The organism is Aeromonas sp. S41-2, from assembly GCF_027705845.1.
In the GTDB taxonomy this organism is placed as follows: Bacteria; Pseudomonadota; Gammaproteobacteria; order Enterobacterales; family Aeromonadaceae; genus Aeromonas; species Aeromonas hydrophila.
Genome location: NZ_JAPDCG010000005.1, coordinates 57,672 through 114,867, shown reverse-complemented (window position 1 = coordinate 114,867; position 57,196 = coordinate 57,672). Strand labels below are relative to the sequence as shown.

The window sequence follows — 57,196 nt, the reverse complement described above, 5'->3', positions numbered from 1 at the left end:
TGGACAACAACATCCTGCTGGTCGCGCCGGCCGAAGAGATTGCCGCTCGCGAGAAACAGCAGCTGGAGAGCCGCAACCAGGTCGCTGATCTGGCACCGCTTTATACCGAGTATCTGCAGATCAACTATGCCAAGGCATCCGAAGTGGCGGCGCTGCTCTCGTCCGAGAGCACCAAGCTGCTCTCTTCCAAGGGGGCGGTGAGTGTTGATGAGCGGACCAACGTGCTGGTGGTCAAGGACACTGCCGACGTCATCAGCAACATCAAGCGCATGCTGGATATCCTGGATATTCCGGTCAAGCAGGTGGTGATCGAGGCGCGGATGGTGACCATTGATGACGGCTTTGACGAGGCGCTCGGGGTGCGTTGGGGGGTAACCAAGAACGACGGTCACGGCAACAGTACCTCGGGCACCATCGAGGGCAATGACGGCTCCGGCAACAACAATGGCGGCTCGACCATCACCCGACCTGGGGTGGACGATCGGCTTAACGTCAATCTGCCGGTGACCAACGCCGCCGGCACCCTGGCCTTCCAGGTGGCGCGGCTGGCGGATGGTACCTTGCTGGATCTCGAGCTGTCGGCCCTTGAGAAAGAGAGCAAGGCCGAGATCATTGCCAGTCCCCGGGTCACCACGGCCAACCAGAAGCCGGCGCTGATCGAACAGGGTACCGAGATCCCCTATGTGGAGTCCTCTTCCAGTGGGGCAACCTCGGTCACCTTCAAGAAGGCGGTGCTGAGCCTCAAGGTGACGCCGCAGATCACCCCTGACAACAGGGTGATTCTGGACTTGACCGTGACCCAGGATACCAAGGGTGAAACTGTGCCGACCGGTACCGGTGATGCCGTCTCCATCAACGCCCAGTCCATCACCACCCAGGTGTTGGTCAACAATGGCGAGACCCTGGTGCTTGGTGGCATCTATCAACAGACCATCAAGAGCGACGTCAGCAAGGTGCCCCTGCTGGGTGACATCCCGGGTCTGGGGGTGTTGTTTCGCAAGACAACCAGCGAGAACAAAAAGCGCGAGCTGCTGATTTTCGTGACGCCGAAGATAGTCACAGACGCCTTCTGAAGACTTTACATGTGAAGGTAAAACACATATAACCTTACGCCCCAATGAGGCTGGGGCGTAAGGGCTGCGGTTGCCAGTCCTGATTTCTATTGAGATAATCCCCCTCCTGATCCATCGCAAGATAAGGTTCATAGGTACCCCGATCGAGAGTTTGTCGGGGTCGTACAGTTTGTAATTACTAACGAAAAGACATGGCTGAGAAACGCAATATTTTCCTGATAGGTCCCATGGGTGCGGGCAAGAGCACCATAGGTAGACATCTGGCAGAACAACTGCATATGGAGTTTTTCGACTCAGATCATGAGATTGAGCGCCGCAGTGGTGCCGATATCGGCTGGGTGTTCGATGTTGAAGGCGAAGAGGGTTTCCGGATCCGCGAAGAGAAGGTCATCGGTGACCTTTCCGAACAGCAGGGTATCGTGCTGGCGACGGGTGGCGGTGCCATCAAGAGCCGTGAAACACGCAACAAGCTCTCTGCTCGCGGCATCGTGGTGTACCTCGAAACCACCATTGAGAAGCAACTGGCACGTACGCAAAGAGACAAGCGTCGCCCCTTGCTGCAAACCGAAGAGCCGCCGCGCGAAGTACTCGAGCGTCTGGCACAAGAACGCAACGCCCTGTATGAAGAAGTGGCTGACTTTGTCATCCAGACTGATGACCAGAGCGCTAAAGTTGTTGCCAATCAAATCGTTAAGTTGATCGGCATGTAATATAGAGGACGTCCATGGAAAGGTTGAAGGTCGAACTGGGTGAACGCAGCTATCCCATCGAGATAGCCGCAGGTCTGTTGCAGCACGCAGAGGTGCTGACGCAAACCATCAAGGGCAAGCGGGTCATGATTGTGACCAACACAGTGGTTGCGCCCTTGTATCTTGAGCGGATTGTCCAGTTGCTGTCGGGCTATCAGGTTGAACACCTGATCCTGCCGGATGGCGAGGCCTACAAGACCCTGGCTACCTTTGAGCGGATCATGTCCGCTCTGCTGGAAACCAACCATGGTCGTGATACCACTCTGATTGCCCTGGGTGGCGGTGTGATAGGGGACGTTGTCGGCTTCGCTGCTGCAAGCTATCAACGTGGCATTCCGTTCATTCAAGTGCCTACCACACTGCTCTCCCAGGTTGATTCCTCCGTTGGTGGCAAGACCGCCGTCAACCATCCCCTCGGCAAGAACATGATCGGGGCCTTCTATCAGCCCAGACACGTCGTGATCGATACCGAGTGCCTCCAGACCCTGCCTGCCCGCGAATTTGCCGCCGGCATGGCCGAGGTGATCAAATACGGCATCATCTGGGATGTCGAATTCTTCTGCTGGCTCGAAGCCAACATGTCCCGTCTGCAGGCGCAGGAGCCGGCTGCGCTGGCCTACGCCATCCGCCGCTGCTGCGAGATCAAGGCCGATGTGGTTGGCCAGGACGAGACCGAACACGGTGTGCGTGCCCTGCTTAACCTGGGTCACACTTTTGGCCATGCCATTGAAGCCGAGAAGGGCTATGGTAACTGGCTGCACGGCGAAGCCGTGGCGGCAGGCACCATGCTGGCCGCCAATACCGCCCTGGCCCGTGGTGACGTGACCGAACAACAGGTAGACCGTATTCGGGCCTTGCTGCTGGCAGCCAATCTGCCGGTGCAGGCGCCGCCAGAGATGGATTTTGCGGCCTTCATTCGTCACATGCGCCGCGACAAGAAGGTGTTGGAAGGCAAACTGCGTCTGGTGCTGCCGGTCGGCATAGGTCATGCCCAGGTGGTGGCCGATGTCTCCGATGCTGAACTGCTGGCGGTGATCGAGTCTGGTCGTGACGAATAAACTGCTGAAATTTCCCTCCCAGCGGCAGCTGGTTGACCGGCTGCTGCATCTGATTGAATTCAATCATCCTTTTATCTTTCTCTCCGGCAAACCCGGCAGTGGCCGTGGCACGTTGTGCGAATCCCTGCTGGGAGCGCTGCCGGAAAAAGTGCGGGTGGTCAGCTTGATCGGCAGCCCCGCCATGAAGATGGTGGACGTGCGCCAGCTGTTGCTGCCCCAGGTGGTGGCCCGGCCGTTGTTCAACCCGCAGGATGCGCTGGCAGACAGCTTTTTCCGCATGCTGGAAGGCAAGCCAGCCACCCTGCTGCTGCTGATCGAGCGGGCCGACGAGCTGCCTGCCGAGCTGGTCGGCGAGCTGTGGAGCCTGTGTCGTCACAACGATACCCTGAAGATCCCCCATCAGTTGGCCATCGTGCTCTCCGGCAGTGACGTCTGGTGTCGCAATCAGAAGGCGCAGCTGAAAGGGCGGGCGATGCCCGCGCTGGAGTTGGAAGTCGCGCCGCTTGGCGCACCCGAACAACGCATCTTCTTGTATGAGAAGGCCAAAGAGCTCAAGATCCCGACAGCCCTCTTGCCCAAGCCGAAAGTGGAAGAGATCCTGAAAGTGGCAAATGGACATCCGTCCACCATCATGCAGTTACTGGAGGATATCATGACCGACAGAAGGCCCAAGAAACGTCAGGCCGAGTTGCCCGTCAAGAAGATTGCGACCCTGCTGGCCCTGTTGGCCGGTGGTCTGCTGGCGCTGAGTTATCTGCTGCCGGCCCTGTTTGGCGGCGACAGCAAGAGCACCGCCCCCGAGCCTACCCAAACCACGGCGTTGCCCATCCCCGTCTCGGGTGGCGATCCGCTGACCATCGGCGGCAGCAACACCAGCCAGAACGGTAGCCAGAGTGCGGCCAGTGATGGCGCCGCCAGCAATCCCGGCGGCGTGGTACGCGACTGGCAGCCGGATGCCAAGGTATTGCCCAAGGCGGTGGAAAGCGACACCGTGACCACCGAATCGACCAACTACGAAGGACGCCGGGTGGTGATCTCCGACGAGGTGGTCGAGAAGCTGATGAAGCAGCCCAACGTCAGCGGCGCCCTGCCCACTGCGGTGGTGGATGAGCTGACCGGCGCCGATTCGCAAGCAGCGGCCACTCAGGGGACCTCTGCCGAGAAGACTGTTACACCCAATGCCACTGCTCAGACTGCCCAGCCGGCAAACACCGCCAAAGCCCAACCCACGCCAGCGGCCAGCAAGCCAGTGGCCAAGCCAGTCGCGGTTGAACCGGTGGCGGCACTTGCTCCCAAGGTGGCGTTGACCCCCGCTGCCACTCTGAACAAGAAGCCCAGAAACCACTACAGCATCCAGCTGATGGGGGCGAGCAACACCAAGGCGGTCGACAAGTTCGTGGCCGAAAATGGTCTGGCCGGCAAGATCTGGGTCTATCAGACCAAGTTCCGCGGCAGCCCCTGGTACGTGGTGCTGCAGGGGGACTACGCCAGCAGCAACCAGGCCAAGGCCGCCATTCGCAAGCTGTCGCCCGCCTTGCTGAAGGGTCAACCCTGGCCCAAGTCGTTTGCGCAGGTACAAAAAGAGTTGAAGCAATAGCCATTTTGGCCGGGAAGGGGGTAGAATCGTCCCCCTTTTTTGGTCGATGCCTTCTTAACACCGGATTTCCATGAAAAAAACACGCGCTTTTTTAAAATGGGCCGGGGGAAAATACTCCCTGGTTGAAGAGATTGCCGAGCGTTTGCCGGCCGGGCGTGTGTTGCTGGAGCCCTTCGTCGGGGCCGGGTCCGTGTTTCTCAACACCGACTACGACGCCTATGTGCTCAACGACATCAATCCGGATCTGATCGCTCTTTACAATCATCTCAAGTTGACGCCGGATCGGTTCATCGCTGAGTCGCGCAAGCTGTTCGTGACCGAGCACAACCACAAGGCGGCCTACTACCGGCTGCGCACCCAGTTCAACCAGACCGACACCAGCTTCGAGCGCGCCCTGCTGTTCCTGTTTCTGAATCGACACGGTTTCAACGGCCTGTGCCGGTACAACAAGAAGGGGGGCTTCAACGTCCCGTTCGGTTCCTACAAGAAGCCCTATTTCCCGGAAAAAGAGCTGTGGGCCTTCGCCGAGAAGGCGCAGAAGGCGACCTTCATCTGTGAAAGCTATGCCGATGCCATCCAGCGCGCGGAAGAGGATTGGGTGATCTATTGCGATCCCCCCTATGCCCCGCTCTCCACTACCGCGAGCTTTACCACCTATTCGGCCGGTGGTTTCACCCTGGACGATCAGGCCGTGCTGGCCAGGCTGGCCCGCCACACCGCGGCGCGCAAAGGGGTGCCCGTGCTCATCAGCAACCACGACATCGAGCTGACCCGCGAGCTTTATCGCGGCGCCCGCCTCGACGAAATCCTGGTCAAGCGCACCATAAGCCGCAACGGTGGCACCCGCAACAAGGTGGCCGAGTTGCTGGCGCTCTATCCGCCCGGTATCGAGCCGGAGCAGGGCTACTACCCGAGCGACGCCGAACTGGCGCCACTCGGCTGACACAGACGGCACCTCGGGGTGCCGTTTTTTATGTCTGCTGCGGCCAATGGTGGCGTTCGCTTTTTCCGTACCGCGTGCGGGTCATTTTCAGCGTCCGTTTGCGGTGATGATGGCGTTTGCTTTTTCCGTACCGTGTGCGGGGCGTTTTCAGCGTCCGTTTGCGGTGATGATGGCGCTCGCTTTTTCCATACCGTGTGCGGGTCGTTTTCAGCATCCATTTGCGGTAAAATTGCGCCGCTTTTTCTGCCACGCTGCCAATGGATGACGCTGATGAAAGACTTTCTGATTGCCCCCTCGATCCTCTCCGCCGACTTTGCCCGTCTGGGGGACGATGTCGCCAAGGTACTGGCCGCCGGTGCCGACGTAGTCCATTTCGACGTGATGGACAACCATTATGTGCCCAACCTGACCATAGGCCCCATGGTCTGCCAGGCCTTGCGTGACTACGGTATCGAAGCCCCCATCGACGTGCACCTGATGGTCAAGCCGGTGGATCGCATCATTCCCGATTTTGCCAAGGCGGGTGCCTCCCTCATCACCTTCCATCCGGAAGCGTCCGACCACGTCGACCGCTCCCTGGGCCTCATCAAGGAGCAGGGCTGCCAGGCTGGCCTGGTGCTGAACCCGGCCACGCCGCTCACCTGCCTGGAGTACGTGATGGACAAGCTGGATGTGATCCTGCTGATGTCGGTCAACCCGGGCTTTGGTGGCCAGAGCTTCATCCCCGGCACCCTCGACAAGCTGCGCCAAGTGCGTCGCCTGATCGACGAGAGCGGCCGCGACATTCGCCTCGAGATCGACGGCGGGGTCAAGGTCGACAACATTCGTGAAATTGCCCAGGCTGGCGCCGACATGTTCGTGGCCGGTTCTGCCATCTTCAGTCGTCCGGACTACAAGGCGGTGATCGACGAGATGCGGGCGGAGCTCTCTCATGTCAAACGCTGAACGTGATTTTGACCTGGTGCTGTTCGATCTGGACGGCACCCTGATCGACAGCGCCCCGCAACTGGCGCTGGCGGTCAACCGTACGCTGACCGAACTCGGGCTGGCCGAGGCCGACGAAGCCGTGGTGCGGACCTGGGTCGGCAACGGTGCCGACAAGCTGATCCAGCGGGCGCTGGACTATCGCGCGGCGCCCGAGCTGTTTGCCAGCGCCCGTCCGCTGTTTGACCGCCATTATCAGGCCTGCCTGCTGGAAGGGCTGGCCATGTATGACGGGGTCGAGCAGAGTCTGCGTCGCCTGCAGGCGCTGGGTTACCAGCAGGGGATCGTGACCAACAAGCCGAGCCACTTCGTGCAGCCGATCCTCGATGCCCTCGGCATCAGCGACTGTTTCGCACTCTGGCTGGGGGGCAACTGCGTGCCCGTCAAGAAACCGAGCCCGGAGCCGCTGCTGCTGGCCTGCCACGAGTTGGGCGTCAGCCCGTCGCGCACCCTGATGGTGGGCGACTCTGAAAATGACGTGCTGGCCGCCCAGGCTGCCGGCATGAAGGTGGTGGGACTGACCTATGGCTACAACTACGGCCGTCCCATCGCAGATTCCCGCCCGGACTGGGTATGTGAACAGTTTGCCCAGCTCGACGCGCTGCTGGCCGAATAAGCTGGCCAGGCAGGCCGAATAACAAGGATCAACACTCTGATGACTAAACCTATCGTATTGAGCGGGGCCCAACCGTCGGGCCAGCTGACCATCGGCAACTACATGGGGGCCCTGCGTCAGTGGGTCAACATGCAGGATGACTTCGACTGCCTCTACTGCATCGTCGATCTGCACGCCATCACCACCCGCCAGGATCCGGCCGCCCTGCGCAAGGCCTGCCTGGACGCCGCCGCCCTCTATCTGGCGGTCGGCATCGACCCGGCCAAGAGCACCGTGTTCATCCAGTCCCACGTGCCGCAGCATGCCGAGCTTGGCTGGATCCTGAACTGCTACACCCAGATGGGCGAGCTGTCGCGCATGACCCAGTTCAAGGACAAGTCCGCCCGTTTCGAGAACAACGTCAACGTCGGCCTGTTCGGTTATCCGGTACTGATGGCGGCCGACATCCTGCTCTATCAGGCCAATCAGGTGCCGGTGGGCAACGATCAGAAGCAGCACCTGGAGCTGACCCGCGACATCTGCACCCGCTTCAACAATCTCTACGGCGAGGTGTTCACCCTGCCGGAGCCCTTCATTCCGACCGAAGGCGCCCGGGTGATGAGCCTGCAGGATCCGACCAAGAAGATGTCCAAGTCGGACGACAACGAGGCCAACTTCATCGGCCTGCTGGAAGATCCCAAGCAGATCGTCAAGAAGATCAAGCGCGCGGTGACCGACTCCGACGAGCCGGCGGTGGTGCGTTTCGATCCGGAAAACAAGCCGGGGGTCTCCAACCTGCTGACCCTGATGTCCGGGGTGACCGGTCGCTCCATCCCCGAGCTGGAACAGCATTTCGAAGGCAAGATGTACGGTCACCTCAAGACCGAAACCGCCGAGGCTGTGGTTGCCCTGCTGGAGCCGATTCAGGCCCGCTTCCACGAGCTGCGTCAGGATGAGGCTCATCTGCAGGCCATTTTGGCGGCCGGTGCACAAAAGGCGCGGGAAAGGGCTGAAAAAACCCTGGCCAGCGTATATTATGTAGTCGGCTTCGTTCCTCGAGCCTGACATACTGGGAAGGTGTAGTAGAAGAGAGCTGGGTATTTGCCTGGCTTTCTTTGTTTTACCCGACCTGCTATTCGTTATTTCATCTTCCAATTTCAAACGCGGGCGTCTGCCCCAAGAGTTAGCATGTCTGTCGAATCAAATACCACGATTGAAGAGTTGGGTGACAAGGGTCACTGGCTGCGCAAGTTTCGCAAGGCCAAAAACCTCAATACCCTGCAACTGATGGTCTCCAATGCCATCGACAAGCACCACAAAACCCCTGCCATCGCCGCCGCCATCTACCTGGCCGAGTGCCAGCGCGAGCGTGAAATGGAACAGGGTCGCTATCTGGATCGTTAATTCTCTGCCCTGGTTGACCCATGCTGTTGTTGATCGATAACTACGACTCCTTTACCTGGAATCTGGTGCAATATTTTGGCGCCCTGGGACAGGAGGTAGTGGTGAAGCGCAATGACGAGCTGACGCTGGACGCCATTGCCCGGCTCTCTCCCCGTTATCTGGTGATTTCTCCCGGTCCCTGCACCCCCAATGAGGCGGGTATCTCGCTGGCGGCCATCTCCCGTTTTGCCGGCCAGCTCCCCATTCTCGGCGTCTGTCTCGGCCACCAGTCGTTGGCGCAGGCCTTCGGTGCCAGGGTGGTGCGCGCCCGTCAGGTGATGCACGGCAAGACCTCGCTCATTCGCCATCGCGGCGAGGGGGTATTCAAGGGGCTCAACGACCCGCTGCGGGTCACTCGTTACCATTCGCTCATCGTGGAGCGCGACACCTTGCCCGATTGCCTCGAGATCACCGCCTGGAGCGAACATGCCGATGGCCGCCCGGACGAGATCATGGGCCTGCGCCATAAGCAGTTGAATATAGAGGGTGTTCAGTTCCATCCGGAGAGCATTCTGAGCGAGCAGGGTCATCAGTTGCTGGCCAATTTTTTGGCTAATCTCTGAATAGTTGTGATCGGCCTCCCAGAATTGAAAGGAGGCCAAAAATATTTTCCCTGACACTTTATTCACCTCCCTCCCTGTCCAAATTATCTCTTGCCAACACCCCCTGAGCCGTTATGCAATGCGGTTGCCTAAAATCTCACGGGCAGTCGAACATTGTTCCCTGTAACGCGCTTTGTTGCAGACTTTTAGCTTTTTTTCTGTGACAATGCCGATGTGTTTACATGGATTTAACTTTTGGGCGGTGGATTATTCTGTCGCCAGATCGAAGGAGAGCAATATGTCAGAGTTGTTGGCAGTGACACGTGAAGTGTTTGATGAAGTGATGGTTCCCAACTATGCGCCCGCCAAGATCATCCCGGTGCGTGGTGAAGGGTCACGTGTCTGGGATCAGGAAGGCCGTGAGTATGTGGATTTCGCCGGCGGGATCGCCGTGAATGGCCTGGGCCATTGCCATCCCAAGCTGGTCGAGGCCCTGAAAACCCAGGGCGAGAAGCTGTGGCACCTCTCCAACGTGATGACCAACGAGCCTGCCCTGCGCCTGGCCAAGAAGCTGGTCGCCGCGACCTTTGCCGACAAGGTCTATTTCTGCAACTCCGGTGCCGAAGCCAACGAAGCCGCCCTCAAGCTGGCCCGTCGCTACGCCATCGAGAAGTTCGGTGCCCACAAGACCCAGATCATCGCCTTCCACCAGGGCTTCCACGGTCGTACCTTCTTTACCGTCAGCGTCGGCGGCCAGGCTGCCTACTCCGATGGTTTCGGTCCCAAGCCCGCGGACATCACCCACGTGGCCTACAACGATCTGGCGGAGCTGGCTGCCGTCATCTCCGACAATACCTGCGCCGTGGTGATGGAGCCGCTGCAGGGCGAGGGCGGCATCATTCGTCCCACCGACGAGTTTGCCAAAGGGGGGCGCGAGCTGTGCGACAAGCACAACGCCCTGCTGATCTATGACGAAGTGCAATCCGGCGTCGGTCGTACCGGCGATCTGTTTGCCTACATGGGTCTGGGCGTCACGCCGGACATCCTCACCAGCGCCAAGGCGCTGGGCGGCGGCTTCCCCATCGGCGCCATGCTGACCACCACCGAAATCGCCTCCCACCTGAAAGTGGGCACTCACGGCTCCACTTACGGCGGCAACCCGCTGGCCTGCGCGGTGGCCGAGGCGGTGATCGACGTGGTCAACACCCCGGAAGTGCTCAATGGCATCAAGCAGCGCGAACAGCTGTTCCGCGAAGGGATCGAGGCCATCAACGCCAAGTACCACTGCTTCAGCGAAGTGCGCGGCAAGGGTCTGCTGCTGGGTGCCGTGCTCAACGACGACTACAAGGGACGCTCGCGCGACTTCCTGCTGGCCTCCATCGATCAGGGGCTGATGGCGCTGGTAGCCGGCACCAACGTGGTGCGTTTCGCGCCGTCCCTGGTTATTCCGGAAGCGGACATCAAGGAAGGGCTGGTACGGTTCGAGAAAGCGGTTGCCCAGGTGGTTAACGCCTGATCCAAATTGAGGTGGGGAGCCCTCCCGGCAGGAGCCGGGACCCCACCTGTCGTCAATGAAAGGGAGTTGTCATTTATGTTGGTTATCCGTCCCATCGAGCAAAAAGATTTTGCCGGTCTCAAGACCTGTGCCATCGAATCCGGCACCGGCATGACTTCGTTGCCCGTCAACGATGAACTGCTGCAGCGCAAGATAGACGCTTCCACCCAGACCTTTTCGGACAAGCCTGCGGGCAAGGGTGACTGCCTCTATTTCTTCGTCGCCGAGGATCTGGAGACCGGCGAAATGGTCGGTACCTGCGCCATCGATGCGGCCGTGGGCCTGTCCCAGCCGTTCTACAACTATCACATCGGCAAGGTGGTGCACTCTTCCCCCAAGCTCGGCATCTACAACGTCGTGGAAACCCTCACCCTCTCCAACGACTACACCGGCAATTCCGAGCTCTGCACCCTGTTTCTGCGCGAATGCGCCCGCGAGGGGCTCAACGGCCGTCTGCTCTCCAAGCACCGCTTTCTGTTCATGGCCGAACACCCCGAGCTGTTTGACGAGACCGTCTTCGCCGAGATGCGTGGCGTCTCCGATGCCGATGGTCACAGCCCTTTCTACGAGTGGCTGCAAAAGCATTTCTTCTCGATGGATTTTCCCACCGTCGACTATCTCACCGGCATCGGCAAGAAGCGCTTCATCGCCGAGCTGATGCCCAAGTACCCCATCTACGTCAATCTGCTGAGCAACGAGGCGCGCGCCGTCATCGGTCAGACCCACGAGAAGACCCGCCCGGCCATCAAGATGCTGCAGGACGAAGGATTTGTGAATCGCGGCTATGTCGACATCTTCGATGCCGGCCCCACCGTCGAGTGCGACGTGAAGAACATTCGCAGCGTGCGCCGCAGCCAGAAGCTGCGGGTGCTGGTGGGTGAGCCCATCGGCGGCAAGACCCATCTGGTCTGCAATACCCGCTACGAGCACTACCGCGCCTGCTACGGCAACATCCGGGTCGATCTGGACAAGCACGAAGCCATCATCCCGCCCAAGATGGCGGCCGCACTCAAGGTGCAGGATGGCGACATGGTGCGCGCCGTCGATCTCGATTGAGCCATATCAGCAGTAAAACCGCATATGAAACAGGCAGCCAAGGCTGCCTGCGAACCACAGGGAGTGAAGGATGAGCCAGTTAGTTCAGTTTATTGACGGTCAGTGGCTGGCCGGTGCAGGCAAGCCGTTCGAGTCAAAGGACCCGGCCAAGAATCAGGTGATCTGGCAAGGGGAGGCCGCCAGTGCCGCCCAGGTGGAGGCCGCCGTCAAGGCCGCCCGCCATGCCTTCTATCATTGGTCCGATCTGGCCCTCGACGATCGTCTGGCCATTGTGCGCCGCTATGCCGACCTGCTCGGCGAGCACAAGGAGGCGCTGGCGCTGACCATCGCCCGCGAAACAGGCAAGCCGCTGTGGGAGACCCGCACCGAAGTGGCCGCCATGCAGGGCAAGATCGCCATCTCCATCCGCGCCCATGACGAGCGTACCGGCACGGTGGAGAACCCCATGCCGGGCGCCAAGGCGTTCGTGCGCCACAAGCCCCACGGTGTCGTGGCCGTGTTCGGCCCCTACAACTTCCCGGGCCACCTGCCCAATGGCCATATCGTGCCGGCGCTGATCGCCGGCAATACCGTAGTGTTCAAGCCCTCCGAGCTGACCCCCATGGTGGCCGAGGCCATGCTGAAGATCTGGCAGGAGGCGGGGCTGCCCAAGGGCGTGCTCAACCTGGTGCAGGGCGAGGTCGACACCGGCAAGGCGCTGGCCGGCAATCCGGATATCGACGGCCTCTTCTTCACCGGCTCCTCCCGTACCGGCCACTTCCTGCACCAGCAGTTTGCCGGCCAGCCGGGCAAGATCCTGGCCCTGGAGATGGGTGGCAACAACCCGCTGATCGTGAAAGACGTGAGCGATATCGACGGCGCCGTCCATGCCATCGTGCAGTCCGCCTTCATTACCTCCGGCCAGCGCTGCACCTGCTCGCGCCGCCTGTTTGTCGAGCGCGGCGCGCGGGGCGATGCCCTGGTCAAGCGCCTGGTAGAGGTGGTCGGCCAGATCAAGGTCGGCCTCTATGATGCCGCCGAGCAGCCGTTCATGGGCGCCATGATCAGCGAGAAGGCAGCGCTCGGCATGGTCGAGGCGCAAGCCAACCTGCAGCGCCTCGGTGGCGAGAGTCTGCTCACCCTCAAGCATCTGGAAGCAGGCACCGGCTTCGTCTCCCCGGGCATCATTGACGTGACCGCGGTCAGCGCGCTGCCGGATGAAGAGTACTTCGGCCCGCTGCTGCAGCTCATTCGTTACGACGACTTTGATGCCGCCATCGACCAGGGCAACGCCACCAGCTTCGGCCTCTCGGCCGGCCTGCTCGGCGACAGCGAGGCGGACTGGCAGCACTTCTTCAAGCGTATTCGCGCGGGCATCGTCAACTGGAACAAGCCCATCACGGGTGCCTCCAGTGCGGCACCGTTCGGTGGCATCGGCGCCTCCGGCAACCACAGGGCGAGCGCCTACTACGCCGCCGACTACTGTGCGTATCCGGTGGCTTCCGTCGAAGACAGCAAGGCCGCCATGCCGGATCAGCTGTCTCCCGGTCTGACGTTCTAAACAAGGCAAAGGCGGGCGCTCTCTGTGTTGGAGCCAGCGCCTGACCACGACAATAAAAGGGGCACTGAACTGGTGCCCTTGTCTGTACCCGCAATCAAAGGAAAGAGAGATGCAAAAGGATATCGACACCCTGTTCGGTCATTTGTGGGATAACTACATTCAAGTCACCCCGAGTGCCCACAAGGTTCATCAACTGCTGGGTGGTGGCGAGCCCATCGTCAACGACCACGTGGCGTTTCGCACCTACAACCTGCCCAAGCTGGGGCTTGAGAAGCTGGCCGCCCACTTCCTGGCGCTCGGCTACGAGCAGAAGGGCGAGTACGTGTTCAAGGCCAAGAAGCTCTACGCCAAGCACTTTGAGCATAAAGACCCGGACGCGCCCAAGGTGTTCATCAGCGAGCTGAAGGTGGAAGAGCTCTCCGATGCAGCCCAGGCCATCATCCACAAGCTGGCGGCTCAGGTGCCCGATCACCTGACCGACACCCAGGCCTTCCTCTATGCCGGCGCCCCCTGGCAGGTCTCCTGGGCCGATTACCAGACCCTGCTGGCGGAGAGCGAGTATGCGGCCTGGATGGCGGCCTGGGGTTATCGTGCCAACCACTTCACCGTCAACATCAACCGCCTGAAGGACTTTGACACCATCCAGCAGGTCAACGCCGCCCTCAAGGCCGCGGGCTTCGTGCTCAATGGCGTGGGTGGCGAGGTGAAAGGTGACCCGCAGGTGATGCTGGAGCAGTCGTCTACCATGGCCGATAAGGCGGACGTGGCCTTCACCGACGGCGTGCGCACCATTCCGAGCTGCTTCTACGAGTTCGCCCTGCGCTACCCGCAGGCCGACGGCGTGCTCTACCCGGGCTTCGTCGAAGCCTCGGCTGACAAGATCTTCGAATCCACCAACGCCATGTAAGGTGGGGCCGGGTCATCCCGGCACTGCTGCATGCAAAACGCCTCCTTTGCGGAGGCGTTTTCATTGGCGGCAGGAGAGGGGGGGTGGCCTAGCGTTGGTAGAGCACCCCCTCCAGCGCCAGTACCGTCTCCATCCCGGCGGCGCGGCCCGCCTGCAGGCCGATCTGGGTATCTTCGAACACCAGACAGTTGGCGGGGTTGGCGCCGAGCAGCTCGGCCACTTTCAGGAAGGTGTCGGGATGGGGTTTGTGGTTGTCGATGTCATCGGCACTGACCAGCACGGGAATATAGGCATCCAGACCGGTGTTTTTCAGGATGTGCAGGGCATGCTCGCGCGATGAACCCGTGCCTATGCCCATCGGGACCTTGCCGTGGCAGCGCTTGACCAGCTCCCACATGGCGGGAAACACGCTGACCTTGTCGATATGCTCCAGATAGAGCGCCACCTTGCGCTGGGTGAAGGCGTCCACATCGATATCCAGCCCATGCTGTTCGGCCAGGATGGCGACTATCTTGCGGGTGGGAATGCCGCCGAATTCATTAAGCTGGGCGCGATCGAAGGGCAGACCGAACTCGGCGCTGGTCTCCTCCCAGGCATCCAGATGCAGGGGCATGGAGTCGACCAGGGTGCCGTCCATATCGAAAATCAGGGCATCGTATTGCTCAAACCGGAACTGCTCGGACATGGGGCTGCTTCCTCTTGGGGGGTGAACAGCCAGCCTACCAGAATGCAGCAGGCAATGCCGCGACCGGGGTCATGCTTGCCGCTCAGGGGCGGTTTTGGCCATCGGCTGATGATTTATGAGACAATAATAAGTTCTGCGTTGCAGATCCCGGCATTTTCAAATGAGCGAGCCCGTCATATGTCCCCAAAAACCATCTTCTCGAGCGTGGCCCTGGTGATCGCCCTGGGTTCACTGGAAAAGAGCATAGTCACCACCCCCTTGCCCATCATAGGGGCCGAGCTGAACGCCGGCGCAGCCCTCACCTGGGTGGTCACCGCCTACCTGCTGGCGGCCACCGCCGCCCTGCCCATCTATGGCAAGCTGAGCGACATGTTCGGCCGGGTGCGCATGCTCAACATCGGCATCGGCCTGTTTCTGGCCGGCTCCGTGGCCTGCGGCCTGGCTCAGGATCTGCCGACCCTGCTGGCGGCCCGCGTGCTGCAAGGCTTGGGGGGCGGCGGCCTGATCGCGCTCGCCTTCACCGTCATCGCCGACAGCATACCGCCGCGGGAGGTGGGCAAGTATCAGGGCTACATCTCGGCGGTCTATGCGGTCTCCAGCATCGCCGGGCCCCTGCTCGGCGGCTACTTCACCGAGCAGCTCAGCTGGCGCTGGATCTTCTGGATCAACCTGCCGCTCGGGGCGCTCGCGCTCTGGCTGGTGAACCGCAACCTGGGTCACCTCAATGTGCGCCGCCACAGTCGCTTCGACTGGAAGGGGGCGGCGCTGCTGATCACCGTCACCACGCTGAGCCTGCTGCTGCTCTCGCCAGAGACGGCCCTGCCCGCCATCTGGCTGGCAGCGGGACTGGCGCTGGCCCTGCTGCTGCTGATCCTGGTGGAGCGGCGGGCCCACGATCCTATTCTGCCGGCCCATCTGGCCCGGCTGCCCGGTTATCTGGTGAGCGTGCTGCTGGCGCTAGCCTCGCAGTTGCTGATGTTCGCCGTGCTGGTCTATCTGCCGCTGCAGATGCAGTGGCAGAAGGGGATGGGGGCCAGCGAGAGCGGGCTCTACATGGTGATCTTCATGGTTTGCATCACGGCGGGGGCCTTCGTCGGCGGCAAGCTGATCGGCCGCACCGGTTACTACCGGCGCTTCGTGGTGGTGGGGTTCGCCCTGTCGGCGCTGGCGCTGTGGCAAATCCACTTCGACGTCTGGGCCAGACTGGGACTGGGGTTTGCCGGATTGGGGCTGGGTCTGGTGCTGCCGGCGCTGTCGGTGGTGGTGCAAAACGCCCTGCCACGGGAAGATCGCGGCATCGGCATGTCGCTGTTCAACTTCGGCCGCGAGCTGGGGGGCGCAGTGGGGGTTGCCATTTGCTCCGTGCTGTTTCACTCCGCCCTGCCGGCGGGCAGCAGCCACAACCTGGCCAGCCTGAGTCCGGCCGAGCTGGCGCCCGGTTTCAGCGCCACCTATATCGGCATGGCGCTGATCGCCACCGCCGCGCTGCTCATCACCCTGCTGGCGTTGAAACGCCACGAGCTGGCCAGCATCCACGCCTGATGGCGTGACGGCGACATAGCAACAGGGCTCCCTATGGGGAGCCCTGTTTGTTGGTGGGTCTGCGTTGCTACTCCTGGGCTGGCGCCTCCTTGCCGGCCAACTGACTCAGCCAGGCGAAGCGGCGGTTGGCGTCCAGCTCCGCTTCCCGATAGAGCTGGCTGGCGATTTCCGGCAACTGGCGTTCCAGCCGCTTGAAGCGGGGCTCCTGCTGCAGGGTCTCGGCCAGCGATGCGCTGGGGGCCCGGGAGTCCAGTGCCAGCGGCGCCTTACCCTCTTCGCTGCGGCGCGGATCGTAGCGGTAGAGCGGCCAGAAGCCGGTGGCGGTCAGCTGCTTCATCTGCTCATGGCTCTGGGCCAGATCGTAGCCGTGCTCCTCGCAGGGGCTGTAGGCAATGATGAGCGACGGGCCCGGGTAGGCTTCGGCCTCCTGAATCGCCTTCACCGTCTGGTTCATCTGGGCGCCGAGGGAGATCTGCGCCACGTAGACGTGACCGTACATCATCACGTTGGCGCCAAGATCCTTGCGCCCCTTGCGCTTGCCCTGCTCACCAAACTTGGTGATGGCGCCGAGCGGGGTGGCCTTGGACTGCTGGCCGCCGGTGTTGGAGTAGCACTGGGTGTCGAGTACCAGCACGTTGATGTTCTCCCCCAGGCTCAGCACGTGATCCAGCCCGCCGTAGCCGATGTCGTAGGCCCAGCCGTCGCCGCCGATGAGCCAGACCGATTTCTCCACCAGGTAGTCCGCATCACGGGCCAGCTCCTGGGCCGCGGCGTCGGTGCGCCCCTGCAGCAGTGCGCGCAGTTGCTCGATATGGGCGCGCTGCTGGGAGACCGGCAGGCTGGTGTCTTGCAGCCCCTGTTGCAGTTCGGCCGGGACGGCGTCCCCCAGGCTCGCCAGCAGGCGGCGTACCCGCTCGCGATGCTGATCCACGGTGAGCCGGAAGCCCAAGCCAAACTCGGCGTTGTCCTCGAACAAGGAGTTGGCCCAGGCCGGCCCGCGCCCGTCCGCATTGGTGGTGTAGGGGGTGCTGGGCAGGTTGCCGCCATAGATGGAGGAGCAGCCGGTGGCGTTGGCGATGAGCAGTCTGTCCCCGTAGAGCTGGGTCAGCAGCTTGATGTAGGGGGTCTCGCCGCAGCCGGAGCAGGCACCCGAGTATTCAAACAGCGGCGAGATGAGCTGGGAGGTGCGGATGTCGATGCGCTCCAGCTGCTCGGCGCTGCGCTCGGGCAAGTCCAGGAAGAAGTCGTAGTTGGCCTTCTGGGCCTCGAGGTGATCCAGCCTGGACTCCATGTTGATCGCCTTGCGGCTTGGTTCGGTGCGATCCTTGGCCGGGCACACCTCGACGCAGAGGTTGCAGCCGGTGCAATCCTCCGGCGCCACCTGCAGCACGTATTGCTGGCCGCGCATGTCGCGAGCCTTCATATCGAGGGCGTCCAGGGTGACGGGGGCACCCTCAAGCGCATCCTTGTCCACCACCTTGGCGCGGATGGCGGAGTGGGGACAGGCGGCCACGCAGTAGTTGCACTGGGTGCAGAGGTCTGCCTGCCAGATGGGCACCTCCTTGGCGATGTTGCGCTTCTCCCAGCGGGTGGTGCCCACCGGCCAGGTGCCGTCTGGCGGGAATGCGGAGACCGGCAGGCTGTCACCCAGCCCCGCCAGCATGGCAGCGGTGACGGTCTGTACGAAGTCGGGGGCCTTGGTCGATACCATGGGTGGGCGCTGGTGGCTGGCGGGGTCAAGTGCCTGCAGCGGCACCTGAGTCAGTGCCTCGCAGGTGGCGGCCAGGGCCTGCCAGTTGCGCTCCACCAGCGTCTGCCCCTTGCTGCCATAGCTCGATGCGATGGTCTGGCGCAGCAGCTCGGTCGCCTCTGCCGGCGGTATGATGGCGGTCAGCTGGAAGAAGGCCATCTGCATCACGGTATTGATGCGGTTGCCGAGCTGGCACTCGCGGGCAATCTTGGCGGCGTTGATGGTGTAGAGGCGAGCACGCTTCTGGCTCAGGGCCTGTTGCACCTCCTGGGGGAGTCGCAGCCAGATCTGCCCGGCGTCGTAGGGGCTGTTGAGCAGGAAGATGCCGTCGGGCCTCAGTCGCTCCGCCATCTGGTACATGTCGATGAACTGCCACTGGTGGCAGCCGATGAAGTCCGCCTCGTCCACCAGGTAGGCCGACTGCAGCGGCCGCTCGCCGACCCGCAGGTGGGAGACGGTGAGGCCGCCCGCCTTCTTGGAGTCGTAGACGAAGTAGCCCTGGGGGTAGAGGTCGGTGTGGTTGCCGAGGATCTTGATGCTGTTCTTGGCCGCCGACACTGTGCCGTCGCTGCCAAGGCCGTAGAACAGTGCCTCCAGCTTGTGCTGGTTGCCAAGGCCTGGGCTCGAATAATCGAGGGCCGGCAGCGGCAGGGAGAGGCCGGTGACGTCGTCGAAGATGCCGACGGTGAAACGCGGCCGTGGATTATCCAGCGCCAGCTCATCGAAGATGGCCTGCACGCCGGCCGGGTTGAACTCCTTGGAGGAGAGGCCGTAGCGCCCGCCGATGACCCGCGGCAGGCTGGCGCGATCCCCTTGGCTGACCGCCTCGGCCAGCGCACTCATCACATCCAGATAGAGCGGCTCGGCCAAGGCACCCGGCTCCTTGGTGCGATCCAGTACCGCAATCTTGCGGGCGCTCTGCGGAATGACCGCCAGCAGGTGCGCGGCCGAGAAGGGGCGGTAGAGCCGTACCTTCACCAGCCCCACCTTCTCGCCCTGTGCAATCAGCCGCGTGATCACCTCCTCGCAGGTGCCGATGGCGGAACCCATCAGCACCAATACCCGCTCGGCCTGTGGGTGACCCACGTATTCGAACGGCCGGTAGTGGCGGCCGGTGCGCTCACCGAAGGCGTCCATCGCCTCGCTCACATGGCGATACGCATCGTTATACCAGGGGTTGGTGGCCTCCCGGCATTGGAAATAGGTGTCCGGGTTGGCGGCGGTGCCGCGAATGACCGGTTTGTCGGGGGTCAGCGCCCGCTCCCGATGGGCACGGATCGCCTCGGCGGGTAGCAGGGCACGCAGGGTATCGTCATCGAGCGGCACTATCTTGGTAATTTCGTGGGAGGTGCGAAAGCCGTCGAAGAAGTGGATGAAGGGCAGCCGGCTGTTGAGGCTGGCCACCTGGGCGATCAGGGCAAAGTCCTGGGCTTCTTGCACATTGCTGGCGCAGAGCAGGGCACAGCCGGTCTGGCGTACCGCCATCACGTCCGAGTGATCGCCGAAAATCGACAAGGCATGGGTCGCCACCGTGCGCGCCGCCACATGGAGTACGAAGGGAATGAGCTGACCCGCCAACTTGTAGAGGTTGGGGATCATCAGCAGCAGGCCCTGGGACGAGGTAAACGAAGTCGCCAGTGCGCCGGTCTGCAGCGCGCCGTGGACGGCGGCGATGGCGCCCCCCTCCGACTGCATCTCGACCACGCGCGGCACGTCGCCCCACAGGTTCAGGCCCCGCTCGCTCGACCAGGCCGACGCCTGCTCCGCCATGCTGGAGCTGGGGGTGATGGGATAGATGGCGATGACTTCGCTGGTGCGGTAGGCCACCGAGGCGACCGCGTTGTTTCCGTCTGTGGTGATCATGAATTGCCCACTTGCTATGCCAGTTTGAATGACGGCTGCGATCAGCCGGCCATGGATAGGTCGTCGTCATAGTAAGAGTGGAAATTAACGCGGAACAAACGGGATAAATAATCAGGCCGAAGGCAGTGGCGGCGCGGGATGGCGGCTCACGGCCGATGACGAGGGCAAGCCGAAAGAGGGTCGGGCGGGATGGTTGTTGAGGGTAATTCGATTAACTGAATCGTGCGCAAAACGGGTCGAGCCGGCCCCGTCAATAAATAATCAAGCAGCAAATAAATTTGCGCCGTCGAGCGATGCGAGAGTGTTTCATGGCCAGGATGACAGGGTCATGGTACGGGAGGGCCTTTCACATTAGCCATAAAAAGGGCTCCCAAAGGAGCCCTTTTGAATCGCCTTGGCGGCTCTCTGCCGCCACTATTTCCCTTGCACCTGGCGGCGGGGAATGGGCCAGTCAGATGCATTGCCGGCCCGTGCGAGGGGGTTGCCCTACTCGTGGTGCTGGGTGATGCAATCCAGCCCGCCGCTGCCGCGCAGCAGGGCTTCCGCCTGGTTGAACTCCTCCCGTTTGTTGCTGGCAGCCTGACCCACGAAATAGGGGGTGAGCCCGGCCACCTCGTGTTGCAGCCAGGCGGCGAATGCCTGATTGAGGGGGGCGAGGCTGGCGGCATTGGTGATGTAGAAGGGCTGCTGGCGGGTGCCCATGATGCCGTTCATCCAGTTCACCGGCCGCTTGCCCACGCTGAACACGCCCGGGGTGGCGATGGGGGTCAGGCCGGCATCGCTCAACTGCTGGCGGATGAGGGCGTGGATCTTGTGCCAGCGCTCGCTTTGCTGGCGCAGGTCGGTCACGCTCTGGCGAAGTTCCTGCCGCTCGCTCTCGCTCAGGCTGCCGGCCTCGGCAAGCACCTGTTCGATCAGCGCTGCACTGGCCCCGTGATCGTTGAGCAGGATGCGACCGTCGGCCAGCGGGCGCATGGCCATGTCGAGGTGAAAACCGGGCTGGGCCAGGATCACCAGATCCCGCTTGGCCACCTTGAGCTCCTGCGCCATCAGGCGCTGGCTGATGGCCATCATGGCGAGGAAGCGGCGGGTCTGATGATCTTGCTCGGCGCCAGTCAGCCCTGTTCGCTGGTAGCCACCGGCCTGCAACATGTGACCCAGCCGGGCCAGGGTAGCGGCATCGGCCGCCAGCGTCGGCAGTGCTTGGGCTATCTGCTCATCATTGAACTCGGAGTGAAGCTCGGCGGTTACCACCAGGCTGGCGTACTCCTGCTTGAGGCGGGTCAGCAGATCGAAGGAGGCCGGCAGCGGTTGGCCATGGATGGCGCGATAGCGCTCGGCAATCCGCTCCCCTTGCTGCGGGCTCAGAAACATCCGCTGCTCCGCCGCCTCCCGGGTTGACCCGTTCACTTCGTACTTGGCGAGCTCGGCCTTGGCACGCGCGGTTCTGGCAAAGGCGTGGCGCTGCTGCTCATCCAGCCCCTGCGGCAGCAGGTTGGCCGCCTCCAGCAGGATGAGGTCCACCTCGGTGTCATGGCCCTTCTGGAAGGTATAGGGGCTGCCCAGCCACTCCTCTTCGCTGAGGTGCAGCCGAAACTCGCCGTCGCGCTCCATCTTCTCCTGCAGGGCGGCGATGCGCTCACTGTCCAGCCGGCTGTGGTGCAGGGTGGTCTGCAGCAGGGCGTCGCGGCCGATCAGGGCATAGGGCGTACCGTCGGCTCGCTGGCCGGTCAGCATGTTGCCGCCATCGATGATGGAGAAGGTGGGGATGAGCTCGCGCCCCTGCGCCTCGGCGAAGGTGTTGGCCTGGGAGAGCATGCTCTCGTTGAGCCCCTGGGAGGCCTGGCTGCCGAGGCTGTGGTGGCCCTCCTGCTCGGCCTCCGGGCCCTGCTCGGTCAGGGCGGTGACGAAGGCGTGGTAGCTGTCCTTGTCGGCCAGCGGTGCCCGGGGGCGGAAGATGAGGGCGCCATCGCGCGACAGCCACATGTTGTCCTCAGTCCAGGTGTACATGTCAGCGTGGGTGCTGACCGAAAAGCCCTGCTCCCTGCCGATCTGCTCCAGCTCTGCCACCAGTTCCGGTTCGGTCTGGAGGGGCAGGTGAAGCTGGTGGATCCGGTTGCCCAGATCGTCCTGGGCCAGCTGGAAACTGCGATCGAGGGCGGGGGAGTGCTGGCCGTCGGTGAGGGTCGGATCGTCCGGGAAGATCAGAGGGGCCGCCATGGCCGAGTGGAACCAGAAGAGGGTGGAGATGGCAAGTGCCACGCCGGTTTTGCGCATGATGATTTCCTGTTGTTATGGCGGGAGAGTGCCCGCGAGCCTGAACCTCGGCGTGCGGCGCCGTGCTGCACGCTTCGGATGGAAACCATAAGGAGCCGGGGAAGAACCACAAGGGCGCAAATCTGAATTGACTTTTAATCCTGACTAAACAGCGTTTAATATCGCCGCTTGATGATAAAAATGTCGTTTTTGATGGCGATTATTGCCAATAAAAACAGGGTGTTGAACTATTTCAATTGTCGATAGCAAGCCGTGGTTGGCTATTGCCCGGCAAGGCGGTGCGGGCCTGAAAATGCGAAGTTTTTAAGTGAGTAAATCGCCGGGGCGTATCGACCGCCCAAGGGGAAGGAAATTATCAGGGGGCAAAGGCCACCCCCGTGGCGGAAGATGGCGCGAGGGATAGCGCTGCCCGTTACTCCCTTGCTGGCAGCAGCCAGGCGGCCGCCTGATAGGGGGCGAAGGTGGCGGTGGGCTGCCCCGGGTAGTTGCTCATCAGCAGGGTGGCACCTGGTTCCACCTGATCAAGGTGCGGCATGACCAGGGGGCGTGCTGTGAGGTTGGCGAGCAGCAGCAGGGTGTGCCGCTCTGCGCTGGCCGGATCCTGCCAGCGGCGGCGATAGCCGATGCGCTCCGGGTCGTCCCCATCCAGCAGCTCGAAGTCGCCGTGGCGAATGACAGGGTGGGCCTTGCGCAGGGCGATGAGCTGGCGATAGCAGTGAAACGGCGAGTCTGGGCGGGCCAGCTGCTCGGCGGCATTTATCTTGAGGTGATTGGCATTGAGGGCAATCCAGGGCGTGGCCGTGCTGAAACCGGCGTGGGGGCCGGCGTCCCACTGCATCGGGGTGCGGGCGTTGTCGCGGCCGATGGCATCGAGCCGCCGATTCAGCTCGGCAGGCGCCAGCTCCGCCTGGCTGGTGCGGTAGTTGATCGCCTCCACGTCGCGCAGCTCGTCCGGCTGCCAGTGGCGGTTGGTCATGGCGAGCTCCTCCCCCTGATAGATGAAGGGGGTGCCCTGCATCAGGTGCAGCACCATGGCCCACAGCTTGGCGCTGGTTTCCCGCCACTTAGTGCTGTCATCGCCAAAGCGGGAGACGGCGCGGGGCAGGTCATGGTTGTTCAGAAACAGGCTGTTCCAGCCCCGCCCGTGCAGCCCCTGCTGGTGGCGGGCCATGGCCCGTTTGAAGGTGAGGGGGTCGAAGCGGGAGGTCCACTTGTCACTGCCGAGCCCCAGATGCTCGAAGTTGAACACCATGCTGAACTCGCTGCCATCAGGGGCTGAGTAGCACTGCATATGGGCAAGATCCGCTGCCCAAGTCTCCCCCACCGTGATGATCCCCTGGCCGCCGAAGCTCTCGACATTGAGCTCGCGAATATAGTCGTGCAGGCGCGGGCCGTTGCTCATGGCAAGTCTTCCCCAATCCTTGCTCACCATGTCGATCACATCGAAGCGAAACCCCTTGATCCCCTTGCCCAGCCAGAAGTTGATCACCTCTGCCATTTCGGCGCGCACCGCCGGGTTGTCCCAGTCCAGGTCGGCCTGACTCGCATCGAAGTTGTGCAGGTAGTAGCGATCAAGCGCCGGCACGTACTGCCAGCCGCTGCCACCGAAGATGGAGGTAATCGGGTGGGCATCGATGAAGGCTTGATCCCGGAAGACGTAATAGCCCTGATAGCGGGGATCGCCGGCCAGCGCCCGCACAAACCACTCATGCTCGGTGGAGGTGTGGTTGGCGACGATATCCATCATGATGCCGATGCCGTGGGCGGCCGCCTCGGCGATTAGCTGCTCCATCTCGGCCAGGGTGCCGAAGGCGGGGTCGATGGCGCGGTAGTCCGCCACGTCGTAACCGTTGTCCCGCTTGGGGGAGCGATAGAGGGGGGTGAGCCACAGCATATCGACCCTCAGGGTGGCCAGATAACCGAGGCGCTGACGAATGCCGTTGATATCGCCCATGCCGTCGCCATCGCTGTCCTGAAAGCTCATGGGATAGATCTGGTAGATAACGCAACTATCGAGGTCGATGTCGGGTGTGTGGAGAGGTCGCGGGTTCATCAGCTGGGCCGGTTGGGGGAAGCGATGGTTTATCTTACGCAGATGCGCGGGCCCTCGACAGGGCGGGGGAAGGCTTGAAAAGGGTTCCATAGTTGGCTGATTGCCAAAAGTGAGGGGAGGGTCACAACTGGGCCATCCCGAGCCATGGTTGTGGTCGGGATGGCGGGTACTTATTGCTGATGCAGTGCAAGGAAACGGGCTACTGGGCCGCCTTGGCCTGCTCGCTGCGCTGCTCCTGCTGGCGCTCTGCCTTGTCTTGTTGGCGTTCCGCTTGTGCTTCCAGCTCCTTGCCGAGGAAGTAGTTCAGGAAGGTGCGGATCACCGCGATGATGGCGAGACGGATCAGCTCCTCTTTGCTTGGCGCCACCGTGGTGGCCAGGATGTCGGCGGCGAGCTGGAACTCCAGCGCCAGAATGAGCCAGCTGCCGAAACAGAGCCGGATGTGGGGAAAGCCGGGTTCATGATCCCGCACCCGCGCCGCCAGCCAGAGGGTCTTGCCCAGCCCTATCACCACACAGGCGATGGAGATGATCTCCAGCAGCAGCTGGAACAGCTCGACCCCGTGCATCATGCCCTCTCGCAGGCTCGCTATCTCAAACACTCGGGTCACCTCCCTGATTCAAAAGAGGACACTATTAACACATCGCTCGGCAAAGACCAAATCCAGCTCAGGCAAGCAGTTTGAATTCAATGACATAGAGCGGCGGCAGCTTGGGGTAGATGTCGCGGATCACCTGTTTGAGCTCGGGGAGGGTCATGTTCTCCTGGCGGGCGTGCTCGTCATTGAGCTCATCGAAGGCGACCGCCGTGACCGAGAGCACCTCTATGGTGCCAAAGGGCTGGTGCTCCGGGTTGGTGAACAGGGCCAGACGCTGGCCGGGTTGCCAGTTGGCCTCGCTCTCGTCGCGGATGGTGATGGTCTTGCGGCCGGCCTGGATGTCGGCGACGAAGCGGCTGAAGAAGGTGAACTCGGGATAGGTAGACATGGCACTCTCCTGACAGGGTGAATCGAAATGGGGTGAATGGAAATCAAAGGTCGAGGTAGGCGCGCAGCCTGGCCAGATCGGCGATGACCGGGCCGTCGCTGCCGTCGGCGACTATGCCCTGTTCGATCAGCTCCTTGAGGGCGCGCCGATAGACCCGCTCGGTGGTACCAAAGCGCGCCGCCTCGTGGGCCCGCTTGCGCGAGCCGAGCATGGGGGTGCGCTGGCGCTCGCGCCACAGCTCGAAGGCGATGTTGTAGGCGATGGGGTGCAGCAGCCGGCTGGTGGTGATGTCCAGGGTATCCAGGTAGTCGCTGGCGAGCGCCGCGGCGAAGAAGAGGGTCAGCTCGGGCTCGGCCAGCAGCCGTTTGGCCAGCTTGTTGGCGCAGATGACGCCGGCGTCCAGCTCGGTCTCGGCCACCACGCTCCACTGCACCGGGGTGGCGCTGAAGAACTCCATCTCGCCGAAGATCTGGCTATGGCACTCGATTTCGCCGAGTTGAAACAACCGCCCTGAGTGCACCGCGCTGTTGAGGGAAATCCTGCCCTGGGCCACCAGATAGAGCTGCTCGCACAACTCCCCTTGGCGCATGATGGATTCACCGGGCAGATAGCGGCGCGAAAACAGGGTGCAGTCTGCCAGCGCCGCGGCAAAGCGCGGTTCGAGTGCGGCAAGCTCGGCGTGAAAGCGACCGAGCGGATAGGGTTGTTGCTGCATGGTGAAGGCCCGGCTTGACGAGGGCCATGAGGCTAGCAAGAGCGCCGGCGGGATGCCAGCCCCGGCGCCTCTGAATGTGCCGGGCTTAACGTTTTGCCGGGGCCGTTGCGGCCCCGGCAGACCCGGTCTATTGCGTCAGGGCGTGGAGGGCGGCGGCGATGGCCAGCCGCTCGCCGGTCATCATGGCGGCTTCGCTGGCTGCGTAGTCGCTCACCCCCGCTTGCACGTCCTGCTCGAAGGCCACCACGTTGCAGAGCACGGCGGCCACCCGCACCTTGCGCAGGCGCCCCACGGCGAGCAGGGAGGCGGTCTCCATGTCCGCCCCGAGCACGCCACGGGCGTGCCAGTAGCGACAGATTTCCTGCTCGTCATCCCGGTAGAAGCTGTCGTGGGAGCGCACCAGCCCGTGCCAGTGAGGCTGGCCGCTGGTGCCGAGATGGGCGAGCAGGGCAGCTTGCAGGCGGATATCGGCGCAGGCGGGGTACTCGGGGGGCAGGTAGGCCAGCGAGGCGCCTTCGCTGCGCACCGCTCCCTCCACCACGATGAGATCCCCCAGCGCGATCTCATGCTGCAGGGCGCCGGCGGAGCCGACCCGGATGAGCGAGCGGGCGCCCGCCTGCACCAGCTCCTCCAGCGCGATGACGGCGGAGGTGCCGCCAATGCCGGTGCTGCACACCGTGACGGGCAGCCCCCGGTAGTGGCCGTTGATCAGGCGAAACTCCCGGTGCTGGCCCAGCACGTCACACCCGTCGAGCTGGCTGGCGATGCGGTCGACCCGGGCCGGGTCGCCGCACAGCACCACCCGTTCGGCTACCTGGTCCGGGCGGCATTGCAGATGGGGCAGCAGGCTCATGCGATCGCTTCCTGTTGCGGGCGCTTGGCGCTGACCATCCACAGGCGAGTGCCGTTGGCGGCGATAAACAGCAGGATCAGGTACTCAAGGGACATGGCATAGACCCCCTGAGCGGCATAGACGCCGATGCTGATGATGTTGATGACCACCCAGAGGATCCAGTTTTCCACGTACTTGCGGGTCATCAGGATCTGGGCCACCACGGAGAGCACTGTCATGCTGGCATCCCAGAAGGGGAAGGCATCGGGGGAGGGCTCAGGGGTGGCGAGATTGGCGCCAAACAGGTTGAGCAGGGCGACCGAGGTGCGGGCCAGGGTGGCGAACACAGGGTCGATATAGAGGGTCAGCAGGGCGATGGCCAGCACGCTCACGGCGGCGGTGGCGATGAGTTTGGACTTGCTGAGCCAGCGGATCTGCAGGGTATCCCCCTGGGCGTTGGCCGGGCGGGTCCAGGCGTACCAGCCATAGAGGTTGGCGCAGAAGAAGAACAGCTGCAGCAGCAACAGGCCGTAGAGCTGGATCTGGAAGAAGATGATGGCGAACAGGCTGACGTTGATGAGCCCGAACAGGTAGTTGATGGTCTTCTCCTGACTGGCGCACCAGATGCAGGCCAGCCCGAACAGGGTGCCGACGGCTTCAATCCACGACATGGCGTAACCACCGCCCAGCGGTATGGTCACCAGGGTGTGATTGATGCTGAACCACTCGAATATGCTCATTTTCGTTTCCTTTGAAAATTGGGGGCGTGAACCGGGCCTATTCTATGGGCGATGGGGGGAGGCTGGCAGGACTTTTGTCCGACCCGGGCCGAGCCACCTCAAAGAATGGGCAAACAGCAGGGGTAACTTTAGGCCCCCGATGGCGCCCTGATATGCGATGATGCCCTGCCCCTTTATTGATATGTAACAAATCGGGGAGAAATGAGCTGTGGTCTGATGGAATCCGCTCCGGCCGGGGTGGAGCTGAACAAAAGGAGCAAGTGTGAATTCCGAGTTGGTCTGGGTCCTCTGCATGCTGGTGGGCGCCATTTATCTGTTTGTGAGCAACAAGGTCCGCATGGACGTGGTTGCCTTGCTGATCATCATATTGTTCGTGCTGAGCGGCACCCTGACCCTGCCGGAGGCGCTGGCGGGGTTCAGCGATCCCAACGTCATCCTGATTGCCGCCCTGTTCGTGGTGGGGGAGGGGCTGGTGCGCACCGGCATTGCCTATCAGGTGGGGGATGCGTTGGTGAAGGTGGCTGGCAGCAGCGAGACTCGCCTGCTGGTACTGCTGATGGTGGCAGTCGCCCTGCTGGGGGCCGTGATGAGCAGCACCGGGGTGGTGGCCATCTTCATTCCGGTGGTGCTGAGCGTGGCGAACCGGATGGGGATCCCGGCCGGCCGGCTGATGATGCCACTCGGCTTTGCCGGCCTCATCAGCGGCATGATGACGCTGGTGGCGACGCCGCCCAACATGGTGGTCAACAGCGAGCTGATGCGCCATAACATCCACGGTTTCGGCTTCTTCGGCTTCACCCCCATGGGGGTCATCATCCTGGGGATGGGGATCCTCTACATGCTTCTGATGCGCACCTCCCTGGTGCGTGAAGGGGAAGAGGGCAAGAGCAAGCAGATCGGGCGCAGCACCATGCGCGATCTCATTCGCGACTACCGGCTGGCCGGTCGGGCGCGCCGGCTGGCGATCCGGCCAGATTCACCGTTGATCGGCCAGACCCTGGACGAGCTGCAACTGCGGGCCCGCTACGGTGCCAACGTCATCGGGGTGGAGCGCTGGCGCAAGTTTCGGCGGGTGATGGTCACCGTCTCCGGGGTGACCGAGTTCCAGGCCAAGGATGTGCTGCTCATCGACATGTCCGACCCCGAGGTGGACGTGCGTGAGTTCTGCAGCGAGGCGCGGCTCGAGCCCATGATCCTGCGCGGCGAATATTTTTCTGATCAGGCGCGGGAGGTGGGCATGGCAGAGGTGTCGCTCATCCCCGAATCCCGCCTGCTCGGCAAGAGCATCCGCGAGGTGGCGTTTCGCTCCCACTATGGGCTCAACGTGGTGGGCATTCGCCGCGCCGGCGAGGCGCTTGGCGGCAAGCTGGTGGACGAGGCGCTGCAACTGGGGGATACCCTGCTGGTGGTGGGCAACTGGAGCCTGATCCGCCTGCTGCAGACCCATAGCCGCGACTTTCTGCTGCTGGGGCTGCCGGCCGAGGTGGACGAGATGGCGCCGGCCCGCAGCCAGGCCATTCATGCCCTCATCTGCCTCGGGGTGATGATCGCCCTGATGGTGACCGATCCGGTGCCCAACGTGATCGCGGCGCTGATCGCCTGCCTGCTGATGGGCAAATTCCGCTGCATCGACATGGAGAGCGCCTACAAGTCCATCCACTGGCCGACCCTGATCCTCATCGTCGGCATGCTGCCCTTCGCGCTGGCGCTGCAAAAGACCGGCGGGGTGGATCTCATCGTCGGTGCGCTGATCTCGGCGGTGGGGGAGATGGGGCCGCGGGTAATGCTGGCCAGCCTGTTCGCCCTGTGCGCCATCATAGGGCTGTTCATCTCCAACACCGCGACGGCGGTGCTGATGGCGCCGATTGCGCTGGGTACGGCGCAGCAGATGGGGATCTCCCCCTATCCGTTCGCCATGACCATCGCCATCGCGGCCTCGGCGGCCTTCATGACGCCGGTCTCCTCACCGGTCAACACCCTGGTGCTCGGGCCCGGCAACTACCGGTTCGTGGATTTCGTGCGTATCGGCGTCCCCTTCACCCTGCTGGTGATGGTGGTGAGCGTCATCGCCATCCCCTGGTTCTTCCCGTTCTGACGACAGCAAACGACATGGCGGCCAGCGGGCCGCCTTTTTATTGCCCGCTGTGCTCTGTGAGATGCAAAGGGTGGTGTGAAGCGAAAGGCCAGGCATCAGCGCCGTCGTAGAGGAGAGCACAAGACGCAGCCGTTGATACCGTAGCCTTTGATACATGGGAGGGATTGCCGGCGTGTGACGGCATGGGGAGGGGAAGAAGAGTGGCAAACGCCGGATACAAAAAAACCAGCCTGAGCTGGTCTGTTTGGTACTGCTTTTGATGGTGCGGAAGGAGAGACTCGAACTCTCACGCCTAGGGCGCCAGAACCTAAATCTGGTGCGTCTACCAATTTCGCCACTTCCGCAGGAGTAATGGTGGCTATGACGGGATTCGAACCTGTGACCCCCGCATTATGAGTGCGATGCTCTAACCAACTGAGCTACATAGCCGTCTTGTGCACGACTCGCGTCGAATACAAGCAAAAATGGCTGGGGCACTAGGATTCGAACCTAGGTATGGCGAGATCAAAACCCGCTGCCTTACCGCTTGGCGATGCCCCAACAGTGTTCTTTGCAATCAGATGATTGAAGGAACGTTTTCAAAAATGGTGGCTATGACGGGATTCGAACCTGTGACCCCCGCATTATGAGTGCGATGCTCTAACCAACTGAGCTACATAGCCGTTTGTTGTCAACCACGGTGTGGAAGAGAACAGAATAATGGCTGGGGTACTAGGATTCGAACCTAGGGATGGCGAGATCAAAACCCGCTGCCTTACCGCTTGGCGATACCCCAACAGCGATGCCTGACAGAGACTATCAAACATCTTTTAAAAATGGCTGGGGCACTAGGATTCGAACCTAGGTATGGCGAGATCAAAACCCGCTGCCTTACCGCTTGGCGATGCCCCAACAGCGATGCCTGACAGATTCTATCAAACATCTTTGAAAAATGGCTGGGGTACTAGGATTCGAACCTAGGGATGGCGAGATCAAAACCCGCTGCCTTACCGCTTGGCGATACCCCAACTAGATATGGTGGCTATGACGGGATTCGAACCTGTGACCCCCGCATTATGAGTGCGATGCTCTAACCAACTGAGCTACATAGCCAACCTTGCTTCCAGTGCCTCGTTGCCTCGTCACTGTGCGGGCCGAATTATGCGTATCTGGCTCTGGGGCGTCAACCCTTTTTTTGTTTGAAAAACCGAATTTGGGTGCGTTTGGCGAGTTATTGGTCGCTGTCGTGCAAAAGCCCAACAATCTGGTTTTTTTTACGACATTTGCCAGCAGATACGAGATTTGGCCAGTTAAAAAAGAGGCCAGCAAATGCTGGCCTCTCATGGGATTAGACGTTGAACAGGAAGTTCATGATGTCGCCATCTTTGACGATGTACTCTTTCCCTTCGGCGCGCATCTTGCCCGCTTCCTTGGCACCTTGCTCACCCTTGTAGGTGATAAAGTCTTCGAAGGCGATGGTTTGGGCACGAATAAAGCCTTTTTCGAAGTCGGTGTGGATCTTGCCGGCCGCCTGCGGAGCGGTGGCACCGACCGGGATGGTCCAGGCACGCACCTCTTTCACGCCGGCGGTGAAGTAGGTCTGCAGCTTGAGCAGCTCGTAGCCTGAGCGGATCACCCGGTTCAGGCCCGGCTCTTCGATGCCAAGGTCAGCCATGAACTCGGCGCGGTCGGCATCGTCCAGCTCGGCGATGTCAGCCTCGATGGCGCAGCAGACGACCACCACAACCGCGTTCTCGGCGGCGGCGATTTCGCGCACCTTGTCGAGGTAGGGGTTGTTCTCGAAGCCATCTTCCGCCACGTTGGCGATGTACATGGTGGGTTTGAGGGTCAGGAAGTTGAGGTGACTGACGGCGGCCAGCTCATCCTTGTCCAGCTTCATGCCGCGGATCATCTGGCCGTTTTCCAGTGCCACCTTGATCTTCTCCAGCACTTCCACTTCCAGCTTGGCATCCTTGTCACCGCCCTTGGCGCGCTTGGACTGGCGGTTGATGGCGCGCTCGCAGGCATCCAGGTCGGAGAGGGCCAGCTCGGTGTTGATCACCTCGATGTCGTCGGCCGGGGAGACCTTGCCGGCGACGTGGACGATGTTCTCGTCGTCAAAGCAGCGCACCACGTGACCGATGGCCTCGGTTTCACGGATGTTGGCCAGGAACTGGTTGCCGAGGCCCTCGCCCTTGGAGGCACCGGCCACCAGGCCGGCGATGTCCACGAATTCCATGGTGGTCGGCACAACGCGCTGCGGATTGATGATGGCCGCCAGCTGATCGAGGCGGGGATCCGGCATCGGTACCACGCCGGTGTTCGGCTCGATGGTGCAGAACGGGAAGTTGGCGGCTTCGATGCCGGCCTTGGTCAGCGCGTTGAACAGGGTGGATTTGCCTACATTGGGCAGGCCCACGATACCGCATTTAAAACCCATGGATTGTTACCTTACTTGATGGATGCTGTTGAGGGCCGCGCGGGCAACCCGTCGTGTTGTTCACGCCTGGCAGTTAACCAGGCTTCTGTGTTCAGACTTTCTCGGCCTTGAAGCTGTGCAGCCGGTTCATGGCCTTGGTCATGTCCTGCTTGAACAGAATGTCGGTGGCGCGCAGGGACTCGTCCAGTGCGGCCTCGATCAGGCTCTGTTCGCTGCTGGGGGCCTTGGTCAGCACGAAACCGGCGACCAGCTCCTTGGCGCCCGGGTGACCTATCCCCAGCCGCAGCCGGAAAAAATTATTGTTGTTGCCCATCCTGGCAATGATGTCCTTGAGGCCGTTGTGGCCACCGTGGCCGCCGCCCTGCTTGAATTTGGCGATGCCGGGGGGCAGGTCCAGCTCATCGTGGGCCACCAGCATGGCTTCCGGCTCGATCTGGTAGAAGCGGGCCAGCGCGGCCACCGCCTTGCCGGAGAGGTTCATGTAGGTGTTCGGGATGAGCAGGCGCACATCCTGGCCATCCACCTGGATGCGGGCGGTGTGGCCGAAGAACTTGGGCTCTTCGCGCAGGCTGACGTTGTGCCAGCGTGCCAGTTGCTCCACATACCAGGCCCCGGCGTTGTGGCGGGTCTTGGCATATTCCGGGCCGGGATTGCCCAGACCCACGATCAGTTTGATTTGGCTTGTCACGCTTGATTTCTTCACTCGCTGCTTGCAATGGGCCGACTGCCCAGGGCAATGGGACGCAATATTCTAGCCGCCGACTGGCGATCACTCAACCAAAGCTCGGCCAGCGACGGGGAAAAGCGGGAGAACAGGCGGCCAACGGCAGCAAAACGGGCCCCAGCGTGGGGCCCGTGGTGTGGCTTGCCGGTGGCAGAGCCGACTTATTGGGCGGCCCGCACCAGGGTGACGGTCTCTTCCGCCAGCGCCGTCAGGGTCGGGCGCTGTTCGCGCACATATTGCACGAAGGAGGCGGCGTCGGTGCCGCAATCCATGCCGCTCGCCTTGCAGTCAAGCTGATGGCCGGCGGTGTAGCGGGCGCTGAGCTGATCGCCGCTCTGCTCCACCCGCTCGACCGGGAACGCCGTCAATTTGCCATCCTGCCAGGCGAGATCCTGGCGCTCGGCATGTTGGGCCTGGGCGCGGGCCAGCGCCTGCCAGCCGTCGTTGCCGTTGGCGCTGTAGGCGTTCATCACCACCCGGTAGCGCGTCGCATCCACCAGATCCTGCCACTGGCCGTCAGCGTCTTGCCACTGCAGCTGGGTCAGAGCGCCGCGCTTGCCCGGCGTGGTTTCGGTGAAGGTGTAGCGCAGGTGACCGCCGTAGGGGAACTTGCCGGCGTGGGCGCTGGCGGGCAGGGTGGCGGTGATGGTCTCGGTCAAGAGGGCGCGCACGTCGGCGCCGGTCAGGGTGAGCACCGAGAGCTGGTTCTTGAACGGCAGCAGGGTGAGCGCCGCATCCCCTTCACGCAGTTCGCCAGCCGGCAGATCGGCGCGCACGCCGCCCACCGCCAGCAGGGCGAAGTGGACCGGGCCGCCGGTCAGCGCCTGCACCGCCGGGGTATTGGCCCAGTAGTACTGACCCTCGGCCACCAGCGGGGCGACGTCGGAGCCATGGCTGTCGCTGCCGTTGTCACCGGGGCGACGGGCATTTTGCAGGGCGGCCGGCAGGGTGGCGATGACGGGGCCGAAGGCCTGCTCGAGGGCGGGCTTGTAGTGGCTGTCGATGATGCCGCGCAGGCGGGGATCCTCATCCACGGTCACCAGGTTGGGCTGGGCGTCGATGAACTTGGCTGCCTGCTTGCTGCGGGGTTCGTCCAGTGCCTGCTTGCGAGCGGGATCGGCGAAGAAATCGCGGCTGGCCAGCAGCTGGTTCTGGCCCTTGCAGGCGATGACCCGGCCCTGGGCATCGAAGCTCACCTGAGCCAGTCCGATGGCCTGGGCATAGGAGCCGGCCTGCACCACGCAGGTCATGCCGACCCCGTCCGGGTTGGTGACAAGCGCCGCGTACTCGCCGGTGTTGCCCCAGCCGATGTTGCGAAAATCGCCGAGCAGGCTGTGGGAGTGGCCGCCGACGATGGCGTCAATGCCGTTCACCTTGGCCGCCAGCGCCAGATCCCGCTGATTGCCGATGTGGGTGAGCGCCACGATCTGGTTGATGCCGTGCTGGCGCAGCAGGTCCACCGTCGCCTGGGCCGAGGTGATTTCGTTGCCAAAGCGTAGTTTGCCGACGTTGGGGGAGATGTTGGTCATGTCCTCCAGCACCAGCCCCATCACGGCGACCAGCTGTTTGCCCTGGGGCAGGTTGTTGAGATCGCTGACCGGGCTCTTCTGGTTGCCGTCGAAGGCGTAGATGACGAACGGCTTGAGATTGGTGGCATGGCGCAGATCCGGATCGTCGCGGGTATCCAGGTTGGCGGCCAGTACCGGGAAGTTGACTCCCTGGATGAAGCGGGCGAGCTTCTGGTTGTCGAGATCGAACTCGTGATTGCCAAGGGCCATGGCGTCGAGGCCGAACTGGCTCAACAGCTCGGCGTTGGCCATCCCTTCGTTGAGCTTGAAGTAGCCGCTGCCCTGCCAGGCATCGCCGCCGTGCAGCAGCAGGATCGGCTGGTTCTTGGCCAGCGCATCGGCCTGGAAGGATTTCGCCATGGTGAGCAGGCGCGGATAGCCGCCGAAGCGGGTGTAGAGGGTGTCGGTCTCCCCCTGCTTGCCAAAGATGGGCCCCTTCAGCTCGGCGTTGACCGGGTCAAACTGGGAGTGAGTGTCGTTCATGTGAGCCAGGGTCAGCACGAAGGGCTGGCCTTCATTGCCGGGCTGACAGGCGAACAGGAAGCTGCACAAGGCAAGGAGCAGCAGCGGGCGCAAGCGATTCATGGAACAATCCTTAACCTGCGACGGGGCAGGGCAGTACCGGGTGTAACTGGGACTAAAAAGACAAAAACCGCCAGCTGGCGGTTTTTGTCACAACAGGGTCTATCAATGCTCAAACATGGCAGAGATGGACTCTTCGTTGCTGATGCGGCGAATGGCTTCGGCCAGCACGGAAGAGAGCGTCAGCTGCTTGACCTTGTCGACCGCCTTCATCTCCGCGGTGAGCGGGATGGAGTCGGTGATGATCAGTTCGTCGATCACGGAGTTCTTGATGTTCTCCACGGCGGAACCGGAGAAGACCGGGTGAGTGGCATAGGCGAATACACGCTTGGCGCCGCGCTCTTTCAGGGCTTCTGCGGCTTTGCACAGGGTGCCGCCGGTGTCGATCATGTCGTCGACGATGATACAGTCGCGGCCGGCCACGTCACCGATCAGGTGCATGACCTGGGAGACGTTCGGGCGGGGACGACGCTTGTCGATGATGGCGATGTCGGTATCGTCCAGCAGCTTGGCGATGGCACGGGCACGTACCACGCCGCCGATGTCCGGCGACACCACCACGGGGGATTCGAGGTTCTTGGACTTCATGTCTTCCAGCAGCACCGGGCTGCCGAACACGTTGTCGACCGGGACGTCGAAGAAGCCTTGGATTTGTTCGGCATGCAGGTCAACGGTCAGCACGCGATCCACACCGACGCTGGAGAGGAAGTCGGCGACGACCTTGGCGGTGATGGGAACACGGGCGGAGCGGACGCGGCGGTCCTGACGGGCATAACCAAAGTAGGGGATAACGGCAGTAATACGGCCAGCTGAAGCACGACGCAGAGCATCCACCATCACGATCAATTCCATCAAATTGTCGTTGGTCGGGGCACAGGTGGATTGAATGATGAAGATATCGCCACCACGTACATTCTCGTTGATCTGTACGCTGATCTCGCCGTCGCTAAAGCGACCTACGGCAGCATTGCCGAGTTTGATAAACAGGCGATCTGCGATCTTCTGGGCTAGTTCCGGCGTTGCGTTACCAGCAAACAGCTTCATGTCAGGCACGGTTTGAAACCTCGGGGTTGCATCCAGTATGTGGGGAGTCTTATTCAGACCCTTATCGTTTTGGGGCAAACGATTTATCAAGTTGACGGGTCAGACCACTATAGGCTGCTTTCAGGCCAGGTGCCCACGTTGCATGCGGCAAGTCGGTTGAGCGTCGTGCTGGTCGACGCCCCGTCATCCATGATGACCAGTGACCTCCCGACAACGAGAGGGTAACGATGGGTGCTGCAACCGGCGAGGGGGAGTGTGCACTCCCGGCAAGACTGCTGCGGCAGGTGAATCGATATACCCTGTTCGATGTTCAGGAGATGGCTGGGGTACTAGGATTCGAACCTAGGAATGGCGAGATCAAAACCCGCTGCCTTACCGCTTGGCGATACCCCAATCACTGACTTGTTGCAATGCAGCGAAGAGTGGTGATATGTTCTCGCCCTTGGCGACAAACCCATCCCATCCTTTCGGCACTTTTGCCAACACTTCCCGAGCAGCCACTTCGTCTTCAAACTGAGCAAAGACGCAGGCTCCTGTGCCCGTCATTCTTGACGGCGCGTATTCTAGCAACCAGCCGAGCGCATTGGCAACCTCGGGGTGGCGCTTTTTCACCAGCAATTCGCAATCGTTTTTCCACTCCCCTTCCAGCAGATTGTGCAATGCCATTTTCGGGGTATCTCTGGGCAGGTCCGGATCCTGGAACACGGCGGCGGTCGCCACATGGCAATCGGGCTTGAGCACCAGATACCAGGCACTCGGCAGTTCGACCGGCTGCAACCGCTCACCGACCCCCTCGGCAAAGGCGGCCTTGCCGCGCACGAACACCGGTACGTCGGCGCCCAGCTGCACGCCGAGCTCGGCCAGTTCGTCCTCACTCAAGCCGGCTTGCCACAGGTGGTTGAGGGCAACCAGGGTGGTGGCGGCGTCCGATGAGCCGCCGCCGATGCCGCCGCCCATGGGCAGCACCTTCTCCAGCCGGATATGGGCTCCCTGCGGGCTTGGCAGTTTTGCCTGCAGCAGGCGGGCGGCACGGATGATCAGGTTCTGCTCGTCGGGCACGCCGGGAATGGCCGGGCTCAGGGTGAGCAAGTCGGTATCGGTGAGCGGCTCGAACTCGAGCCAGTCGCCGTGGTTGAGGAAGATGAACAGGGTCTGCAGCTCGTGGTAGCCGTCCGGGCGACGGCCGTTGACGTGCAAAAAGAGATTCAGTTTAGCCGGAGCCGGCCAGCGCATGGCGCTCATGGGGGAGTCCTTGTCGATGGCCGCCATCAGCGGGTTATGGTCCACTGGTTGATCTGCAGCTTGAGGCGACTGCCCTGGCCGGTCATGGTGAGCAGGTGCGGCAGGCGGTAGCCGTCCTGATCCCGGTAGTCGCCATAGACGATCTGCCACTGACCGTCTCGCACGCTGGCCAGACTGCGGTCTGGGTTGAGCTCGAATTCGGCCTGGCCCGGCAGGCCCTTGATCCACTCCGGCAGCCCGGCCACCGGAATGTTCCAGCCGGTGAGCTGATAGATGAGCGCCTCGGCATCCTGGCTCTGGTGCGGGTTGCCCTCGTTGTCGATCAGGGTGATCTCGCCCTTGCTGCGGGAGAGCTCGAGGATGTGAGTGCCGATCAGGCTGGTGAGGTTGAGGCGGTAGTCGTCGCCGTCCTGCTGCCAGTTGACCCGGGCGCTGCCCTTCTGTTGGGCGGTGATGATGGCCATCTTGCCCGACAGCTGCCAGTGGCTGAGCTGCTCGAGGCGGGTACGTTCCTGCTGCCAGTTGACCTGATCACGCTGGGGTTGGGTAGTGGCGCAACCGGCCAGCAACAGCAGGCAGCCAAGGGTGAAAAGACGCAACAACAAGGTCATGCTCCGGAAAAGGTGATTTGCCACAGTATACGGGGCGGCCGTATTGCTTTTAAAGACTTACCCTTTCTCGTACAATTGGCAGCCTTTACTCCCAGCGCACAGATACGATCCACGCCCACTCATGAGTTTGCTTGCCCTCGGAATCAACCACAACACCGCCAGTGTCGCCTTGCGGGAGCGGGTCGCCTTCGGCCCGGACTGCATCGATCGCGCCTTGCGTGAGCTGGTCGCCCAACCCGGTGTAAGCGAGGCGGTGATCGTCTCGACCTGCAATCGCACCGAGCTTTACTGCAGCCTGGCGCAGGGGCAGGGCGAGCAGGTGTTGCAGTGGCTGCAGCGTTTCCACGGTCTGGATGCGGCCGAGGTGGTCTCCGCCATCTACCAGCATCAGGACGAGGAGGCGGTTCGCCACCTGATGCGGGTGGCCTGCGGGCTCGACTCCCTGGTGCTGGGGGAGCCGCAGATCCTGGGGCAGATCAAGCAATCCTACGCCCATGCCCAGCAGTCCGAGGCGGTGAAGGGATCGCTGGAGCGGCTGTTCCAGAAATCCTTCTCGGTGGCCAAGCGGGTGCGTACCGATACCGAGATCGGCGCCAGTGCGGTGTCGGTGGCCTTTGCCGCGGTGAGCCTGGGGCGGCGGATCTTCTCCGATCTCTCCCAGACCAAGGTGCTGCTGGTCGGTGCCGGCGAGACCATAGAACTGGTGGCCCGCCACCTGCGCGAGCAGAACGTCACCCAGATGATGGTGGCGAACCGCACCCTGCAGCGGGCCCAGCTGCTGGCCGAGGAGTTCGGCGCCCAGGTGATGACGCTCGAAGAGATCCCGGACTACCTGCACGAGGCGGACATCGTCATCAGCTCTACCGCGAGCCCCCTGCCCATCATCGGCAAGGGCATGGTGGAGCGCGCGCTCAAGGCCCGCCGCTTCAAGCCCATGTTCCTGGTGGATATCGCCGTGCCCCGCGACATCGAGGCGGAGGTGGACGAGCTCTCGGACGCCTATCTCTACACGGTGGATGACCTGCAGGGCATCATCGAGCAGAATCTCGAGACCCGCAAACGGGCCGCCGCCGAGGCCGAGCTCATCGTGCAGGAAGAGCGCGACGACTTCATGGGCTGGTATCGCAGCCAGCACTCGGTGGATCTCATCCGCGATTACCGCCACCAGTCCCAACAGGTGGCCGACGAAGAGCTGCAGCGCGCCCTGCTGGCCCTGCAGCAGGGCGAGAATGCCGAGCAGGCGCTCAAGGCGCTGGCCCACCGCCTCACCAACAAGTTGATCCACGCACCGACCCAGGCCCTGCGCCATGCCGCGGCCCAGGGGGATCACCACCAGCTGGCCCAGTTGCGCCAGGTGCTGGGGTTGTCACAAGAGTCATAGTTTTGGGGCGACCAGCCGGTCGTCCCGTCCTCCATCGAGAACACAAGATTTATGAACCCGTCACTGATCAGAAAGCTGGAAGGCCTCATCGAGCGCCACGAAGAAGTACAGGCCATGCTCGGCGAGCCGGACGTGGCCGCGGATCAGGATCGCTATCGCGCCCTGACCCGGGAATATGCCCAGCTGGAAGATATCGTTCACGCTTTCCAGCAATTCCGCCAGGCCGAAGAGAACCTGGACGCCACCCGCCAGATGCTGGAAGAGGATGATGCCGACCTGCGCGAGATGGCGCAGGAGGAGCTGCCGCTGGCCAAGGCGACCTTCGAGGAGCAGGAGCAGGCGCTGCAGGTGATGCTGCTGCCGCGCGACCCCAAGGATGACAACAACTGCTACTTGGAGATCCGCGCCGGTGCCGGCGGTGACGAGGCGGCGATCTTTGCGGGCGATCTGTTTCGCATGTATTCGCGCTACGCCGAGCGCCAGGGCTGGCGGGTTTCCATCGTCAGCTGCAACGACGGCGAGCACGGCGGCTACAAGGAGGTGATCGCCAAGGTGGAGGGCGAGCACGTCTACGGTCGCCTCAAGTTTGAATCCGGTGGTCACCGGGTGCAGCGGGTGCCGGAAACCGAATCCCAGGGGCGGGTGCACACCTCCGCCTGTACCGTCGCCGTGCTGCCGGAAGTGCCGGAAGCCGAGCAGATCGAGATCAACCCCTCGGAGCTGAAGATCGACACCTTCCGCGCCTCCGGGGCCGGTGGTCAGCACGTCAACAAGACCGACTCCGCCATCCGCATCACCCACCTGCCCACCGGCCTGGTGGTGGAGTGCCAGGATGAGCGCTCTCAGCACAAGAACCGCGCCAAGGCGATGTCGGTGCTTTCCGCCCGTCTGCAGGCGGCCGAGGATGAGCGCCACCGCGCCGCCGAGCAGAGCACCCGCCGCAACCTGGTGGGATCGGGGGATCGCTCCGAGCGCATCCGCACCTACAACTACCCGCAGGGGCGCCTCTCCGAGCACCGCATCAACCTCACCCTCTATCGCCTCGGCGAGATCATGGAAGGGGATCTGGACTGCGTCATCAGCCCGATGATCCAGGAGTACCAGGCCGATCAGCTCGCCTCCCTGGCCGAGAGCAACTGATGCAGATCCAGCAGGCTCGCGCCCACATCATGGCGACCCTGGCAGGGGGGGAATCCCCCCGCGCCGATGCCGATGCGCTGCTCTGCCATCTGCTGGAGTGCCGGCGCAGCTACCTGATGACCTGGCCGGAGCGCGAGCTCGATGCCGCCCAGCAGGCGACCCTGCAGGGCTGGCTCGAACGCCGTCTCAATGGCGAACCCATCGCCCACCTGATTGGCGAGCGGGAGTTCTGGTCGCTGCCGCTCAAGGTGAGCCCGGCCACCCTGATCCCGCGCCCCGATACCGAGGTGCTGGTCGAGCAGGCGCTGGCGCGGCTGCCAGCAGGCCCCAGCGCCGTGCTGGATCTGGGCACCGGCACTGGCGCCATTGCACTGGCGCTCAAGTCGGAGCGACCGGATGCCGATGTATGGGCGGTGGACAGGATGCCGGCAGCGGCAGCCCTGGCCCGTGCCAACAGCGCCGCCCTCGGTCTGCCCATCGAGGTGCGCGACGGTAGCTGGTTTGAGCCGCTGGTCGACTCCTCGTCAAGCAAGGCGCCGCGCTTTGCGATGATCGTCTCCAACCCGCCCTACATCGACGGGGCGGATCCCCATCTCGATGAGGGGGACGTGCGCTTCGAGCCCCGCTCCGCCCTGGTGGCGGACGAGCAGGGGCTGGCGGATATCCGGCTGATCGTGGCGGGCGCGCCGGCCCATCTGCTGCCGGGTGGCTGGCTGTTGCTGGAGCATGGCTGGCAACAGGGAGAGGCGGTGCGTCAACTCCTGCTGCAACAGGGCTACCTTCAGGTGGAAACCGTGCGCGATTACGGCGATAACGAGCGGGTGACCCTGGGGCGGCTGGCTCAGTGATGATGACGGGCAGGCCGGGCCTGCCTTTGTTCAAGGACACGTTATGTATTTTGCTATCAAACATCTGCACCTGCTGCTGATAGGCTTGGCCGTGCTGATGTTCATGTTGCGCTTCTATTGGCTGCAGACCGGCTCGAGCCGCGCCACCAGCACCCGTACCCTCAGGTTGAGCGGCTGGCTCAACGGTCTGGTGGTACTCTCCGGCGTGCTGCTGTGCATGGTGCTGGATCTCAACCCGCTCAACAACGCCACCCCCTGGCTCAGCGAAAAGCTGACCGCCATCCTGGTGGTGGCCTTTCTGGCCATGATGGCACTGCGCCTGGCCCGCAGTAACGGCATCCGCTGGTTTGCGTTTCTGGGAGCCCTCGGCTGGGTCTTCTTCATCGCCAAGCTGGCCGTCTACAAGCAGGCCAGCCTGTTCGGTTAAGGATGATGACGATGATACGCGTAGACGAATGGACCGATTTCGAAGCCCATGACATCGCCGAGCTGGCGCTGTCGGTGAGTGACGAGATCCATGGCATCAGCGGCCGCGGGACGGCGGAGCTGGCACGGCTCGACGCCTGGCTGGACGAGGCCATCGAGGAGGGGGATTGCGACCAGGTGCGCCGCCAGCTGCTGCAGGGCTTCTACCAGACCTTAGGGTTTCATGGCGACTGGCAGGACTACTTCTCGGTGGCCAACTGCGATCTGGCCCAGGTCTTGGCCCGCAAGCAGGGCATCCCGGTCAGCCTTGGTATCCTCATCATTCAGCTGGGGCGCAAGCTCGGGCTGGATGTGGAGGGGATCTGCTTCCCCGGCCACTTCCTGGTGAGCTTCGCCGGCAGCGAGGGGGAGGTTTATGTAGACCCCTTCACCGGCGACGAGCTGAGCCTGCACCACATCGAGCTGCTGCTGCGCGGGGCCCTCGGCAATCTGGCCACCCTCAGCTCGGATCACCTGCAGCCTGCCGGCCAGTGGGAGATCATCGAGCGGCTGCTCAACGTCAGCAAGGGCGCCCTGCTGCGGGAAGACCGGATGACCGAGGCGCTGCGCTGCAGCGAACTGCTGCTGCGGATGAAGCCCGGCGACCCGCTGGAGACGCGGGATCGCGGCTTCATCTACGAGCAGCTCGACTGCCCGCGTTTTGCCGCCGACGATTTTGAATACTTTATTGAACAGTGCCCGGACGATCCGGTGGCCGACGTGCTCAAGGCCCAGCTGGCTGCGCTGGATCTGAGCCCCAAGCCCCTCCATTGAGGGGCGGGTAACGGCCCCGCTGCATGGCGAGGCCCTGGCCGAATGAAGAGTCCCATGCCGTTGCATGCAAGGCCTGGGAGATGCAACAGACGAGTATCGAGGCCGCGCTGCCCTGGGCAGCGCGGCCGGATGTGGATTCAAGCCCTGCAAGCCCTTTTACCTAAGGAAGCCTGAGATGGAACAGAAGAATATCAAGGTCAATGGCATCGACGTCGCCAACGACAAACCGTTCGTGTTGTTCGGCGGTATGAACGTGCTGGAATCGCGCGACATGGCGATGGCGGTGTGCGAGAAGTACGTGGAAGTGACCTCCAAGCTGGGTATCCCGTTCGTGTTCAAGGCGAGCTGGGACAAGGCCAACCGCTCCTCCATCCACTCCTACCGCGGTCCGGGTCTGGAAGAGGGGATGAAGATCTTCCAGGAGCTGAAAGCGACCTTCGGCATGCCGGTCATCTCCGATCTGCACGAGCCCCATCAGGCCAAGCCGGTGGCCGAGGTGGTCGATGTCATCCAGCTGCCCGCCTTCCTGGCGCGCCAGACCGATCTGGTGGAGGCCATGGCCCGCACCGGCAACGTCATCAACATCAAGAAGCCGCAGTTCCTGAGCCCAAGCCAGATGAAGAACATCACCGACAAGTTCGAGGAGTGCGGCAACGACCGTCTGATCCTGTGTGAACGCGGTGCCAACTTCGGGTATGACAACCTGGTGGTGGACATGCTGGGGCTGGGGGTGATGAAGAAGAGCACCGGCGGCTACCCGGTCATCTTCGACGTGACCCACTCCCTGCAGTGCCGCGATCCCATGGGCGCTGCCTCCGGCGGTCGCCGCGAGCAGGTGACCGAGCTGGCCCGTGCCGGCATGGCGGTCGGTCTGGCCGGTCTGTTCATTGAGTCCCACCCGGACCCCAAGATTGCCCGTTGCGACGGTCCGAGCGCGCTGCCGCTGGAGAAGCTGGAAGGCTTCCTCAAGCAGATGAAGGCCATCGACGATCTCATCAAGGGTTTCGAGCCGCTCGATACTTCCAACTAAGTCCGGCTTTGCTTGCCCAATAAAAATGCCCCGCACTGCGGGGCATTTTTGTTTGCGGTCTGTTTTTATTTCTCTGGCCAGCATAAATCAATCACAGAGTAAATACAGCCAGGTTTCCGTGGTGTTAATGTTGTTAAATCTGTTGTGTGATTGATGTCTATTAATTGCTTTTTTTAACATGGGAAAGTAGCCCCTGTTGTGATGAGGGAACGGCACGAACTGGGCGAAATAACACTATTTCGTCACGGATTGCTGCATGCGTATTTCTGCCATGACACATCTCATTAAATTGACAGGACGTTAAGAATGCAGAAAAGAATAGTCAGCAGCCTGTACTTTCAGGTGTTGTTAGCGATCACCCTCGGGGTCATTCTGGGACATATATATCCCGACCTCGGTGCGGACATGAAACCGCTGGGGGATGGTTTCGTTAAATTAATCAAAATGATCATCGCCCCGGTTATATTCTGCACGGTGGTGACCGGTATTGCCGGCATGGAGAGCATGAAAGCGGTGGGTAAAACCGGCGCCATCGCGCTGCTCTATTTTGAAGTGGTCAGCACCATTGCCCTCATCATCGGGCTGTGCGTGGTCAACCTGCTGCAACCGGGGGCGGGCATGAACGTAGACCCCGCCACGCTGGACGCCAGCGCCAGCGCCATCTCCGCCTACGCCGAGCAGGCCAAGGCACAGGGCATCATCCCCTTCCTGCTGGACGTGATCCCGGGCAGCGTGATCGGCGCCTTCGCCAGCGGCAACATTCTGCAGGTGCTGTTATTTGCGGTGTTGTTCGGCTTCTCCCTGCACCATATCGGCGAGAAGGGCAAAGTGATATTCAATGTCATCGACAGCTTCTCCCAGGTTATTTTCGGGATCATCAACATGATCATGCGGCTGGCACCGGTTGGGGCATTTGGCGCAATGGCCTTTACCATCGGAAAATATGGTATCGGCTCGCTGGTTCAGCTCGGACAATTAATTGCCTGCTTCTACATGACCTGCCTGCTGTTTATTTTCCTGGTGCTGGGAAGTATTGCCAGAGCGAATGGCTTCAGCATCCTGCGCTTTATTTCCTATATCCGGGAAGAGCTGCTGATCGTGCTGGGAACTTCCTCTTCTGAATCCGTATTGCCGCGCATGCTGGTGAAGATGGAGGCGCTCGGCTGCAAGAAGTCGGTGGTGGGGCTGGTGATCCCGACCGGTTACTCCTTCAACCTGGACGGCACCTCCATCTATCTGACCATGGCGGCCATCTTCATCGCCCAGGCCACCAACACCCCGCTCGATCTGTTCCAGCAGATCACCTTGCTGGTGGTGCTGCTTATCTCCTCGAAGGGCGCAGCCGGGGTGACCGGCAGTGGCTTCATCGTGCTGGCGGCCACCATCTCGGCGGTGGGCCACCTGCCGTTGGCCGGGCTGGCGTTGATCCTCGGCATCGATCGCTTCATGTCGGAGGCCCGCGCCCTGACCAACCTCATCGGCAACGGGGTGGCAACCCTGGTGGTGGCCCGTTACTGCGATCAGCTCGATGAGCAGCAGATGCACGAGGCGCTGAGCAACCCGCCACAAGCCGTCAAGCTGGATCAGCATTGAGCTGCCGATGCCCGCCTGTCGAGCAAGGGCCGCCAACGCGAGTAGGTGAATTCAAGCCATAAAAAAACGGCCCGTTTGGGCCGTTTTTCATGATACCGGTTGGTGCAGAGCGATTTACAGGCTCTGGGTGAAGGTACGGGTCACCACGTCGCGCTGCTGTTCCGGGGTCAGTGCGTTGAAGCGCACGGCGTAGCCGGAGACACGGATGGTCAGCTGCGGGTACTTTTCCGGGTTGGCGATGGCGTCTTCCAGGGTCTCGCGACGCAGGACGTTGACGTTCAGGTGCTGGCCACCTTCGACAGCCGGCTCGGCTTGTACCGGCAGTTCACGGTATTCGAACTGGCCCAGGTCAGAGACGCTGACTTCCTGATCGGCGGCGAAGGTGTCGCCTTTGGCGCAGATGCAACGAGCCTGTTGCTTCTCTTCGTCCAGCAGCCAGAACGAGTTCAGCAGAGCGGCGTTGGCAGACTGGGTGATTTGGATGCCCTTGATCATGGTATGACTCCTCATAGGAAAGCGGATTCAACTGTAAGGAAATTACCCTGATGTATTTAAACCACCGGGATGATTTAAAGGGCCCTTGCCTTACACCTTTACTTTGTTGGGTCATATATACCACGATGGTAATATTACGAAAATTGATCTAAATCAAAAAATGGGCTGTTTGCGCGAGCTGGAAGGGATTAAATTATTGAGATTAATCAAAAAGAGGTCATTTTTCTGATTATGTAAGATATCTGAATTATGCATCTTCTATTAATTAAATCTAGTAATTTAACTACATGTTTTAAGGTTTGTGTCATGGATGAGCCGACCTCATCTTCTCTGTGGGGGCATCGGGGCCAAGCCTGCGGTGAAGGTGGCGGGGCCAGGTTTGCCCTCCCTGGTGCTCACACATCTATATAAGGTTGCCTTGGCATAAGGCTGTCTTAGCCGAGCCGCCGATTGCCACGGTCAAGGTGACCCCGCTGCCCACAGTGGCAGGGAGAGCTGGGTGAGCGGGAGCTTGTCATACCGTTGCCATGCAGCTGCCATTCGGGGGAGAGGGGACTCGGAAGAGGGGGCCAAGGTTGCGTCCCGGAGGCTGGCCCCCTATCCTGAGCGCCTTGCCGCATTAATAGGGGCATGGTGACGCCAGCACTGGGCCCAGCACCATGTTCTGCCGCATTCAGCGAGGATGGCGGCGTGCTGGCTCGCATGGCCCGGCATGGGCCAGGCCGCATGCCGCAAAACCCGCCGTATTCATCGAGGATGGTGGCGCGCCGACCCGCATCAGGCGGTGTGATCCTGCACGGGGTAACAGGGCGTCCATCCGGACAGATTCAATGAGGAGATTGGGGTGCAGACCTGGACTGATGTGATTGGCTCCGAGAAGGAGCAGGACTATTTCAAGGCGACCTTGGCGACCGTCAGGAGTGAGCGGGAGGCGGGCAAGGTGATCTATCCGCCGGCGACCGACGTGTTCAATGCCTTCAAGCTGACCGAGCTGGATCAGGTCAAGGTGGTGATCCTGGGTCAGGATCCCTATCACGGCCCCAATCAGGCACACGGCCTCTGCTTCTCGGTATTGCCCGGCGTGCGCACGCCGCCCTCGCTGGTCAACATCTACAAGGAGATGCAGCGGGATCTGCCGGGTTTTGTCACACCCAGTCACGGCTTTCTGGAGTCCTGGGCCAGACAGGGGGTGCTGCTGCTCAATACCGTGCTGACAGTCCAGGCGGGTCAGGCCCACTCCCATGCCCATCTGGGCTGGGAGACCTTCACCGACCGGGTCATCGAGCAGATCAATGCCAGCTGTCAGGGAGTGGTCTTCCTGCTGTGGGGGGCCCATGCCCAGAAAAAGGGTCGCTTCATCGACAGGCAGCGGCATCACGTGCTGAGCGCGCCGCATCCCAGCCCGCTCTCTGCTCATCGCGGTTTCATCGGCTGCGGCCACTTCTCCGAAACCAACCGGCTGCTGAGTCAGCAGGGGATGAGCCCCATCAACTGGCACTCGGTCTGCGAGTGAGGGGCTTGGCGGCTGGCGAGTGGGGGGATGAACAGGGGGGCAGCATTGTGCGTTACCCGCTGTTTTGTCTGCAGATGACTTGATTGAGTGCAAAGTTGGCGCGATAAATGACCGTATACTCGAAACAGGATCGTCTCATTTCAGCGCAAGGAGTGCCCATGCTAGCCAGTCTGCACAAGGACCATCTCAACATCGCCAGGTTGCTGGATCTGCTCAAACACAAGCTCGCCGCCATTCGCGACGAACAGCGGGTCAGCTATTTCCTGATCCGCGATGTGGTGGATTACCTGAGGGAGGTGTCGGACAAGTATCACCATCCGAAGGAAGACATCATTTATGACTACTACCTCAAGTACCGGGTAGTGGAGGGGGACGTCGCCAACCGGCTGCAGGCTGAGCATGCCAAGTTGCTGGAGGCCGGCGCCGAACTCAAGGAGATGGTGGAGATGATCCTGATGGATGCGGTGATCCCGCTCGATCAGTTTACCGCCAAGCTGGAGCAGTTCGTGGCGCTGCAGGAGGCGCACATGAACTACGAGGAGGGGGTTATCTTCCCCCATCTGCGCGACTCGCTGACCGAGGATGACTGGCGTCACCTCGAACAGATCTGGCAGAACCGCGCCATCGGGGATCCGCTGTTCGGGCCCGAGATCAGCCAGCACTTTCAGGCACTGGCCAAGCGCCTGTCGCTGCCGCTCTCTTCCTGAGGGGTGACACTCTCTTAAAAAACAAGGCCCCGGTTAACCGGGGCCTTGTTTTTACAGTTCGATCTCGTCTGAGAGACCTTCGTAGGCGATGTCGATGGATTGCAGCTCCTTCTGCAGGCGGTGCTTGTCTTTCAACGCCTCAATCTCACGCCATTTACGTTTCTTTCCCGTTGTCCCGCGGCTACGTGAACCGAGCTCAACTACATCGTCATATTCGAAGTTGAACATTTCCATGGCTCCCTCCTTGGTTATTCTCGTTTTCACCATCCGTATAACATAACGGCATTGAAAATAAAACGTTTTCGTGACGAACACATGACAAGGGTCCGGCGCCCATAAAAAAACCGGGTTCCCTTGCGGGAACCCGGTTTTCATCGGCTCATGACGGCTCTCATCAGAGGCGGCTGGCCAGCATGGTTTCCAGCTTTCCCTGGTCGATGGCAAACATGCGGATGCCTTCGCCCAGCTTCTCGTGGGCCATGGCGTCCTGGTTCAGTTCCCAGCGGAATTCGGCTTCGGTCATCGGAGCCGGTTTGGCTTTGCGCTCGCCGGTGTAGTTCAGCTTGCGTACCACGGCGCCTTCGGTTTTGCTCAGCTCTTCCAGCAGGGCCGGGCCAATGGTCAGACGGTCGCAGCCGGCCAGTTCCAGGATCTCGCCAGTGTTGCGGAAGCTGGCGCCCATGACCACGGTCGGGTAGTCGTGCTGCTTGTAGTAGTCGTAGATGGAGGTGACGGAAACCACGCCCGGATCTTCGCTGGCGGTGTAGTCACGGTTGTGTTTGGCCTTGTACCAGTCGAGGATGCGACCGACGAACGGGGAGATCAGGAAGGCGCCGGCTTCGGCACAGGCACGGGCCTGGGCGAAGGAGAACAGCAGGGTCAGGTTGCACTGGATGCCCTCTTTCTCCAGCACCTCGGCGGCACGGATGCCTTCCCAGGTGGAGGCCAGCTTGATCAGGATACGATCGTTGCTGATACCGGCTTCGTTGTAGAGACGGATCAGTTTGCGGGCCTTGGCGATGCTGGCCTGGGTATCAAAGGAGAGACGGGCATCCACTTCGGTGGAGATGCGGCCCGGGACGATTTTCAGCACTTCCAGGCCGATGTTGACCGCCAGCTTGTCGCCCGCGTCGATGATTTGCTGTGCCTTGTCCTGGCTCTGGGCTTTGGCCCAGTTGATGGCGTCTTCGATCAGCGCCGCGTATTCGGGGATCTCGGATGCCTTCAACACCAGAGAGGGGTTGGTGGTGGCATCGATGGGCTGGTAGCGCTTGATGGCTTCGATATCACCGGTGTCGGCGACAACTGTGGTCAGGGCTTTCAGCTGGGTTAATTTATCGGCCATGGCAAATATCATCTCTTTATGAGGGCGCACTCTCCTTCGGAGGGTGCTGGCTCGGGGGTGGCGGGCATGAGACGACAGTTCTGAAATAAAATTACAAAATCCCGGCGACTCAGGCTCAGAAAAGCGCGATGGGTGTGCCCCATCGTCATTGCCTGCCTAATTAATACGGATGTGGCTCATCCTGCAATAGGGGGGGCTGTATGCTTATCAGCCACTCCCTGGCCGCGGTGGGAAAGAGTGGCTAAAAGTATTTGATAAAAAACGACTTTTATCCTTTTTGCCGGAGTGAATTTAGCGGCCGCCAAAAACAACTTTTTTGGTTGATTATCGGTTTTGTGGCATCGATCACACAAATTGTCCGATCAGCCTCTTGAAATTATATTACGTGTAAAACGTTTGGCGAAACAAAGGGGTTTTGGCTGCCCGGATGGGTAAACGCTTGCGTAATGGTTTGCCCCCTTCTCTGCTTGCTCTACCTCTATGTAGATAATTGCCAAAAAGTGCTCTTTTGGGTCTAATTTGTCGGCTGATTGATTGTATTCTCAGTTTTGTTGAAATTTTGCGAGTTAAATGAAGCTTTAATGCACTGGATCGCTCGTTTTTTGTTTCCGCAGTGATCCCGATCACTATTCTGAACTCCCTCGCTATGCTAGATTCCGCCCCTTTAGTGAACCGCAAATTCAGAAACAGACAGCAAGGGGTCAGCGCAGACTGACCATGGATGTGATAACAACGAGAGAAATATGGACACCTTGATCGCAATGATTAACGACCTGATGTGGGGAGCCGTGCTCATCTACCTGCTCATCGGCGTCGGCATCTTCTTCACCTTCCGCCTGGGTTTTATCCAGATCCGCCACTTCGGCCACATGTTCTCCGTCTTGCGCAACAGCCGCAAATCAGACAACGCCGGCATCTCCTCCTTCCAGGCCCTCTGTACCAGCCTTGCCGCCCGCGTGGGTACCGGCAATCTGGCCGGGGTGGCGGTGGCCATCTATCTGGGTGGCCCGGGTGCCATCTTCTGGATGTGGCTGATCGCTTTCATCGGCATGGCGACCGCCTTCGTCGAGAGCACCCTGGCCCAGCTCTACAAGGTCAAGGATGAGGACGGCAACTACCGTGGCGGCCCCGCCTACTACATGGAGAAGGGGCTCGGCATGCGCTGGATGGGGGTGTTGTTCTCGCTCTGCCTGATCCTGGCGTTCGGTCTGGTGTTCAACGCGGTACAAGCCAACTCCATCAGCCTGGCGATGAATGTGGCCTTCGGCATTCCTGACTGGGTCAGCGGTCTGGCACTGGTGGTGCTCTCCGGTCTCATCATCTTCGGCGGCATTCGCGGCATCGCCCGTTTTGCCGAGCTGGTCGTGCCCTTCATGGCGCTGGCCTACATCCTGATGGCGCTGTTCGTGGTGGCCATGAACATCAGCGAGCTGCCGGGGGTATTCAGCCTCATCATCAAGTCCGCCTTCGGTCTTGAGCAGGCCGGCTCCGGGGCGCTGGGCTACGCCATCTCCCAGGCGATGATCAACGGCATCAAGCGCGGTCTCTTCTCCAACGAAGCCGGTATGGGCTCCGCTCCCAACGCCGCCGCGACCGCGACGCCCTATCCGCCGCACCCGGCCTCTCAGGGTTACGTGCAGATGTTGGGGGTGTTCCTCGACACCATCGTCATCTGTACCTGTACCGCCGCCATCATCCTGATGTCCGGCCAGTTTGAACCGGGATCCGGTATCACCGGGGTGGAGCTGACCCAGCGGGCGCTCTCTTCCCAGATCGGTGGCGGTGGCAACATCTTCATCGCGGCGGCCATCTTCTTCTTCGCCTTCACCTCCATCGTGGCGAACTACTCCTACGCCGAGACCAACCTGGTGTTCCTCGAGCACAACCACAAGGGCGGTCTGATGCTGTTCCGGATGTTCGTGCTGGGCATGGTGATGTTCGGCTCGGTGGGCGAGCTGCCGACCGTGTGGGCCATGGCGGACGTCTCCATGGGGCTGATGGCCATCGTCAACCTGGTGGCGATTCTGCTGCTCTCCGGGGTGGCCATCAAGCTGGCACGGGACTACAACGACCAGCTCAAGCTGGGCAAGGTACCCACCTTCGACGCCAACAAGTACCCCGAGATCCGCAGCCAGCTGGAAGAGGGGATCTGGGACAATCCGGCGCAAAACAACAAGCAGGCATAAGCCTCGCAGTCGCCGTTGTCTGACAACAAGGGGAGCCAGTGGCTCCCCTTTTGTTTGGGTGTTGTTTCACCGCCGTCAGCTGTGGGCATCCCAGTGCAGGCAGATCTGGTGCAACCGTCACAGCACCTCGTGCAAGGTGTGTTGACGCTGCACTGCCGTCAGTGGCGGGCATCCCAGCGCCGGCAGATCTGGCGCAGTCGTCGCCGTAGCTGGCGCAAGGTGCGGTGACGCTGCGCTGCCGTCAGTGGTGGGTATCCCAGAGCCGGCAGATTTGGCGTAGTCGTCGCCGTAGCTGGCACAAGGTGCGGTGACGCTGCGCCGTCGACAAGGGGGCATAGCGCCAGCGCCGGTAGAGCCAGGCCCCCTGTTGCAGCGGCCGTGCGAGAGAGGGTCTGAGGTCGGCGAGGCGCTCGCACCAGCTGGCCAGACTCTCCCCCGCCAAGGGCTGCCAACCATGGCGGGCGGCGCGCTGGCGCAGGGGTTGCCATAGCCGCAGGGGCAGCGGAGCCGGGCCGCACCAGATCAGCAGGCCACCTACCAGGCTGGCCACCCCCAGCAGGGCGGCCAAGATCAGCCAGTGGGTATGGCCGGCCAGCACCGGCCAGCGTTGTCCCAGCTGCTGCCACAGGCTGGCGGCATCATAGTTGAGCACCCAGCGGGTCCATTGGTAGTCGAGATTGGCCCCCCACCAGCGCAACTGGTTGAGCAGAGCCCAGTTGCGATAGCGCTGCAAGGAGAGGGGGTCAGCGGCGGCGAACTCGCCACCCAGGGCCGCCGGCATGCCCCCCTCGATGCGCTGGGGGGCTACTGCGGCGGTGGGATCGAGCCGCTGCCAGCGGTTTTGCTCATCCAGATACTCCACCCAGGCGTGGGCATCAAACTGATGCACCTCCAGGTAGTTGCCCCTCGGATTCCACTCGCCGCCGAGGTAGCCGGTCACCAGCCGAGCCGGGATGCCGGCCGCCCGCAGCACGAAGGCGGTGGCCGTGGCGTAGTGACCGCAAAAGCCGCGCCGGCTCTCGAACAGAAAATCATCCACCCCGTCTTGCCCCAGCCGCGGCGGCTGCAGGGTGTAGTAGAAGTCGCCTTGGCGAAACTCGCCCAGCAGGGCGGCGGCCAGCGCCTCTGGCGCCGGATGGCGGGCCTTGAGGGCCAGGGCGTGGGCCCGGGCCTTGGGGTTGCCACCTGCGGGCAACTGCAGGTTGAGGTGACGGGCAGCGTCATCGGCAGGTGGCGCCATGGCGGCCGTGTTGACCCGGTAGCTGACGCGGCCATCCCCCCGATCCTGGCGATAGAGGGTGGCGAGGGGGCTCAAGATGACCGGGCCGCTCAACACCTCGGGGTCGGCCAGGGCCAGGGTCCAGCGCAGGCGCTGGGGCTCGGCGATCACCTGATAACTGCCGGCGGGTAGCGGCGTCGCCGGGCTGGTCGCCGGCGGCATCTGCACGGACTGGGATTGTTGCCAGCGGCGCACCTGGTCGCTGAGCAACCAGCGCCGGCCATCGAACAGCTCCTGGCGCATCAGCGGGAAGTAGCGCTCCTTCGGCGGGGGCGGGGCGGCGGCGAAGGTGATGCGAAAGGCCAGCTCGGAGGAGTTGACCAGCTCGCTGATGTCGCCGGGGGCCACCTCTTCCGAGAGGCCGGAGAGGGCGCGGCTGCTGCTCGGCATCTGCCACAGTGGTGCGAGCCTTGGCAGCAGCAGAAACAGGGTGAGCAGCAGGGGGATGGCCAGCAGCAGGATGAGCCCGGCCCGGCGCCACAGCCGTTGGCCGAGGGGTTGTACCGCCGCCAGCAAGGTGGTGACCGCCAGCCAGAGCGCCCCCGTCATCGCCAGGGCCCACCCCATGCTTTGCCGCTGCACCAGCGCCAGCGCGACGAGAAAGAAGGCGAGCAGCAGCACCTGCTCCACATCCCGCTCTCGCCGGACCTCGATGAGCTTGAGGCCGTAGCCGAGCCAGAGCAGGTTGATGAGGGCCGGCAGGGTGCCGAGCTGGCGCCACTGCCAGCCAAGCAGCGCGACACCCAGCATGGCCAGCAGTGCCAGCGCGGCAGCGGGCGGCGGGCGCCAGCCCCGCCACAGCATCATGGCCCGCACGCCCAGGGTGAGCAGTGAGACGACCACCACCCAGAGTTGCAGCTGGGGCCAGAGTGCCGGGATCAGCAGCAGTTGCAGCAGGGCGAGCAGCGGCAGCAGGCGCCGGTTATCGAGCAGCATCGAGGTCGACCTCCTGCGGCGACGCCACGGCATCGACGCGGGCCAGCGCCAGCCGGCAGCGCTGCAAAAAGGCGGCGCCGCTGTCCGGCCCGAGCGTCCGGCCCGCCAGCGTCAGGCTGAAGGGAATGCCCCGTTTGGCGTAGTCGTCACACCACCAGGCGAGCACCGCCAGCCGCTGCTCCAGATCCCGGCCGCCGACCCGCTGCAGGTTGAGGTGGGTATCATCCTGTTCCGGCTCGCAGAACTGCTTCACCAGCAGGCCGCGTCCCTGGGCGAGCTGCTTCCAGGCGACCCGGCTCAGCGGCTCCCCGCTCTGGTGGGCCCGCAGCATGTCGAAATCCCCCATCGAGGCCGGGGTGGGTTGCCCCCGGCTGCCCGTCGTATCGGCCGTTGCCTCCCCGCGCAGGGGGCCATACTCGGGGGGCGGGGCGAGCCAGCCTTCCAGCTGCAGATCCAGCAGCGTCCAGCAGCGAAACAGGCCGAGGGGGTAGCGGCTCTCCACCCGCAGCCTCTCCAGCGGCAGGCGTCCGCGCCGGGGGCCCAGCACCGGCAGGAGCAGGGGTTGTGGCACCACATCCACCTGCGCCAGCCAGAGCCGCCCTTCATTGAGGGAGAATTGCAGTGCCTGCAGCGGCCGTTCGCTGCGCACCGTGATGGGCATGGGCAGGGGGCTGCCCGCCTCTCCCAGCACGGCGGGCCCCCCCAGCAGAGACAGCCCCAGCAGGTTGCGGTGGGTGAGCCACATGGTGACCATGAACAGGCTGCCGAGGCCGTAGGCCACCAGCAACACCAGGTTGTTCTGGTAGTTGGTGCCGAGCAGATAGATGGCCAGCATCACCAGCAGATACCAGAGGCCGAGCCGGGTGGGCAGGATGAACAGGTAGCGCCCCTGCAGGGTGATCTGGCGGGTCGACGGGATGCGCCGGGCCAGCCAGCCCTGTTGCCACCTGGCCCTGCGCTGGCGCCAGTTCATCAGGGGCGATCCGGATCGACCCGGGCCAGCAGGCGCTGGCTCAGCGGGCAGGCTTCACCGCGCTGCACCCCGAAGCTGCCCCTGAGCCTGTGTTCGGCCACATAGGGGAAGACCGCCTGCACATCCTCCACGCTGACGAAGCGGCGGCCCGCCACCAGCGCCCAGGCCCGGCTCACCGCCAGCAGGGTCTGGGCGGCGCGGGGCGAGAGCGGTTGCGGCAGTTCGGCGTCGAAGCGGCTCTGCTGCACCAGTGCCAGCAGGTAGTCGAGGCTGGCATCGGAGAGGTGGATCTGCGCCGCCTCGGCCTGCAGGGCGGCCAGCTCGACGGCGCTCAGCTGCCGCTCGAGGGGCGCGCTCTGGCTGGCCCCGCGCAGCAGTCGACGCTCCGCTTCCGGGGTGGGAAAACCGAGGGAGAGGCGCACCGCGAAGCGATCGAGCTGGGATTCCGGCAGGGGGTAGGTGCCCGCCTGATCCGCCGGGTTCTGGGTGGCGATGACGAAGAAAGGGGAGGGCAGCGGGTGGCTCTCTCCCTCTATGCTCACCTTGCCCTCGGCCATGGCCTCCAGCAGGGCGCTCTGCACCTTTGGGCTGGCGCGGTTGATCTCGTCCGCCAACAGCACCTGGGCGAAGACGGGGCCCGGATGAAAGCGAAACTGCTGCTGGTGGGGATCAAAGATCTGCAGCCCCAGCAGGTCGGCCGGCAACAGATCGGCGGTGAACTGCACCCGCCGGCAGTCTAGCCCCAGCACCTGCGCCAGGGCATGGGCCAGGGTGGTCTTGCCCATGCCGGGCAGATCCTCGATCAGCAGGTGGCCGCGGGCCAGCAGGGTCACCAGCGCTATCTTGAGCTGCAACGGCTTGCCGAGGATCACCTGCTCCAGTGCCGTCAGCAGCCGGGTTATCTGTGGTTGTGTCTGCACGTGCGCCTCCCTGTGTGATGCTGCCCCTACAGCTTATACGCCCGTTGCCGAGCAAGGGGGACAAGTCATGGATAACCCATTGAATCTGGATGATTTGGTGGGCGACTTCACACAGACTTCACCCCGGTTCATGCGCGGCACACGTTGGCCGGTTAGGCTGGCAGCTCCTGAACATACTGAGATTCTTGCCATGAAACAGACCAGAGCCCTGCCACTGCTGGCCCTCGGCACCCTGCTGCTTGCCCCGCTCGCCCTGGCGGCCCCCGTCGATCCGCTGAAGGCGGTGGTGGATGACGCCATCCGCCCCGTGCTCAAGCAGCACAGGATCCCGGGCATGGCGGTCGCCGTGCTGAAGGGGGGGCAGGCCCACTATTTCAACTACGGGCTGGCCGATGTGGCGACCGGGACCAAGGTCAATGAGCAGACCCTGTTCGAGATTGGCTCGGTCAGCAAGACCTATACCGCCACCCTTGGCGCCTACGCCGTGGTCAAGGGGGGCTTCAGGCTCGATGACAAGGTGAGCCGGCACGCGCCCTGGCTCAAGGGCTCCGCCTTCGATGGTGTCACCATGGCGGAACTCGCCACCTACAGCGCCGGGGGATTGCCGCTGCAATTCCCCGACGAGGTTGATTCGAGCGATACCATGCGGGCCTATTACCGGCACTGGACGCCGGCCTATCAGCCGGGCAGCCATCGTCAGTACTCCAATCCCAGTATCGGCCTGTTCGGCCATCTGGCGGCGAGCAGCCTGCAGCAGCCGTTTGCCAAGTTGATGGAGCAGACCCTGCTGCCAGCTCTCGGGTTGGAGCACACCTATCTGCAGGTGCCCGAGGCCGCCATGGCTCGCTACGCCTTCGGCTACTCGAAGGAGGACAAACCCATCAGGGTCAGCCCTGGCATGCTGGCGGACGAGGCCTACGGCATCAAGACCGGCTCGGCGGATCTGCTCGCCTTCGTGAAGGCCAACATCAGCGGGGTGGATGACAAGGCGTTGCAACAGGCGATTGCCCTGACTCACACCGGTTTTTACCGGGTAGGGGAGATGACCCAGGGGCTGGGTTGGGAGAGCTACGTCTACCCGGTCAGCGAGCAGACGCTGCTGGCGGGCAACTCACCGGCGGTGAGCCTCAAGGCCAATCCGGTCACGCAGTTCGAGACGCCAGCCGCGCCCGGGGCGATGCGCCTTTACAACAAGACCGGTTCGACCGGTGGCTTTGGTGCCTACGTGGCCTTCGTACCCGCCAAAGGGATCGGCATCGTCATGCTGGCCAATCGCAACTACCCCATCGAGGCCAGAGTCAGCGCGGCCCATGCCATTTTGAGCCAGCTGGCGCTCTGAGCCGGGGCTGCGAAGGGCAACCGGCCCGATTGGCACAAGAGACGGATACTGAACAACGCCGGGCGGGTCCCGGCGTTGTTGCTTTATGGCCGCATCCTGTCGGGGCGCCTTGAACCTGTTTTCCGGTTTGCCCGCCCTCCTTGAAGCGCATTTCCATCACGAGATGAGCCCGATTTTATTGTTGCGCCATTCGGTGCGATATTTGTTGCGCAACAATATGGCGCGTCAACATATTCACGCAGTCTGATAAATGACATACAAGAATATGTTCCAAATGAAGCAATGTGACGATTCGCCTATTCAATGAATATAAAGATGCCACCTTGCAGCCAGTGATCTGGTGGTGGCTGGCGTAGCAGTATTTATCACACAAACGCGCAACATCATGTCTGAAATGGAATGTTTTGACTTCTCTTTTTGTTATAGACGCCGACAGGGCACAACGACATACTTGTCGCCATCATAAAAATATATTTTGCCGCGTGTGGATATATACCGGCAT

Annotated in this window: 48 protein-coding genes and 9 tRNA genes (1 of these 57 running past the window's edge); 27 read left to right on the top strand and 30 right to left on the bottom strand. The window is 62.1% G+C overall.

Annotation, left to right across the window (positions count from 1 at the left end):
* From OKC44_RS13335 to OKC44_RS13270, 14 genes are all read left to right on the top strand, one after another.
* On the top strand, positions 1-1,073 hold the end of the coding sequence (locus OKC44_RS13335; RefSeq protein WP_270813330.1) for a type IV pilus secretin PilQ. Its footprint begins 1,129 nt before the window's first position; the window shows 1,073 of its 2,202 coding nt (coding positions 1,130-2,202); its start codon lies beyond the left edge, outside the window; its stop codon occupies positions 1,071-1,073.
* Between the two features lie 191 nt (positions 1,074-1,264).
* Positions 1,265-1,783, top strand: a complete 519-nt coding sequence (gene aroK / locus OKC44_RS13330) for a shikimate kinase AroK (protein ID WP_005298388.1) — start codon at positions 1,265-1,267, stop codon at positions 1,781-1,783.
* A 14-nt stretch (positions 1,784-1,797) separates the two neighbouring features.
* Positions 1,798-2,880: a 3-dehydroquinate synthase gene (gene aroB, locus OKC44_RS13325; RefSeq protein ID WP_016351628.1), complete on the top strand. Its 1,083-nt coding sequence runs from the start codon at positions 1,798-1,800 to the stop codon at positions 2,878-2,880.
* The gene (locus OKC44_RS13320) at positions 2,870-4,477 is read left to right on the top strand and encodes an SPOR domain-containing protein (protein ID WP_270813327.1); all 1,608 of its coding nucleotides are present in this window, start codon (positions 2,870-2,872) and stop codon (positions 4,475-4,477) included. Before aroB ends, OKC44_RS13320 begins: the two co-directional genes overlap by 11 nt.
* Positions 4,478-4,547: 70 nt before the next feature.
* Positions 4,548-5,420, top strand: coding sequence for a Dam family site-specific DNA-(adenine-N6)-methyltransferase (locus tag OKC44_RS13315; RefSeq protein WP_270813325.1), 873 nt, complete (start codon positions 4,548-4,550; stop codon positions 5,418-5,420).
* Between the two features lie 270 nt (positions 5,421-5,690).
* Positions 5,691-6,365, top strand: a complete 675-nt coding sequence (rpe, locus tag OKC44_RS13310) for a ribulose-phosphate 3-epimerase (RefSeq protein WP_016351625.1) — start codon at positions 5,691-5,693, stop codon at positions 6,363-6,365.
* Positions 6,352-7,020, top strand: coding sequence for a phosphoglycolate phosphatase (locus OKC44_RS13305; protein ID WP_270813322.1), 669 nt, complete (start codon positions 6,352-6,354; stop codon positions 7,018-7,020). Before rpe ends, OKC44_RS13305 begins: the two co-directional genes overlap by 14 nt.
* A gap of 39 nt (positions 7,021-7,059) precedes the next feature.
* Entirely contained in the window at positions 7,060-8,064 is a 1,005-nt protein-coding gene (gene trpS / locus OKC44_RS13300; RefSeq protein ID WP_270813320.1) for a tryptophan--tRNA ligase, read from the top strand.
* A gap of 123 nt (positions 8,065-8,187) precedes the next feature.
* Positions 8,188-8,403: a hypothetical protein gene (locus OKC44_RS13295; RefSeq protein ID WP_011706959.1), complete on the top strand. Its 216-nt coding sequence runs from the start codon at positions 8,188-8,190 to the stop codon at positions 8,401-8,403.
* A gap of 20 nt (positions 8,404-8,423) precedes the next feature.
* Positions 8,424-9,005: an aminodeoxychorismate synthase component II gene (locus OKC44_RS13290; protein ID WP_270813318.1), complete on the top strand. Its 582-nt coding sequence runs from the start codon at positions 8,424-8,426 to the stop codon at positions 9,003-9,005.
* 277 nt (positions 9,006-9,282) lie between these two features.
* Positions 9,283-10,500, top strand: coding sequence for an aspartate aminotransferase family protein (locus tag OKC44_RS13285; protein ID WP_270813316.1), 1,218 nt, complete (start codon positions 9,283-9,285; stop codon positions 10,498-10,500).
* 75 nt (positions 10,501-10,575) lie between these two features.
* Complete coding sequence (gene astA, locus OKC44_RS13280) at positions 10,576-11,595, top strand: arginine N-succinyltransferase (RefSeq protein WP_011706956.1); 1,020 nt, start codon at positions 10,576-10,578, stop codon at positions 11,593-11,595.
* A 70-nt stretch (positions 11,596-11,665) separates the two neighbouring features.
* A complete protein-coding gene (gene astD, locus OKC44_RS13275) occupies positions 11,666-13,135 on the top strand; it encodes a succinylglutamate-semialdehyde dehydrogenase (protein ID WP_241417448.1) in 1,470 nt (489 codons plus the stop codon).
* Between the two features lie 109 nt (positions 13,136-13,244).
* Positions 13,245-14,042, top strand: coding sequence for a DUF1338 domain-containing protein (locus OKC44_RS13270; RefSeq protein ID WP_011706954.1), 798 nt, complete (start codon positions 13,245-13,247; stop codon positions 14,040-14,042).
* 88 nt (positions 14,043-14,130) lie between these two features.
* On the opposite strand, the gene OKC44_RS13265 is transcribed toward OKC44_RS13270, so the two are convergent.
* On the bottom strand, positions 14,131-14,727 hold the full coding sequence (locus OKC44_RS13265; RefSeq protein ID WP_270813312.1) for an HAD family hydrolase: 597 nt from the start codon (positions 14,725-14,727) through the stop codon (positions 14,131-14,133).
* 177 nt (positions 14,728-14,904) lie between these two features.
* Here OKC44_RS13265 and OKC44_RS13260 point away from each other — a divergent pair, with 177 nt between their 5' ends.
* Positions 14,905-16,269: an MDR family MFS transporter gene (locus OKC44_RS13260; RefSeq protein WP_024945923.1), complete on the top strand. Its 1,365-nt coding sequence runs from the start codon at positions 14,905-14,907 to the stop codon at positions 16,267-16,269.
* A gap of 67 nt (positions 16,270-16,336) precedes the next feature.
* Here OKC44_RS13260 and nifJ read toward each other — a convergent pair whose 3' ends face one another.
* From nifJ to pnuC, 8 genes are all read right to left on the bottom strand, one after another.
* Positions 16,337-19,882 (bottom strand): pyruvate:ferredoxin (flavodoxin) oxidoreductase, encoded by a 3,546-nt coding sequence (nifJ, locus tag OKC44_RS13255; RefSeq protein WP_270813309.1) that lies wholly within the window; start codon positions 19,880-19,882, stop codon positions 16,337-16,339.
* Between the two features lie 486 nt (positions 19,883-20,368).
* Positions 20,369-22,159 carry a hypothetical protein gene (locus OKC44_RS13250; RefSeq protein WP_270813307.1) on the bottom strand — a complete coding sequence of 597 codons (1,791 nt, stop codon included), beginning with the start codon at positions 22,157-22,159 and terminating at the stop codon, positions 20,369-20,371.
* A gap of 412 nt (positions 22,160-22,571) precedes the next feature.
* Positions 22,572-24,212, bottom strand: coding sequence for an alpha-glucosidase (locus OKC44_RS13245; protein ID WP_270813305.1), 1,641 nt, complete (start codon positions 24,210-24,212; stop codon positions 22,572-22,574).
* A gap of 199 nt (positions 24,213-24,411) precedes the next feature.
* The gene (locus OKC44_RS13240) at positions 24,412-24,813 is read right to left on the bottom strand and encodes a DUF1622 domain-containing protein (RefSeq protein ID WP_016351614.1); all 402 of its coding nucleotides are present in this window, start codon (positions 24,811-24,813) and stop codon (positions 24,412-24,414) included.
* Positions 24,814-24,880: 67 nt separating this feature from the next.
* Positions 24,881-25,198 (bottom strand): N(4)-acetylcytidine aminohydrolase, encoded by a 318-nt coding sequence (gene yqfB / locus OKC44_RS13235; RefSeq protein WP_270813303.1) that lies wholly within the window; start codon positions 25,196-25,198, stop codon positions 24,881-24,883.
* A 43-nt stretch (positions 25,199-25,241) separates the two neighbouring features.
* Positions 25,242-25,913: a Crp/Fnr family transcriptional regulator gene (locus OKC44_RS13230; protein WP_270813301.1), complete on the bottom strand. Its 672-nt coding sequence runs from the start codon at positions 25,911-25,913 to the stop codon at positions 25,242-25,244.
* A 127-nt stretch (positions 25,914-26,040) separates the two neighbouring features.
* Positions 26,041-26,766, bottom strand: coding sequence for a nucleoside phosphorylase (locus OKC44_RS13225; RefSeq protein ID WP_270813299.1), 726 nt, complete (start codon positions 26,764-26,766; stop codon positions 26,041-26,043).
* On the bottom strand, positions 26,763-27,485 hold the full coding sequence (gene pnuC / locus OKC44_RS13220) for a nicotinamide riboside transporter PnuC (protein ID WP_024945930.1): 723 nt from the start codon (positions 27,483-27,485) through the stop codon (positions 26,763-26,765). The genes OKC44_RS13225 and pnuC overlap by 4 nt, the downstream gene beginning before the upstream one ends.
* Before the next feature lie 262 nt (positions 27,486-27,747).
* On the opposite strand from pnuC, the gene OKC44_RS13215 reads away from it, so the two are divergent.
* Positions 27,748-29,580: an SLC13 family permease gene (locus tag OKC44_RS13215; protein WP_041218664.1), complete on the top strand. Its 1,833-nt coding sequence runs from the start codon at positions 27,748-27,750 to the stop codon at positions 29,578-29,580.
* Positions 29,581-29,840: 260 nt separating this feature from the next.
* On the opposite strand, the gene OKC44_RS13210 is transcribed toward OKC44_RS13215, so the two are convergent.
* The 15 genes from OKC44_RS13210 to lolB all read right to left on the bottom strand — a co-directional run bounded on the left by OKC44_RS13210 (position 29,841) and on the right by lolB (position 37,770).
* Positions 29,841-29,924 (bottom strand) — tRNA-Leu (locus tag OKC44_RS13210).
* 8 nt (positions 29,925-29,932) lie between these two features.
* Positions 29,933-30,009, bottom strand: a tRNA-Met gene (locus tag OKC44_RS13205).
* A gap of 36 nt (positions 30,010-30,045) precedes the next feature.
* Positions 30,046-30,120, bottom strand: a tRNA-Gln gene (locus tag OKC44_RS13200).
* A gap of 45 nt (positions 30,121-30,165) precedes the next feature.
* Positions 30,166-30,242 (bottom strand) — tRNA-Met (locus OKC44_RS13195).
* 38 nt (positions 30,243-30,280) lie between these two features.
* Positions 30,281-30,355 (bottom strand) — tRNA-Gln (locus OKC44_RS13190).
* 41 nt (positions 30,356-30,396) lie between these two features.
* Positions 30,397-30,471: transfer RNA gene (locus OKC44_RS13185), tRNA-Gln, on the bottom strand.
* Between the two features lie 41 nt (positions 30,472-30,512).
* Positions 30,513-30,587 (bottom strand) — tRNA-Gln (locus OKC44_RS13180).
* Positions 30,588-30,595: 8 nt separating this feature from the next.
* Positions 30,596-30,672, bottom strand: a tRNA-Met gene (locus tag OKC44_RS13175).
* 235 nt (positions 30,673-30,907) lie between these two features.
* Complete coding sequence (ychF, locus tag OKC44_RS13170) at positions 30,908-31,999, bottom strand: redox-regulated ATPase YchF (protein ID WP_016351608.1); 1,092 nt, start codon at positions 31,997-31,999, stop codon at positions 30,908-30,910.
* A 91-nt stretch (positions 32,000-32,090) separates the two neighbouring features.
* Entirely contained in the window at positions 32,091-32,687 is a 597-nt protein-coding gene (gene pth / locus OKC44_RS13165; protein ID WP_010673844.1) for an aminoacyl-tRNA hydrolase, read from the bottom strand.
* Between the two features lie 197 nt (positions 32,688-32,884).
* Complete coding sequence (locus tag OKC44_RS13160) at positions 32,885-34,876, bottom strand: bifunctional metallophosphatase/5'-nucleotidase (protein WP_270813296.1); 1,992 nt, start codon at positions 34,874-34,876, stop codon at positions 32,885-32,887.
* Between the two features lie 102 nt (positions 34,877-34,978).
* The gene (locus tag OKC44_RS13155) at positions 34,979-35,926 is read right to left on the bottom strand and encodes a ribose-phosphate pyrophosphokinase (RefSeq protein ID WP_005298464.1); all 948 of its coding nucleotides are present in this window, start codon (positions 35,924-35,926) and stop codon (positions 34,979-34,981) included.
* Positions 35,927-36,235: 309 nt separating this feature from the next.
* Positions 36,236-36,310, bottom strand: a tRNA-Gln gene (locus tag OKC44_RS13150).
* Positions 36,290-37,159, bottom strand: a complete 870-nt coding sequence (ispE, locus tag OKC44_RS13145) for a 4-(cytidine 5'-diphospho)-2-C-methyl-D-erythritol kinase (RefSeq protein WP_024945933.1) — start codon at positions 37,157-37,159, stop codon at positions 36,290-36,292. Before ispE ends, OKC44_RS13150 begins: the two co-directional genes overlap by 21 nt.
* Positions 37,160-37,185: 26 nt before the next feature.
* Positions 37,186-37,770 carry a lipoprotein insertase outer membrane protein LolB gene (lolB, locus tag OKC44_RS13140; protein ID WP_011706937.1) on the bottom strand — a complete coding sequence of 195 codons (585 nt, stop codon included), beginning with the start codon at positions 37,768-37,770 and terminating at the stop codon, positions 37,186-37,188.
* Positions 37,771-37,891: 121 nt separating this feature from the next.
* Between lolB and hemA the strand changes: the two genes are divergently transcribed.
* The 7 genes from hemA to OKC44_RS13105 all read left to right on the top strand — a co-directional run bounded on the left by hemA (position 37,892) and on the right by OKC44_RS13105 (position 45,001).
* Positions 37,892-39,151, top strand: a complete 1,260-nt coding sequence (gene hemA, locus OKC44_RS13135; protein ID WP_016351604.1) for a glutamyl-tRNA reductase — start codon at positions 37,892-37,894, stop codon at positions 39,149-39,151.
* 51 nt (positions 39,152-39,202) lie between these two features.
* Positions 39,203-40,291, top strand: coding sequence for a peptide chain release factor 1 (gene prfA / locus OKC44_RS13130; protein WP_011706935.1), 1,089 nt, complete (start codon positions 39,203-39,205; stop codon positions 40,289-40,291).
* Positions 40,291-41,139 carry a peptide chain release factor N(5)-glutamine methyltransferase gene (gene prmC / locus OKC44_RS13125; RefSeq protein WP_270813293.1) on the top strand — a complete coding sequence of 283 codons (849 nt, stop codon included), beginning with the start codon at positions 40,291-40,293 and terminating at the stop codon, positions 41,137-41,139. Before prfA ends, prmC begins: the two co-directional genes overlap by 1 nt.
* A gap of 43 nt (positions 41,140-41,182) precedes the next feature.
* Complete coding sequence (locus tag OKC44_RS13120) at positions 41,183-41,566, top strand: SirB2 family protein (RefSeq protein WP_270813292.1); 384 nt, start codon at positions 41,183-41,185, stop codon at positions 41,564-41,566.
* Between the two features lie 11 nt (positions 41,567-41,577).
* Positions 41,578-42,378, top strand: coding sequence for a SirB1 family protein (locus tag OKC44_RS13115; RefSeq protein ID WP_010633228.1), 801 nt, complete (start codon positions 41,578-41,580; stop codon positions 42,376-42,378).
* Between the two features lie 175 nt (positions 42,379-42,553).
* Positions 42,554-43,408 carry a 3-deoxy-8-phosphooctulonate synthase gene (kdsA, locus tag OKC44_RS13110; RefSeq protein WP_106553115.1) on the top strand — a complete coding sequence of 285 codons (855 nt, stop codon included), beginning with the start codon at positions 42,554-42,556 and terminating at the stop codon, positions 43,406-43,408.
* A 306-nt stretch (positions 43,409-43,714) separates the two neighbouring features.
* Positions 43,715-45,001, top strand: a complete 1,287-nt coding sequence (locus OKC44_RS13105) for a dicarboxylate/amino acid:cation symporter (RefSeq protein ID WP_270813289.1) — start codon at positions 43,715-43,717, stop codon at positions 44,999-45,001.
* A gap of 114 nt (positions 45,002-45,115) precedes the next feature.
* On the opposite strand, the gene grcA is transcribed toward OKC44_RS13105, so the two are convergent.
* On the bottom strand, positions 45,116-45,496 hold the full coding sequence (grcA, locus tag OKC44_RS13100) for an autonomous glycyl radical cofactor GrcA (RefSeq protein ID WP_011706929.1): 381 nt from the start codon (positions 45,494-45,496) through the stop codon (positions 45,116-45,118).
* A gap of 844 nt (positions 45,497-46,340) precedes the next feature.
* Between grcA and ung the strand changes: the two genes are divergently transcribed.
* Together ung and OKC44_RS13090 are read left to right on the top strand one after the other, a co-directional pair.
* A complete protein-coding gene (gene ung, locus OKC44_RS13095) occupies positions 46,341-47,009 on the top strand; it encodes a uracil-DNA glycosylase (RefSeq protein WP_016351600.1) in 669 nt (222 codons plus the stop codon).
* 158 nt (positions 47,010-47,167) lie between these two features.
* Entirely contained in the window at positions 47,168-47,716 is a 549-nt protein-coding gene (locus tag OKC44_RS13090; RefSeq protein ID WP_011706927.1) for a hemerythrin domain-containing protein, read from the top strand.
* A gap of 51 nt (positions 47,717-47,767) precedes the next feature.
* Here OKC44_RS13090 and OKC44_RS13085 read toward each other — a convergent pair whose 3' ends face one another.
* Both OKC44_RS13085 and tal read right to left on the bottom strand, forming a co-directional pair.
* Positions 47,768-47,950 (bottom strand): DUF3545 family protein, encoded by a 183-nt coding sequence (locus OKC44_RS13085; RefSeq protein WP_016351599.1) that lies wholly within the window; start codon positions 47,948-47,950, stop codon positions 47,768-47,770.
* A gap of 160 nt (positions 47,951-48,110) precedes the next feature.
* The gene (tal, locus tag OKC44_RS13080; protein ID WP_016351598.1) at positions 48,111-49,061 is read right to left on the bottom strand and encodes a transaldolase; all 951 of its coding nucleotides are present in this window, start codon (positions 49,059-49,061) and stop codon (positions 48,111-48,113) included.
* 743 nt (positions 49,062-49,804) lie between these two features.
* Between tal and OKC44_RS13075 the strand changes: the two genes are divergently transcribed.
* A complete protein-coding gene (locus tag OKC44_RS13075) occupies positions 49,805-51,247 on the top strand; it encodes an alanine/glycine:cation symporter family protein (RefSeq protein ID WP_270813288.1) in 1,443 nt (480 codons plus the stop codon).
* A 241-nt stretch (positions 51,248-51,488) separates the two neighbouring features.
* Here OKC44_RS13075 and OKC44_RS13070 read toward each other — a convergent pair whose 3' ends face one another.
* The 3 genes from OKC44_RS13070 to OKC44_RS13060 are packed head-to-tail and all read right to left on the bottom strand — an operon-like array spanning position 51,489 to position 55,355.
* Positions 51,489-53,462: a transglutaminase TgpA family protein gene (locus OKC44_RS13070; protein WP_270813286.1), complete on the bottom strand. Its 1,974-nt coding sequence runs from the start codon at positions 53,460-53,462 to the stop codon at positions 51,489-51,491.
* Complete coding sequence (locus OKC44_RS13065; RefSeq protein WP_270813282.1) at positions 53,449-54,435, bottom strand: DUF58 domain-containing protein; 987 nt, start codon at positions 54,433-54,435, stop codon at positions 53,449-53,451. Before OKC44_RS13065 ends, OKC44_RS13070 begins: the two co-directional genes overlap by 14 nt.
* Entirely contained in the window at positions 54,435-55,355 is a 921-nt protein-coding gene (locus tag OKC44_RS13060) for an AAA family ATPase (RefSeq protein WP_270813281.1), read from the bottom strand. The genes OKC44_RS13065 and OKC44_RS13060 overlap by 1 nt, the downstream gene beginning before the upstream one ends.
* A 190-nt stretch (positions 55,356-55,545) precedes the next feature.
* Here OKC44_RS13060 and ampC point away from each other — a divergent pair, with 190 nt between their 5' ends.
* On the top strand, positions 55,546-56,694 hold the full coding sequence (gene ampC / locus OKC44_RS13055; protein ID WP_270813279.1) for an FOX/MOX family class C beta-lactamase: 1,149 nt from the start codon (positions 55,546-55,548) through the stop codon (positions 56,692-56,694).
* The last annotated feature ends 502 nt before the right edge of the window (positions 56,695-57,196 follow it).

What these genes read in the sequence shown, in the direction of transcription:
- aroK (WP_005298388.1), top strand. Translation starts at nt 1,265, where the DNA reads ATGGCTGAGAAACGCAATATTTTCCTGATAGGTCCCATGGGTGCGGGC.
- aroB (WP_016351628.1), top strand. Translation starts at nt 1,798, where the DNA reads ATGGAAAGGTTGAAGGTCGAACTGGGTGAACGCAGCTATCCCATCGAG.
- OKC44_RS13315 (WP_270813325.1), top strand. Translation starts at nt 4,548, where the DNA reads ATGAAAAAAACACGCGCTTTTTTAAAATGGGCCGGGGGAAAATACTCC.
- rpe (WP_016351625.1), top strand. Translation starts at nt 5,691, where the DNA reads ATGAAAGACTTTCTGATTGCCCCCTCGATCCTCTCCGCCGACTTTGCC.
- OKC44_RS13305 (WP_270813322.1), top strand. Translation starts at nt 6,352, where the DNA reads ATGTCAAACGCTGAACGTGATTTTGACCTGGTGCTGTTCGATCTGGAC.
- trpS (WP_270813320.1), top strand. Translation starts at nt 7,060, where the DNA reads ATGACTAAACCTATCGTATTGAGCGGGGCCCAACCGTCGGGCCAGCTG.
- OKC44_RS13295 (WP_011706959.1), top strand. Translation starts at nt 8,188, where the DNA reads ATGTCTGTCGAATCAAATACCACGATTGAAGAGTTGGGTGACAAGGGT.
- OKC44_RS13290 (WP_270813318.1), top strand. Translation starts at nt 8,424, where the DNA reads ATGCTGTTGTTGATCGATAACTACGACTCCTTTACCTGGAATCTGGTG.
- OKC44_RS13285 (WP_270813316.1), top strand. Translation starts at nt 9,283, where the DNA reads ATGTCAGAGTTGTTGGCAGTGACACGTGAAGTGTTTGATGAAGTGATG.
- astA (WP_011706956.1), top strand. Translation starts at nt 10,576, where the DNA reads ATGTTGGTTATCCGTCCCATCGAGCAAAAAGATTTTGCCGGTCTCAAG.
- astD (WP_241417448.1), top strand. Translation starts at nt 11,666, where the DNA reads ATGAGCCAGTTAGTTCAGTTTATTGACGGTCAGTGGCTGGCCGGTGCA.
- OKC44_RS13270 (WP_011706954.1), top strand. Translation starts at nt 13,245, where the DNA reads ATGCAAAAGGATATCGACACCCTGTTCGGTCATTTGTGGGATAACTAC.
- OKC44_RS13265 (WP_270813312.1), bottom strand. Translation starts at nt 14,727, where the DNA reads ATGTCCGAGCAGTTCCGGTTTGAGCAATACGATGCCCTGATTTTCGAT.
- OKC44_RS13260 (WP_024945923.1), top strand. Translation starts at nt 14,905, where the DNA reads ATGTCCCCAAAAACCATCTTCTCGAGCGTGGCCCTGGTGATCGCCCTG.
- nifJ (WP_270813309.1), bottom strand. Translation starts at nt 19,882, where the DNA reads ATGATCACCACAGACGGAAACAACGCGGTCGCCTCGGTGGCCTACCGC.
- OKC44_RS13250 (WP_270813307.1), bottom strand. Translation starts at nt 22,159, where the DNA reads ATGCGCAAAACCGGCGTGGCACTTGCCATCTCCACCCTCTTCTGGTTC.
- OKC44_RS13245 (WP_270813305.1), bottom strand. Translation starts at nt 24,212, where the DNA reads ATGAACCCGCGACCTCTCCACACACCCGACATCGACCTCGATAGTTGC.
- yqfB (WP_270813303.1), bottom strand. Translation starts at nt 25,198, where the DNA reads ATGTCTACCTATCCCGAGTTCACCTTCTTCAGCCGCTTCGTCGCCGAC.
- OKC44_RS13230 (WP_270813301.1), bottom strand. Translation starts at nt 25,913, where the DNA reads ATGCAGCAACAACCCTATCCGCTCGGTCGCTTTCACGCCGAGCTTGCC.
- OKC44_RS13225 (WP_270813299.1), bottom strand. Translation starts at nt 26,766, where the DNA reads ATGAGCCTGCTGCCCCATCTGCAATGCCGCCCGGACCAGGTAGCCGAA.
- pnuC (WP_024945930.1), bottom strand. Translation starts at nt 27,485, where the DNA reads ATGAGCATATTCGAGTGGTTCAGCATCAATCACACCCTGGTGACCATA.
- ychF (WP_016351608.1), bottom strand. Translation starts at nt 31,999, where the DNA reads ATGGGTTTTAAATGCGGTATCGTGGGCCTGCCCAATGTAGGCAAATCC.
- OKC44_RS13160 (WP_270813296.1), bottom strand. Translation starts at nt 34,876, where the DNA reads ATGAATCGCTTGCGCCCGCTGCTGCTCCTTGCCTTGTGCAGCTTCCTG.
- ispE (WP_024945933.1), bottom strand. Translation starts at nt 37,159, where the DNA reads ATGAGCGCCATGCGCTGGCCGGCTCCGGCTAAACTGAATCTCTTTTTG.
- lolB (WP_011706937.1), bottom strand. Translation starts at nt 37,770, where the DNA reads ATGACCTTGTTGTTGCGTCTTTTCACCCTTGGCTGCCTGCTGTTGCTG.
- hemA (WP_016351604.1), top strand. Translation starts at nt 37,892, where the DNA reads ATGAGTTTGCTTGCCCTCGGAATCAACCACAACACCGCCAGTGTCGCC.
- prfA (WP_011706935.1), top strand. Translation starts at nt 39,203, where the DNA reads ATGAACCCGTCACTGATCAGAAAGCTGGAAGGCCTCATCGAGCGCCAC.
- prmC (WP_270813293.1), top strand. Translation starts at nt 40,291, where the DNA reads ATGCAGATCCAGCAGGCTCGCGCCCACATCATGGCGACCCTGGCAGGG.
- OKC44_RS13120 (WP_270813292.1), top strand. Translation starts at nt 41,183, where the DNA reads ATGTATTTTGCTATCAAACATCTGCACCTGCTGCTGATAGGCTTGGCC.
- OKC44_RS13115 (WP_010633228.1), top strand. Translation starts at nt 41,578, where the DNA reads ATGATACGCGTAGACGAATGGACCGATTTCGAAGCCCATGACATCGCC.
- kdsA (WP_106553115.1), top strand. Translation starts at nt 42,554, where the DNA reads ATGGAACAGAAGAATATCAAGGTCAATGGCATCGACGTCGCCAACGAC.
- OKC44_RS13105 (WP_270813289.1), top strand. Translation starts at nt 43,715, where the DNA reads ATGCAGAAAAGAATAGTCAGCAGCCTGTACTTTCAGGTGTTGTTAGCG.
- grcA (WP_011706929.1), bottom strand. Translation starts at nt 45,496, where the DNA reads ATGATCAAGGGCATCCAAATCACCCAGTCTGCCAACGCCGCTCTGCTG.
- OKC44_RS13090 (WP_011706927.1), top strand. Translation starts at nt 47,168, where the DNA reads ATGCTAGCCAGTCTGCACAAGGACCATCTCAACATCGCCAGGTTGCTG.
- OKC44_RS13085 (WP_016351599.1), bottom strand. Translation starts at nt 47,950, where the DNA reads ATGGAAATGTTCAACTTCGAATATGACGATGTAGTTGAGCTCGGTTCA.
- tal (WP_016351598.1), bottom strand. Translation starts at nt 49,061, where the DNA reads ATGGCCGATAAATTAACCCAGCTGAAAGCCCTGACCACAGTTGTCGCC.
- OKC44_RS13075 (WP_270813288.1), top strand. Translation starts at nt 49,805, where the DNA reads ATGGACACCTTGATCGCAATGATTAACGACCTGATGTGGGGAGCCGTG.
- OKC44_RS13070 (WP_270813286.1), bottom strand. Translation starts at nt 53,462, where the DNA reads ATGCTGCTCGATAACCGGCGCCTGCTGCCGCTGCTCGCCCTGCTGCAA.
- OKC44_RS13065 (WP_270813282.1), bottom strand. Translation starts at nt 54,435, where the DNA reads ATGAACTGGCGCCAGCGCAGGGCCAGGTGGCAACAGGGCTGGCTGGCC.
- ampC (WP_270813279.1), top strand. Translation starts at nt 55,546, where the DNA reads ATGAAACAGACCAGAGCCCTGCCACTGCTGGCCCTCGGCACCCTGCTG.